The organism is Lacinutrix sp. MEBiC02595 (assembly GCF_053601555.1).
The window spans coordinates 57,672-115,342 of record NZ_JBSHNU010000217.1 but is presented as its reverse complement, the minus strand read 5'-3'; the positions used below and the strand labels follow the sequence as shown (position 1 = coordinate 115,342).

Annotated in this window: 52 protein-coding genes and 1 pseudogene (2 of these 53 cut by a window edge); 20 read left to right on the top strand and 33 right to left on the bottom strand. The window is 32.7% G+C overall.

The features are described 5' to 3' along the window. Positions 1-1,012, bottom strand: partial view of an aldehyde dehydrogenase family protein gene (locus ACVCZW_RS08235; RefSeq protein WP_452232134.1) — the 5' portion only. Its footprint begins 491 nt before the window's first position; 1,012 of the gene's 1,503 nt are visible here — the first part of the coding sequence; the start codon lies at positions 1,010-1,012; its stop codon lies beyond the left edge, outside the window. Between the two features lie 491 nt (positions 1,013-1,503). Here ACVCZW_RS08235 and ACVCZW_RS08230 point away from each other — a divergent pair, with 491 nt between their 5' ends. After that, on the top strand, positions 1,504-2,679 hold the full coding sequence (locus ACVCZW_RS08230) for a dicarboxylate/amino acid:cation symporter (RefSeq protein ID WP_452232133.1): 1,176 nt from the start codon (positions 1,504-1,506) through the stop codon (positions 2,677-2,679). Between the two features lie 148 nt (positions 2,680-2,827). Here ACVCZW_RS08230 and ACVCZW_RS08225 read toward each other — a convergent pair. Next, positions 2,828-3,667, bottom strand: a pseudogene (locus tag ACVCZW_RS08225) (helix-turn-helix domain-containing protein). 302 nt (positions 3,668-3,969) lie between these two features. Here ACVCZW_RS08225 and fumC point away from each other — a divergent pair. The 4 genes from fumC (at position 3,970) to ACVCZW_RS08205 (ending at position 8,638) form a co-directional block, all read left to right on the top strand. Next, positions 3,970-5,367, top strand: coding sequence for a class II fumarate hydratase (gene fumC, locus ACVCZW_RS08220; protein WP_452231227.1), 1,398 nt, complete (start codon positions 3,970-3,972; stop codon positions 5,365-5,367). A gap of 101 nt (positions 5,368-5,468) precedes the next feature. Further along, positions 5,469-6,908, top strand: a complete 1,440-nt coding sequence (locus tag ACVCZW_RS08215; protein ID WP_452231228.1) for an FG-GAP-like repeat-containing protein — start codon at positions 5,469-5,471, stop codon at positions 6,906-6,908. Positions 6,909-6,993: 85 nt separating this feature from the next. Then, positions 6,994-8,229 (top strand): imidazolonepropionase, encoded by a 1,236-nt coding sequence (gene hutI, locus ACVCZW_RS08210; protein WP_452231229.1) that lies wholly within the window; start codon positions 6,994-6,996, stop codon positions 8,227-8,229. A 265-nt stretch (positions 8,230-8,494) separates the two neighbouring features. Then, entirely contained in the window at positions 8,495-8,638 is a 144-nt protein-coding gene (locus ACVCZW_RS08205; protein ID WP_452232132.1) for a hypothetical protein, read from the top strand. 172 nt (positions 8,639-8,810) lie between these two features. Here ACVCZW_RS08205 and ACVCZW_RS08200 read toward each other — a convergent pair whose 3' ends face one another. Next, positions 8,811-9,695: a chromosome partitioning protein ParA gene (locus ACVCZW_RS08200; RefSeq protein WP_452231231.1), complete on the bottom strand. Its 885-nt coding sequence runs from the start codon at positions 9,693-9,695 to the stop codon at positions 8,811-8,813. Positions 9,696-9,827: 132 nt separating this feature from the next. Here ACVCZW_RS08200 and ACVCZW_RS08195 point away from each other — a divergent pair, with 132 nt between their 5' ends. Then, complete coding sequence (locus ACVCZW_RS08195) at positions 9,828-10,850, top strand: formimidoylglutamase (protein WP_452232131.1); 1,023 nt, start codon at positions 9,828-9,830, stop codon at positions 10,848-10,850. Between the two features lie 359 nt (positions 10,851-11,209). Beyond that, positions 11,210-12,160, top strand: coding sequence for a bifunctional helix-turn-helix transcriptional regulator/GNAT family N-acetyltransferase (locus tag ACVCZW_RS08190; RefSeq protein ID WP_452232130.1), 951 nt, complete (start codon positions 11,210-11,212; stop codon positions 12,158-12,160). Between the two features lie 92 nt (positions 12,161-12,252). Here ACVCZW_RS08190 and ACVCZW_RS08185 read toward each other — a convergent pair whose 3' ends face one another. Together ACVCZW_RS08185 and aceB are read right to left on the bottom strand one after the other, a co-directional pair. Further along, the gene (locus ACVCZW_RS08185; protein WP_452232129.1) at positions 12,253-13,878 is read right to left on the bottom strand and encodes an isocitrate lyase; all 1,626 of its coding nucleotides are present in this window, start codon (positions 13,876-13,878) and stop codon (positions 12,253-12,255) included. Positions 13,879-14,132: 254 nt separating this feature from the next. After that, positions 14,133-15,731: a malate synthase A gene (aceB, locus tag ACVCZW_RS08180; RefSeq protein WP_452232128.1), complete on the bottom strand. Its 1,599-nt coding sequence runs from the start codon at positions 15,729-15,731 to the stop codon at positions 14,133-14,135. A gap of 127 nt (positions 15,732-15,858) precedes the next feature. On the opposite strand from aceB, the gene ACVCZW_RS08175 reads away from it, so the two are divergent. After that, entirely contained in the window at positions 15,859-17,334 is a 1,476-nt protein-coding gene (locus tag ACVCZW_RS08175) for a helix-turn-helix domain-containing protein (protein ID WP_452231236.1), read from the top strand. Between the two features lie 67 nt (positions 17,335-17,401). Here the strand turns inward: ACVCZW_RS08175 and ACVCZW_RS08170 are convergent, their stop codons facing one another. The 11 genes from ACVCZW_RS08170 to ACVCZW_RS08120 form a co-directional block, all read right to left on the bottom strand. Continuing rightward, entirely contained in the window at positions 17,402-18,055 is a 654-nt protein-coding gene (locus ACVCZW_RS08170; protein WP_452231237.1) for a peroxiredoxin-like family protein, read from the bottom strand. A 167-nt stretch (positions 18,056-18,222) separates the two neighbouring features. Next, positions 18,223-19,932: a hypothetical protein gene (locus ACVCZW_RS08165; protein WP_452232127.1), complete on the bottom strand. Its 1,710-nt coding sequence runs from the start codon at positions 19,930-19,932 to the stop codon at positions 18,223-18,225. Between the two features lie 140 nt (positions 19,933-20,072). Beyond that, entirely contained in the window at positions 20,073-20,606 is a 534-nt protein-coding gene (locus ACVCZW_RS08160) for a hypothetical protein (protein WP_452231239.1), read from the bottom strand. 68 nt (positions 20,607-20,674) lie between these two features. Beyond that, the gene (locus ACVCZW_RS08155; RefSeq protein WP_452231273.1) at positions 20,675-20,977 is read right to left on the bottom strand and encodes a GIY-YIG nuclease family protein; all 303 of its coding nucleotides are present in this window, start codon (positions 20,975-20,977) and stop codon (positions 20,675-20,677) included. A 77-nt stretch (positions 20,978-21,054) separates the two neighbouring features. After that, positions 21,055-22,290 carry a DUF6638 family protein gene (locus ACVCZW_RS08150; protein ID WP_452231240.1) on the bottom strand — a complete coding sequence of 412 codons (1,236 nt, stop codon included), beginning with the start codon at positions 22,288-22,290 and terminating at the stop codon, positions 21,055-21,057. A gap of 50 nt (positions 22,291-22,340) precedes the next feature. Continuing rightward, positions 22,341-22,487: a hypothetical protein gene (locus tag ACVCZW_RS08145; protein ID WP_452232126.1), complete on the bottom strand. Its 147-nt coding sequence runs from the start codon at positions 22,485-22,487 to the stop codon at positions 22,341-22,343. Positions 22,488-22,498: 11 nt separating this feature from the next. Then, positions 22,499-23,086: an NUDIX domain-containing protein gene (locus ACVCZW_RS08140; protein ID WP_452231241.1), complete on the bottom strand. Its 588-nt coding sequence runs from the start codon at positions 23,084-23,086 to the stop codon at positions 22,499-22,501. A gap of 130 nt (positions 23,087-23,216) precedes the next feature. Beyond that, the gene (locus ACVCZW_RS08135; RefSeq protein WP_452232125.1) at positions 23,217-25,175 is read right to left on the bottom strand and encodes an AAA family ATPase; all 1,959 of its coding nucleotides are present in this window, start codon (positions 25,173-25,175) and stop codon (positions 23,217-23,219) included. Positions 25,176-25,455: 280 nt separating this feature from the next. Beyond that, positions 25,456-25,896, bottom strand: coding sequence for a hypothetical protein (locus ACVCZW_RS08130; RefSeq protein WP_452231243.1), 441 nt, complete (start codon positions 25,894-25,896; stop codon positions 25,456-25,458). Positions 25,897-25,924: 28 nt separating this feature from the next. Then, positions 25,925-26,962 carry a hypothetical protein gene (locus ACVCZW_RS08125; RefSeq protein WP_452231244.1) on the bottom strand — a complete coding sequence of 346 codons (1,038 nt, stop codon included), beginning with the start codon at positions 26,960-26,962 and terminating at the stop codon, positions 25,925-25,927. 287 nt (positions 26,963-27,249) lie between these two features. Continuing rightward, complete coding sequence (locus ACVCZW_RS08120; RefSeq protein ID WP_452231245.1) at positions 27,250-28,593, bottom strand: microtubule-binding protein; 1,344 nt, start codon at positions 28,591-28,593, stop codon at positions 27,250-27,252. A 171-nt stretch (positions 28,594-28,764) separates the two neighbouring features. Between ACVCZW_RS08120 and ACVCZW_RS08115 the strand changes: the two genes are divergently transcribed. From ACVCZW_RS08115 to ACVCZW_RS08105, 3 genes are all read left to right on the top strand, one after another. Next, complete coding sequence (locus ACVCZW_RS08115) at positions 28,765-29,550, top strand: MBL fold metallo-hydrolase (protein ID WP_452232124.1); 786 nt, start codon at positions 28,765-28,767, stop codon at positions 29,548-29,550. An 83-nt stretch (positions 29,551-29,633) separates the two neighbouring features. Further along, positions 29,634-29,879 carry a hypothetical protein gene (locus tag ACVCZW_RS08110; protein ID WP_452232123.1) on the top strand — a complete coding sequence of 82 codons (246 nt, stop codon included), beginning with the start codon at positions 29,634-29,636 and terminating at the stop codon, positions 29,877-29,879. Continuing rightward, complete coding sequence (locus ACVCZW_RS08105; protein ID WP_452232122.1) at positions 29,880-30,083, top strand: hypothetical protein; 204 nt, start codon at positions 29,880-29,882, stop codon at positions 30,081-30,083. A 54-nt stretch (positions 30,084-30,137) separates the two neighbouring features. Here ACVCZW_RS08105 and ettA read toward each other — a convergent pair whose 3' ends face one another. From ettA to ACVCZW_RS08080, 5 genes are all read right to left on the bottom strand, one after another. Then, on the bottom strand, positions 30,138-31,829 hold the full coding sequence (ettA, locus tag ACVCZW_RS08100; RefSeq protein WP_452231249.1) for an energy-dependent translational throttle protein EttA: 1,692 nt from the start codon (positions 31,827-31,829) through the stop codon (positions 30,138-30,140). A 66-nt stretch (positions 31,830-31,895) separates the two neighbouring features. Next, positions 31,896-32,078 carry a CAL67264 family membrane protein gene (locus ACVCZW_RS08095; protein WP_452231250.1) on the bottom strand — a complete coding sequence of 61 codons (183 nt, stop codon included), beginning with the start codon at positions 32,076-32,078 and terminating at the stop codon, positions 31,896-31,898. A 262-nt stretch (positions 32,079-32,340) separates the two neighbouring features. After that, positions 32,341-32,778 (bottom strand): MarR family winged helix-turn-helix transcriptional regulator, encoded by a 438-nt coding sequence (locus ACVCZW_RS08090; protein ID WP_452231251.1) that lies wholly within the window; start codon positions 32,776-32,778, stop codon positions 32,341-32,343. A 38-nt stretch (positions 32,779-32,816) separates the two neighbouring features. Beyond that, on the bottom strand, positions 32,817-33,347 hold the full coding sequence (locus ACVCZW_RS08085; protein ID WP_452232121.1) for an NADPH-dependent FMN reductase: 531 nt from the start codon (positions 33,345-33,347) through the stop codon (positions 32,817-32,819). A gap of 91 nt (positions 33,348-33,438) precedes the next feature. After that, positions 33,439-33,795, bottom strand: coding sequence for a DoxX family protein (locus ACVCZW_RS08080; RefSeq protein WP_452231253.1), 357 nt, complete (start codon positions 33,793-33,795; stop codon positions 33,439-33,441). Between the two features lie 145 nt (positions 33,796-33,940). On the opposite strand from ACVCZW_RS08080, the gene ACVCZW_RS08075 reads away from it, so the two are divergent. Then, positions 33,941-35,569, top strand: a complete 1,629-nt coding sequence (locus ACVCZW_RS08075; RefSeq protein WP_452231254.1) for an acyl-CoA carboxylase subunit beta — start codon at positions 33,941-33,943, stop codon at positions 35,567-35,569. Positions 35,570-35,626: 57 nt separating this feature from the next. Here the strand turns inward: ACVCZW_RS08075 and ACVCZW_RS08070 are convergent, their stop codons facing one another. The 4 genes from ACVCZW_RS08070 to ACVCZW_RS08055 form a co-directional block, all read right to left on the bottom strand. Continuing rightward, positions 35,627-37,813, bottom strand: coding sequence for a YfbK domain-containing protein (locus tag ACVCZW_RS08070; RefSeq protein WP_452232120.1), 2,187 nt, complete (start codon positions 37,811-37,813; stop codon positions 35,627-35,629). A 94-nt stretch (positions 37,814-37,907) separates the two neighbouring features. Next, entirely contained in the window at positions 37,908-38,987 is a 1,080-nt protein-coding gene (locus ACVCZW_RS08065) for an AMP-binding protein (protein WP_452232119.1), read from the bottom strand. Further along, entirely contained in the window at positions 38,987-39,952 is a 966-nt protein-coding gene (locus ACVCZW_RS08060; protein ID WP_452231257.1) for a CPBP family intramembrane glutamic endopeptidase, read from the bottom strand. The genes ACVCZW_RS08065 and ACVCZW_RS08060 overlap by 1 nt, the downstream gene beginning before the upstream one ends. A gap of 2 nt (positions 39,953-39,954) precedes the next feature. Further along, positions 39,955-40,989: an o-succinylbenzoate synthase gene (locus tag ACVCZW_RS08055; RefSeq protein WP_452231258.1), complete on the bottom strand. Its 1,035-nt coding sequence runs from the start codon at positions 40,987-40,989 to the stop codon at positions 39,955-39,957. Between the two features lie 87 nt (positions 40,990-41,076). Between ACVCZW_RS08055 and ACVCZW_RS08050 the strand changes: the two genes are divergently transcribed. After that, positions 41,077-41,994: a sterol desaturase family protein gene (locus ACVCZW_RS08050; RefSeq protein WP_452231259.1), complete on the top strand. Its 918-nt coding sequence runs from the start codon at positions 41,077-41,079 to the stop codon at positions 41,992-41,994. A gap of 28 nt (positions 41,995-42,022) precedes the next feature. Further along, the gene (locus tag ACVCZW_RS08045) at positions 42,023-42,814 is read left to right on the top strand and encodes an SDR family oxidoreductase (RefSeq protein WP_452231260.1); all 792 of its coding nucleotides are present in this window, start codon (positions 42,023-42,025) and stop codon (positions 42,812-42,814) included. 182 nt (positions 42,815-42,996) lie between these two features. Here ACVCZW_RS08045 and ACVCZW_RS08040 read toward each other — a convergent pair whose 3' ends face one another. The 3 genes from ACVCZW_RS08040 to holA all read right to left on the bottom strand — a co-directional run bounded on the left by ACVCZW_RS08040 (position 42,997) and on the right by holA (position 45,272). Then, positions 42,997-43,761 carry a GIN domain-containing protein gene (locus ACVCZW_RS08040; protein WP_452231261.1) on the bottom strand — a complete coding sequence of 255 codons (765 nt, stop codon included), beginning with the start codon at positions 43,759-43,761 and terminating at the stop codon, positions 42,997-42,999. A 72-nt stretch (positions 43,762-43,833) separates the two neighbouring features. Next, positions 43,834-44,199 carry a cupin domain-containing protein gene (locus tag ACVCZW_RS08035; protein ID WP_452231262.1) on the bottom strand — a complete coding sequence of 122 codons (366 nt, stop codon included), beginning with the start codon at positions 44,197-44,199 and terminating at the stop codon, positions 43,834-43,836. Between the two features lie 68 nt (positions 44,200-44,267). Beyond that, a complete protein-coding gene (gene holA / locus ACVCZW_RS08030) occupies positions 44,268-45,272 on the bottom strand; it encodes a DNA polymerase III subunit delta (RefSeq protein WP_452232118.1) in 1,005 nt (334 codons plus the stop codon). A gap of 107 nt (positions 45,273-45,379) precedes the next feature. Here holA and ACVCZW_RS08025 point away from each other — a divergent pair, with 107 nt between their 5' ends. The 4 genes from ACVCZW_RS08025 (at position 45,380) to ACVCZW_RS08010 (ending at position 48,153) form a co-directional block, all read left to right on the top strand. Beyond that, entirely contained in the window at positions 45,380-45,832 is a 453-nt protein-coding gene (locus ACVCZW_RS08025; protein WP_452232117.1) for a type I restriction enzyme HsdR N-terminal domain-containing protein, read from the top strand. Between the two features lie 11 nt (positions 45,833-45,843). Then, on the top strand, positions 45,844-46,170 hold the full coding sequence (locus ACVCZW_RS08020; RefSeq protein ID WP_452231265.1) for a DMT family transporter: 327 nt from the start codon (positions 45,844-45,846) through the stop codon (positions 46,168-46,170). A 39-nt stretch (positions 46,171-46,209) separates the two neighbouring features. Next, positions 46,210-47,187 carry a glycosyltransferase family 2 protein gene (locus ACVCZW_RS08015; RefSeq protein WP_452231266.1) on the top strand — a complete coding sequence of 326 codons (978 nt, stop codon included), beginning with the start codon at positions 46,210-46,212 and terminating at the stop codon, positions 47,185-47,187. A 105-nt stretch (positions 47,188-47,292) separates the two neighbouring features. Beyond that, a complete protein-coding gene (locus tag ACVCZW_RS08010) occupies positions 47,293-48,153 on the top strand; it encodes an OmpA/MotB family protein (RefSeq protein ID WP_452231267.1) in 861 nt (286 codons plus the stop codon). 189 nt (positions 48,154-48,342) lie between these two features. Here the strand turns inward: ACVCZW_RS08010 and ACVCZW_RS08005 are convergent, their stop codons facing one another. Then, positions 48,343-48,690, bottom strand: coding sequence for a VOC family protein (locus ACVCZW_RS08005; protein ID WP_452232116.1), 348 nt, complete (start codon positions 48,688-48,690; stop codon positions 48,343-48,345). 60 nt (positions 48,691-48,750) lie between these two features. Next, complete coding sequence (locus tag ACVCZW_RS08000) at positions 48,751-49,371, bottom strand: L-threonylcarbamoyladenylate synthase (RefSeq protein WP_452231269.1); 621 nt, start codon at positions 49,369-49,371, stop codon at positions 48,751-48,753. A gap of 47 nt (positions 49,372-49,418) precedes the next feature. On the opposite strand from ACVCZW_RS08000, the gene ACVCZW_RS07995 reads away from it, so the two are divergent. Continuing rightward, positions 49,419-50,282 (top strand): alpha/beta hydrolase fold domain-containing protein, encoded by an 864-nt coding sequence (locus tag ACVCZW_RS07995; RefSeq protein ID WP_452231270.1) that lies wholly within the window; start codon positions 49,419-49,421, stop codon positions 50,280-50,282. Positions 50,283-50,302: 20 nt separating this feature from the next. On the opposite strand, the gene ACVCZW_RS07990 is transcribed toward ACVCZW_RS07995, so the two are convergent. Both ACVCZW_RS07990 and ACVCZW_RS07985 read right to left on the bottom strand, forming a co-directional pair. Beyond that, a complete protein-coding gene (locus tag ACVCZW_RS07990) occupies positions 50,303-52,645 on the bottom strand; it encodes an ATP-dependent helicase (RefSeq protein WP_452231271.1) in 2,343 nt (780 codons plus the stop codon). A gap of 120 nt (positions 52,646-52,765) precedes the next feature. Then, complete coding sequence (locus ACVCZW_RS07985) at positions 52,766-54,640, bottom strand: BspA family leucine-rich repeat surface protein (protein ID WP_452232115.1); 1,875 nt, start codon at positions 54,638-54,640, stop codon at positions 52,766-52,768. 303 nt (positions 54,641-54,943) lie between these two features. On the opposite strand from ACVCZW_RS07985, the gene ACVCZW_RS07980 reads away from it, so the two are divergent. Then, positions 54,944-56,494 carry an FMN-binding glutamate synthase family protein gene (locus ACVCZW_RS07980; RefSeq protein WP_452232114.1) on the top strand — a complete coding sequence of 517 codons (1,551 nt, stop codon included), beginning with the start codon at positions 54,944-54,946 and terminating at the stop codon, positions 56,492-56,494. Positions 56,495-56,552: 58 nt separating this feature from the next. On the opposite strand, the gene ACVCZW_RS07975 is transcribed toward ACVCZW_RS07980, so the two are convergent. Then, positions 56,553-57,671, bottom strand: the 3' portion of a protein-coding gene (locus ACVCZW_RS07975; RefSeq protein ID WP_452232113.1) for a hypothetical protein. Its footprint extends 627 nt past the window's final position; only the last 1,119 of its 1,746 coding nucleotides appear in the window; its start codon lies off the right edge, out of view; it ends in the stop codon at positions 56,553-56,555.

Genomic DNA, 57,671 nt, shown 5'->3' with positions numbered 1-57,671 from the left:
CTTGAGAACCTATCATGGTTTCTGGATCTAATGGATTTCCTGTCTTGATTGCTTTTAAACGTACTTTCATTTTTTCTATGAAATCGTCAGCGATATCTTCGTGAACTAAAATACGAGACGGAGCAGTACAAATTTCACCTTGATTTAACGAGAACATTAATGCACCTTCAATCGCTTTACTATAGAAATCATCATCATGATCTGCTACAGATGGAAAGAATACATTTGGAGATTTACCACCTAACTCCATGGTTACTGGAATAATATTTTCTGCTGCATTGTGTAAAACTTTACGACCTGTTTCAGTAGAACCAGTGAAAGAAAGTTTTGCAATACGTTTAGAGGTTGCTAAAGCCGCACCAGCTTCTGCACCAAAACCAGTTACAATATTTAATACTCCTGCAGGTAAAATATCACCAATAAGTTCCATTAAAGCAATAACACTTGTAGGCGTTTGTTCTGCTGGTTTAACAACCGCTGTACAACCTGCTGCTAAAGCTGGAGCAATTTTCCAAGCTAGCATTAACATTGGGAAATTCCAAGGGATGATTTCACCAACAACACCAATAGGTTCGTGCAATACAATACTTACTGTGTTTTTATCGTGTTCTGAAATACTTCCTTCATCTGCACGAATAACACCTGCGAAATAACGAAAGTGATCAATACAATAAGGAATATCTGCTGCACGAGACTCACGAATTGGTTTCCCATTATCGATCGTTTCTAAAGTTGCTAAGTATTCGAAGTTATCCTCCATTACTTGCGCTATTTTTAATAAAGCATTACTACGTTCTGTAGCTGAAGATGTACTCCATGAAGGAAACGCTTCGTGTGCTGCGTCTAAAGCAAGATCAATATCTTCTTGCGTGGAACGTGCTGCTTGCGTAAATACTTTACCATCTACTGGAGATACATTATCGAAATACTGTCCTTTTACAGGTGCTACGAATTTACCTCCAATAAAGTTCCCGTATCTTTCTTTGAATACAGGTTTTGTTACATTTGCCATAATTATAAATTTTATTTTTATTTTAAATTCCTACTTACTAAAAGCAAGCGTTTTTAATTAGGATACAAATGTATAGCGTGTATATACTTGTTAAGTTATTGATACGGTTCAACAACTTATGAAAAAAGGTCAATATATTGTCGTTTGAAATCAAAAACCCGACAAATAAACATAACTACCTATATATGATCGGTTTACTAATTATTGTTTTGGTTTAAATTATTCATTGAACTAATTAAACACCTATTCTAAAAACACAAATCAAAGGCATACAAGAAGTTATAGGTGTTGCTAAAACAAATAAATAATAATCTTCTCCAATTCGCTTTACTTGCAAATAATCAGTTAAATATATATCGATACTACGGGAATTATAATACTTAAAAAAAGGCTTTATAAAATGTGGTATCCTAAGATTGATTGTATATTAGCGAGCTTAAAAATAACCTCCAGCGAAACAGTTACTGTTTTCTATTAATTAGCATATTCTTATGAAGCGTATATTTTCAAACTTACTATTTAAAGTTTTTCTAGCTATAGTTTTAGGTATTGTTTTCGGACAATATTTACCTGAATCTATAAATCGTGTATTTACAACTTTCAATGCGTTTTTTGGACAATTTTTAAATTTCGCAATTCCGTTAATTATCATGGGTTTAATAATGCCTGCTATTTCCGATTTAGGAAAAGGTGCCGGTAAATTATTATTACTTACCGCTGGTATTGCTTATGGCTCCACCTTATTTTCGGGTTTTATGACTTATTTTACTGCATCTAACATTTTCCCACAACTTTTAGAATCTCATATTAATGATGCTGCTCAGATTACCGATGTTGGTCGTGAATTATTACCTTATTTTAGTATCAATATTCCACCAGCATTAGATGTAATGACCTCTTTAGTTCTTGCTTTTGTAATTGGTTTAGGATTGGCCGCACAAGAGAAATCGAGTTTAAAATCGGTAGTTAAAGATTTTCAGAAAATTATAATGCAATTAATAGAAAACGTAATTGTACCATTATTACCACTATTTATTTTAGGAATATTTGCGAGCATGTCTTTTAGCGGAAAAGTGTTCTCCATCCTTTCTGTTTTTATCAGTATCATAGGAGTCATTTTTGCCTTACATATTTTATTGCTAGTACTTCAATATACTATAGCAGGTATTCTTACCAAAAAGAACCCATTAAAATTACTAGCAACCATGATGCCTGCGTATTTTACGGCATTAGGTACGCAATCTTCGGCAGCTACCATTCCGGTCACCTTAGAACAAGCTTTGAAAAATGGTGTTTCAGAAAAAATTGCAGGTTTTGTTATTCCTTTATGTGCTACAATTCATCTTTCGGGTAGTATTATGAAAATTACGGCTTGTGCTATGGCATTAATGATTTTACACGGAATGCCTTTTGATTTCACACTCTTTGCCGGATTTATTTTTGTCTTAGGAATCGCTATGATTGCAGCACCTGGAGTGCCTGGAGGAGCAATTATGGCTGCTGTTGGTATCTTGCAATCTATGTTAGGTTTCGATGAAGAAATGTTAGGATTAATGATCGCTTTATATATTGCAATGGACAGTTTTGGTACTGCTTGTAACGTTACTGGCGATGGTGCTATTTCTTTAGTCGTAAATGAAATAACGAAAGAAAAAGTAGTTAGTTAGTTTTAAAAACTAATTTAAATATCTTTATGTATTTTATCTCTTATGGAGCCTAAAAAAACAGCTAAATGGAAGTTTTATATTAAGTTTCGTAGACTGTATTTGTTAAAATAATTCTAGAGAATTATTACTCTAAGAGAATCGTTTATCTTTAATTTGAAATATCTGTTGGACTAATTCCGAACTTATTTTTAAAGGCTACACTAAAGTTCGAAAGGTTGTTATAACCAATATCCAAATAGATATCAGAAGCTTTTAAATCGCCACCTTGTAATAATTCTTTTGCTTTTTGAAGACGTTTATCTTGAAGCCATTTTCCAGGTGGTTCTCAATATTCGTTTGTAAAATGACGTTTAAAAGTCGATAAACTCATATTACATAGGAAGGCAATTTCTTCCAATTTCAAATTAGAATGCACATTACTCTCTACTGTATTTTTGAATAGCGAAACTTCTTTAGAAATTAAAGAATGTAAATAATATTCAAATTTATCTCCATACTTATTAAGCATATAAAGCATTATTTCTTCAAATTTTAAAGATAATAATGCATTACTATAACTATGATCTATAAAGGTACTAGAAGATAATGAACTTATAAAAGCCGCAATATAATCGTCATTTTCAATCACAAAATAGGGCACATCTTCTTTCTGTGGTTTTATATTGTTGGTGTACTTACTTAAAAAATCGGTGAGTTTATTTTCCGAAAAAAAGAAAAGCTTACAGTAATAAATAGCTTCCGTATCTAGTAATTCTGTCCAAAGCCAATTTCCTTTTTTAAGCAATAAGGATTGGTCTTTATTTACAGCAACTGCATTTCCTGCAAAGTGCACTTGCTTTTTACCAACTTGTAAAAAACTGAACATATTCATGCCTAAATTAACCTTACTTTTTACAACATCATTGGTCATTTTAAAGTCGTAGACAAATAAATCTAGACTTTCTTTTTTTTCCTTAATGAAGATTTCAGGAATATTTTCTATTGGCATTTGGTATTGTTTTGCTGTTTATTATATCTCTTCCAATTAAATAATCATTAACCAATTTTTGTGAAATACTTGTTTAGTGCTATTTCAGGAAGCGTAACATCTTGTTCTTTTTATCACTTTAAAGTGCAAAAATCATTTCAATTCTTTTCATTATAATGATGCGAAGTTACCTTTTTTCTTCAAACATTCCTCCTATTCGTTTTCCGAAAATCATATAATATTCTGACAAATAAACATAAAAAAACATCCTCCAATAAACCATAAATACGTAAATTTACATCGTTAAAATTAGCATCAATATTATGGAATACAGAATAGAAAAAGACACAATGGGTAACGTTAACGTTCCTGCAGACAAACTTTGGGGAGCACAAACAGAACGTTCTCGTAACAACTTTAAAATAGGTCCAACAGCATCTATGCCTTTAGAAATTGTTTATGGTTTTGCTTACTTAAAAAAAGCAGCAGCATTTACTAACTGTGAGTTAGGTGCTTTAGCTATTGAAAAAAGAGATCTTATTGCACAAGTATGTGATGAAATTTTAACTGGAATGCATGATGACCAGTTTCCGTTAGTAATTTGGCAAACAGGTTCTGGTACGCAAAGTAACATGAATGTAAATGAGGTTATTGCTAATAGAGCACAACAAATTGCAGGAAAAGTTATTGGCGAAGGAGAAAAAGTCATTCAGCCAAATGACGATGTAAACAAATCACAATCCTCTAATGATACCTTTCCTACAGGAATGCATATTGCTGCATATAAGAAAATTGTAGAAAACACCATTCCAGGAGTAACAAAACTACGAGATACCTTAAAAAAGAAATCGGAAGCATTTAAAGAAGTCGTAAAAATTGGTAGAACACATTTAATGGATGCTACGCCACTTACACTCGGACAAGAATTTTCGGGTTACGTATCGCAATTAGATCATGGATTAAAAGCATTAAACAACACATTAGAACATTTAAGTGAACTTGCTCTTGGTGGTACAGCAGTTGGTACCGGATTAAATACACCAAAAGGATACGCAAAACGTGTTAGTGAATTTATTGCAGAATTTACAGGCCTACCTTTTATAACTGCACCAAATAAATTTGAAGCACTTGCTGCTCACGATGCTTTAGTTGAAACGCATGGGGCTTTAAAACAACTAGCTGTTTCTTTAAACAAAATAGCTAATGATATTCGTATGATGGCTTCTGGTCCTCGTTCTGGTATTGGAGAGATTACTATACCTGCAAACGAACCTGGAAGTTCTATTATGCCTGGAAAAGTGAATCCTACGCAATGTGAAGCTTTAACCATGGTTTGTGCCCAAGTAATGGGGAACGATGTAGCTGTTAGCGTTGGTGGTATGCAAGGACATTATGAACTTAACGTGTTTAAGCCAATGATGGCTGCAAACGTTTTACAATCTGCACAATTAATTGGAGATGCTTGTAGAAGTTTTGAAGAACATTGCGCTGCTGGAATTGAACCTAACCATGCTGTTATTAAAGAATTACTAAACAACTCTTTAATGTTAGTAACCGCTTTAAACACTAAAATTGGGTATTACAAAGCTGCAGAAATTGCAAATACAGCGCATAAAAACGGAACAACGCTTAAAGTAGAAGCTATAAATCTTGGTTACGTTACTGCTGAAGATTATGACGCTTGGGTAAAACCTGAGAATATGGTTGGTGGCTTAAAATAACGATTACACCCTTTATTTTACCGATAAAAAGTACGCATTTGCTATTTACTATATTTGTAAATAAATAGCTACAGAACATGCACCATAAAAAACGAAAACATATGAAAAGAAAACTACTTACAATTATAATAATTACTATTGCTAGCAATTTAATTTATTCCCAAAGTTGGATATTAGAAAATATTGATCCTGCAACTGGAGATGGCGCCTATGAGATTGCATCTGGGGATCTTGATGGTGATGGAGATATGGATATTGTTATGGCTACTTATCATTATAATAACGGTACACCAATACAAGATTATATCAAATGGTATAAAAATGATGGAGCCGGAAACTTTTCAATTGAACCAACTTTATCATCATCTATTCTTTGGGTAGATGGTCTTATAATTGCTGATATTGATGGCCAATTTGGTGATGATATCATTGCAACTTCTCTTAACCAAGGCAAACTAGTTTACTTTTTAAGTGATGGAGCTGGAGGGTTTGGACCTGAAGTAGCAGTTGATAATATGCTTGGTGAACCAGCTCAAGTTGTTGCTGGTGATATTAATGGTGATACTTTTACTGATATAGTTATAGTGGATTATTATAACGCAACGGCACCTGCCGCTAGTAGAGTTAAATGGTATGCTGGAAACGGAATGGGTGGTTTTACTGTTCAATCTGATATTGAAGAGGACACTACTTCTCCTTATACGCTTCCATATTATACAGATTTAGCAGATTATGATAATGATGGTGATTTAGATGTTTTAGTCGGTTATTTTAGCGCTGGACAGCCAATCGAAATATTTTATAATCAATTCGTAGAAACTGGCACTGTGTCTTGGATTAAAGATGCGGTAACTGTTAATACAGGAAGTTCTTATTTATTTGTAGTTAAGTTTGCAGATGTAAATAATGATGGCCAAATGGATGTAGTTAAAGTAGATAATTCATCTGGAGATGTTCAGTGGTTTGATAAAATAAAAAATGGAGCTTCTACAACACACACCATTTCTGATGCAAGTACAATTGCTAGACCTGGAGCTATTGCTGTTACTGATATGGATGGTGATTCTTTTAATGATGTTATACTTACAGATAGTGGTACAGGTAATGATGCCGTTATTTGGTTTAAAGGTGCAAGTAATGCAAATCCAAGTACATCTCACGAATTAATTGTAGATACTAATTATCAAATGTTTGATATTACTGTAAATGATTTTAATGGAGACAGCAAAAAGGATATCGGTACCGTTGGTCGTGCTAGTAGCACAGTAGATTGGATAGAAAATAATTTGCCTACTTTAAGTATGGAAGAAAATACCTTTTCTGATTTAACAATATATCCAAATCCGACAAAGGATATACTTAATTTTAAGCGTTCTAATACAGAACCATTGGATATATCAGTCTATGATGTTTTAGGAAAAAAAATAATATCACATACTATAAATACTAATGATTATATGGATGTTTCTGGTTTAGCAAGCGGATTATATACTATTAGAGTTAATAATTCCACTGAATCATACAAGTTTGTAAAACAATAAACTTCTACACTTTATAAAATTTAAAGCGTTGGCATATTGCCAACGCTTTTTTATTTCCTTAAATTTAGGCTTTAATATACAATCTATGTCCTTACTAATTACCAATATTAAAGAATTACTACAAGTTAGAGATACCAACGTTTTGAAGGTTTCTGGAAGCGATATGAAAACACTTCCAAGCCTTAAAAACGCATATATCTACATGGAGCATGATACCATTGTAGCCTATGGTAGTATGCAAGACTTAACATCTATAGAAGCTGATAAAGTAATAGATGCCACAGGAAAAATAGTACTACCCACTTGGTGTGACTCGCATACGCACATCGTTTATGCAGGAAATAGAGAACAGGAATTTGTAGACAGAATTAATGGTCTAAGTTATGAAGACATCGCAAATCGTGGTGGTGGAATCTTAAATTCAGCAGAAAAGCTTCAAAACACCTCCGAAGAAGATTTATACCAACAATCTATTCAACGCGTGCACAAAGTCATGAAGCTTGGTACAGGAGCTTTAGAAATTAAATCTGGCTATGGCTTAACTGTGGAAGCAGAACTAAAAATGCTTCGCGTTATAAAACGCATTAAAAAAGAATTTCCTATAAAAGTAAAAGCTACTTTTTTAGGTGCTCATGCGTTACCAAAAGCATATAAAGAAGACAAAAAGGGTTATCTAGATCTAATGATTAATGAAATGCTTCCTCAAATTGAAAAAGAAGGACTTGCTCATTATATAGATGTTTTTTGCGAAAAAGGCTACTTTAGTTTAGAAGATACAGATCGCTTACTTACCGCAGGAAAAAAACATGGCTTAACGCCTAAAATCCATGTCAACCAATTTAACGCTTTTGGCGGCATTGCTCTTGGCGTAAAACATAACGCACTTTCTGTAGATCATTTAGAAGAATTAAAAGACGAAGACATACAAGCCCTAAAAGGAAGTAATACCATTGCAGTAGCACTACCTTCCTGCTCCTACTTTTTAAGTATACCATATACGCCGGCCAGAAAAATAATAGATGCAGGATTACCTTTAGCTCTAGCAACAGACTATAATCCTGGTTCTACACCTAGCGGAAACATGAATTTTGTGGTAAGTACTGCTTGTATAAAAATGAAAATGACACCAGAAGAAGCGATAAACGCAGCAACTATAAATGGTGCGTATGCCATGGGAATTTCTAATCAGTACGGAAGTATTACTAGAGGTAAAAAAGCAAACCTAATTATAACCAAAGAAGTACCAAGCTACAACTTTTTACCTTACGCTTTTGGCGAAAATAATATAGACACCGTAATTATAAATGGAAGCATCCTATAATTTTGTATTAAATGCCTTAAAACCATTATCCAAATCCTGAATTGCTTTAGGCTTAACAGATTTTATTTCGGTTTGTGAATACACAAAACATTTACCTTACGGAAGAAATATAAACTAAAGTAATTTCATCGCTATTCAAAAAGAAAATAAAGGAACTTGTTCTACTAAACATGTATTTTTAAAAGAAATTGCTATTGAAAATAAAGTAGCGAAGATTCCATTTTGTTTATGTATTTATAATAGGAAAGAAACGAATACTTTAAGAATGGATGAAATTTTAGCAAATTATAACTTAGCATATATTCCTGAAGCACATACCTATTTGAAGTTTAAAGACCAACTAATGGATTTTACTAGAAACCAAGAAAGTCAAACATCGTTTAATATGCAATTCTATTGGAAGAAATAATCCTTCCGAAGGACATATAAAACTACATTAAAAGCAGGATTTCTTTTAAAAACGCTCCATATACTTTTCAAGAAATTTGGAATACTAGAGATGCTTGTATTACACAATTATGCAAATAAAAAAGCCTGAAACGAAATAGTCTCAGACTTTTAAATGGATTAATTACTAACTATTATTTTAAAGAAAACTCGTCGCTTGAAATTAATTCTTTTTCATTAAAAACATTAACTACATAACGTCCTTTTACAAAATCGTTATCTCCTCTTGCGGTAACAAACTCACAAACGTCTAAAGAGTTATTCTCATAATTAAACTTGCTAATAACACTATAGTTTAAAATTTGGTCTTCAAATTGAACTTGTGCATTTTCACCTAAAATATTATTTCCAGGACCTATTACTTGCACATAAAATTCTTGATCTCCTGCTTGTACTAATCTATTTTTAGCAACCGTATAACAAACTCTAATCTTATCTACACGTCTTGCTCTCTCTGTAGGAATTAATTTACCAGAACTACGTTCTATTACGCCATATCCTTTTAAACCGACTGTATTTAAAACAGATGCCGTTTCCATCACTTCTGCTAAAGCTGTATTTTGTACTAATAAAGAATCTGTAAACATAGTACGTTGCTCTAGTCTAACTTTAGTACTATCTAAAGAGGTTGCTAGCAATTGGTTCTCCACTTTCAATCTATCATTTTCCACTAAAAGAACATCCATTTCTTTTTGTAAGGATAAGTACTTTTGTTTGTATTTCCATAAGCTCCCAACATTTGCTTCCGATACTTTTAAAGAATCCATAAGTCCTTGAATACGTTCTTTAGCTTCAATTAATTTTTCATTAGCTATATCATTTTCACCAATAGCAATATCATATTGTTTTGCCATATTGCTTAAATCATTCATTACTAATTGCTTTTCTTTAGTAAGCTGCACTTCATTTTCTTTTTTCTCTTGGTATAAAGTAGAAGTATAAAATCCAGTTCCTAAAAATAATGCTAATGCAATACCTAAAGCTACTTTTAATCCTATGCTATTTTTATTATCTGTCATAATTACTTGTTTTTAAGGTTAAAATTTAGAGCGTAATTGTTGTTTCAAATATATTTATTATTTAATATTATAATTCTTGTTTCGTATAAAAAAAATGTACTTTTATTTACTTAAAAAAACAGACTTCATTTTATGGACAAATTGGTTTTATTTAACGACACAAAACTAAAAAGCTTGCTTAGTAAAAGACCAAAAGAATCTAAATTTGGTGAACACATTAAAGTACTAACTACTGTTTCCAATATATACGAGCAACTTATAAATTTAGATGTTAGCTATGTTTTGATTGGCTTACCGGAAGACGTAGGCGTTTTTGCAAATCACGGAAAATCAGGCGCTTCCACTACATTTGAAGCCGTAATTAAAATTTTGTTAAATATACAGAGTAACCAATTTACACATGCTAATAAAGTCCTTGTTTTAGGACATTTAGATTTTAATGAAGCCTTAGAAAAACTAGAAAAATTAGATCAAACCAAAAGCAAAGACATAACCAAAGCTAGAAAAATGGTGCAAAAAATAGACAAACAGGTGTCTAATTTAGTACATACTATAGTGAAATCTGGTAAAATACCAATTATTATTGGTGGCGGACATAACAACGCTTATGGTAATATTAAAGGAAGTTCGCTCGCTTTAAATACCGCTGTAAATGTTGTGAATTTTGATGCACATACCGATTTTAGAGAAGAAGAAGGTAGACATAGTGGTAATGGTTTTAGGTACGCTTTCGCGGAAGGGTTTTTAAATAATTACTTTATTTTTGGGTTGCATGAAAACTATAATTCACAAAACATTTTAAACACAATTGCTAAACAAAAAAGGATTTCCTTTAATACGTTTGAAGCTATTTCTATAAGGAAAGAACTTAAGTTCAAAACAGAAATGGAACGCGCTTTAAAACACGTACAGGGCAAACCTTTCGGAATTGAAATAGATTGTGACGCTATTGAAAACATACCTAGTAGCGCCAAAACACCAAGTGGGTTTTCGGTTACCAAAGCTAGAAACTTTATAGATTATTTTGCAAAACATAAAAACGCAACGTACTTGCATATTTGTGAAGCAGTCGCTACTCCAGAAAACGAAACACAAGTTGGTAAATTAATAAGCTATTTTATTACCGATTTTATTAGATCTAATACCGCAAAATAATGACAAAAATTAAGTTAGAACTTTTCCGATTAGGACTTACATTTATAATTTTTGTATTTGTAATCACACTAGTATTTATGGAACTTAATCAAGTGCGATCCAATTGGTTCTCGGCATTTTCTAAAGTCTTCTCTACTCCTGCTTTTGTATTGAGTTTTTTAATCCCAGTTTGGATGATTGTAGATTTAATACGCAAAAAAGTCGCGGATAAATCTATATTTAATCTTACCTTTTTTATATCTACTATATCTATATTACTCCTGTTTTTCGCAATAATATTCCTTAAATAAAAGATTTCCTTTGGAAAATAAAATATTTAGCATTAATTTTACATAAGTACTTATATAACTGTTTATATTATGGATGCATTACAGGGATTTGGAGAATTAGGAATAGGTTCTAGATTAAAACGAATAAGTGAGTCAATGATGAAGGAAACGAAGCTAGTTTATACTTATTTTAACCTAGATTTTGATCCCTATTTATTTCCTGTATTTAAGATTATTACGAATAAAAAAGAGGTCACAACTACCGAAATAAACGACTCTTTAAACATATCACAACCTGCAATTACTCAGTCTATTAATAAATTATTAAAAAAAGAATTAATAACGGTAACCGCATCTAAAACAGATAAAAGAAAAAAGAATATTCAGCTATCAAAAAAAGGAGAACAATTTCTTATCGAAGTCCATCCAATTTGGAATGCAATTGATCTAGTAATAAAAGATTTTACGACAGATGCTTCTACTTCTTTAATAGAACATTTAAATAGACTAGAAAGTAAATTAAATACGCAATGTATGAGTCAATTAATTATAGATAAAATACAAATGAAAACACAAACAGCATTAGAAATTATCGCTTTTAAGAACAAGTATGCCAGCGATTTCTATACTTTAAATATGGAATGGTTAAAAAAATATTTTGAGGTAGAACCTTATGATAAAAAAGTATTAAGCGAACCTGAAAATTATATTATAAATAAAGGCGGGTATATATTTTTCGCAAAATTAAATGACGAAATTGTTGGTACCGTTGCATTAATGCCAATACAAGAAAAAGGAACGTTCGAACTAACAAAAATGGCAGTTTCGCCAGAACACAGAGGCTTTAAAATAGGACAGAAACTCATGCAACATTGCCTAGACTTTGCCAAAGAACAAGAATTTAAAAAACTACTACTCTACTCTAGCCGAAAATTGGAAAATGCCATCTACATTTATAGAAAATTCGGTTTTATTGAAGTACCTGTGGAAGCAAATTGCGTTTATGAACGTTGTGATATTAAAATGGAATATCCGCTGTAAATAGAACAAAAAAAAGACGTTTCTAAAGTAGAAACGTCTTTTTAACCAACTAAACTTAACTATTAAATTTGTATAACTACTGTGCTTCCACCTTAAGCACTTAGTTTCTCTGCTTTTACATTATTTGTTTCTTTAACCTCAAATTGATTAGAAGTATTATTTTCTCCTCCAGCTTTTAAGGCTTTATCTCCTGCAAAAAATGCTTTATGGTCATCTCCAAGATCAGAACCCGCCATTCTTTGATGCTTTACACAAGAAACTCCTTTTCTAATTTCTTGTCTTTGTACACCTTTTACGTATGCTAACATGCCATCTTCACCAAAATAACCTTCGGTTAAATCATTCATGTGTAATGCCGTTGTATGATAGGTTGGTAAAGTAATTAAATGGTGAAAAATACCAGCTTCTCTTGCTCCATCCTTTTGGAACGTTTTAATTTTCTCGTCTGCGCGGAAGCACAATTCGGTATTATCATATGCTGCATTCATTAAATTATTTCTGTCGTAAGCAGTCATATTTTCTCCTTCCGCAAGCATTTCTTCAAATACTTGTTTACGGAAATTTAAGGTCCAGTTGAAAGATGGCGAATTGTTATAAACCAATTTTGCATTCGGCACCACTTCTTTCACTCTATTTACCATGTGTGCAATTTGTTTCACATTTGGTGTTGGTGTTTCAATCCATAATAAATCTGCGCCATTCTGAAGACTTGTAATACAATCTAAAACCACACGATCTATATTCGATCCTTCTTTAAATTTGTATAAACCGTTTGGTAAACGTACCGGACGCACTAATTTGCCATCTCTTTTAAGCAATACATCATCTTCTTTTGCATCTGTAATAGCTATCTCTTTGGCTTCTACGAAAGCTAAATACTGCGATGCTAAATCTCCTGACTCCTGACTTACGGGAAGCTTTTGCGTTAAACCTGCTCCTTCAGAATCTGTTCTTGCTACAATAATTCCGTCTTCTATTCCTAACTCTAAAAAAGCATAACGAATAGCGTTTAGTTTCGCAATAAAATCTTCATGAGGAACGGTTACTTTTCCATCTTGATGTCCGCATTGTTTCGCATCACTTACTTGGTTTTCTATCTGAATAGCACAAGCGCCAGCTTCAATCATTTTTTTAGTTAACAAATAGGTAGCTTCTTCATTACCAAAACCTGCATCAATATCTGCTATAATTGGAACAATATGTGTCTCAAAATTATCTATCTCATTTTGTACATCTTCCCCATTTTCTAGTCTTTTGAATAAATCATTTAATTCGATAGCATCTGCCTGACGTAAAAAATCATAGATTTCAGCTATAAGACTTGGTACTGCTGTTTTTTCGTGCATAGACTGATCTGGTAATGGTCCAAATTCAGAACGTAATGCGGCAACCATCCAACCAGAAAGGTATAAGTATCTTTTGCTCGTTGTTTTATGATGCTTTTTAACAGCAATCATTTTTTGTTGCGCAACAAATCCGTGCCAGCAACCTAATGATTGTGTGTAGTTTGATGTATCCGCATCATAGGCAGCCATATCTTCACGCATAATTGCTGCAGTATATTTAGCGATATCTAAACCTGTTTTAAAGCGATTTTGTGTCACCATTCTAGCAGCACTTTCCGGATTTATGGCATTCCAAGTATTTCCATACTTTGCTTTAAGATTTCTTACTGTTTCTAAAGCCGAACTATAATTACTTTGTGCTAAATTTTTCATAATTTTGTATTTACGTATTAAAATTTTTTCTAGATTTTGATATTGTTGTCTCGCAAACTATTGCAGTAGTTGCGAGACTTTTTTTTTACCCTTAGTATGCGATAGAACTTCGTTGTGAAGTTTGGAGATACAATAAATACTAGTGTTTTTTATTTTTAGCATAGCATTGTTATGGTGAAAATAAAAGGCGCTGCGCAGCGATAGTATTTGCAGTAGCTCCAAGCTGTAATAGATTTTCTATTGTATACTATGGGTTAAATGTATTGGTATGCTGGAAGCGTTAAAAATTCTTCAAATTTTTCCTGGGTTACTAGTCTTTCAAACAACTGAATTGCTAATTCAAACTTGGTATTTTCTATCTTATCGGAACCAATTATGGTAATTATTTTTTCGACTTCACTATCCAAAATAGCATCAAATAAAGTTCTCGTAAACAATCTACCATCCTCTAACTTGACTTCGTTTTTTAGCCATTGCCAGACTTGTGTTCTGGATATTTCGGCAGTTGCTGCATCTTCCATTAAATTGTAAAGAGCTACAGCGCCATGACCTCGTAACCAAGCTTCGGTGTATAAAATACCTACATTAATATTTTTTCTTATTCCTGCTTCGGTAACGGTTCCTTGAGGAATTTCAACTAAATCTTCAGCGCTAATATGAACGTCTTCTCGAAGTACATCCAATTGGTTTGGTGTTGGCATATATTTGTTAAATTCTTCCATAGCCACTGCTACCAAATCTGGATGCGCAACCCAAGTACCATCATGACCATTTTTAACTTCGCGTTCTTTATCTTTTCTTACTTTTTCTAAAGCTGCAGCATTTGCTTGTTCGTTATTTTTAATCGGAATTTGTGCCGCCATTCCTCCAATAGCAAGAATTCCTCTTTTATGGCAACGTTGAATTACTAACTTCGAATAGGCATCCATAAACGGAGTTGTCATAGTTACTTGATCGCGATTAGGAACTACAAAATTTGGATGGTTTCTGAATTTTTTGATGTACGAGAAAATATAATCCCAACGACCACAATTTAAACCTACAATATGCTCTTTCAGCTCATAAATAATTTCATCCAACTGAAAACTTGCTGTAATCGTTTCTACTAATACCGTTGCTTTAAAAGTTCCTTGGGACACATTTAAATATTCTTGTGCGAAAACAAAAACTTCATTCCACCAACGTGCTTCTAAGTAATGTTCTAATTTTGGAAGATAGAAATATGGAGCAGTTCCATTTTCTAGCATCGTTTTGGTGTTATGAAACACATACAAACCAAAATCTACTAAGCTTCCAGAAGCTTCTTCATTATTAATTAAAATATGTCTTTCATTTAAATGCAAACCTCTTGGTCTCACCAATAAAACCGCTGTTTTATTATTTAATTGATACGACTTATCTTTTCTAGAATCATACAAAGAAATCGTTTTATTATTGGCATCTATTAAGTTTTGCTGTCCTTCAATAGTATTCGTCCAGGTTGGTGCATTACTATCTTCTAAATCTGCCATAAACGTTTTTGCGCCAGAGTTTAAAGCATTAATAATCATCTTTCTATCTACAGGACCAGTAATTTCTACCCGTCTATCTTGCATATCTAACGGAATTCTACCTGCAGTCCAATCGCCTTCTCTAATATTTTTAGTCTCTCTAGGAAACTCTGGAAATTTGCCAGTATCAAAAACGGCTTGTTCTTGTTCTCGTCTGCTTAATAACTCTATTCTTTTCGAATTAAATTTTTCATGTAAAGCAGTTATAAAAGTTAAAGCATTATCGGTTAAAATTTCTGGATAGTAATTTTTCACCTCCTTTGCGAATTGGATCTTCGTTTGTTTTAAAAGTATGTTTTCCATGTTGTTATGATTTTACTCTACAATATTAAAACAAACTTTTTAATAAAACAAGCGAACGTTCGCTAAATTTTATATTTCCGCTTTTTTTATAAAGTTCGCAATATTTTGTATCTTTGATTTTATAATTATGGAAGAAGAATATATAAAGCTCATATTTGGCTTGAAACTCAAGCAAATACGCACAGACAAGGATTTATCGCTTTTTGGTTTATCGAAACTTTCTGGGCTCTCAAAATCGTATTTAAACGAAATAGAAAAAGGAAAAAAATATCCAAAACCAGATAAGATTGCCACACTTTCTGAGAAATTAGATATCCCTTATGACCAAATGGTATCGCTAAAACTAGATAAGAACCTCGCTCCTATTGGTGAGATTCTTCAGTCGAAGATTTTAAAAGAAATTCCGTTAGAAGTATTCGGTATTAAAGAAAGCACTCTAATTGAAATTGTGGCAAATGCGCCAGCAAAAGTAAATGCTTTTATTAGTACGATTATTGAAATTGCAAAACATTATAATTTTAGTAAAGAAAGTTTTTACTTGGCTTCGCTGCGTTCGTATCAAGAAGCAAACAATAATTACTTTAATGATTTAGAAGAAAGTGTTATTGCTTTCGCGAAAGCATATCAAGTCGATTTAACCCAACCGATTACTTCTAAAGATTTGGAAGATATTTTAGTGGAAGAATACGGTTACACCATTCATAATAACGAATTAGACAAACATAAAAGCTTAATTAATCTACGTTCTGTGTTTGTGCCAAAAAACAAAACCTTACTGTTAGCTAGTGAAATTGATGATGCACAGCGGACTTTTATTTACGCCAAGGAATTAGCATATAATTATTTAAAATTAGAAGATAGACTGTATACGTTCTCTTGGATTAAATTTGAAAATTTCGATCAGGTTTTAAACAATTTTTATGCTTCGTATTTTGCAGGAGCATTAATTTTACCAAAAGCATTAATCACACAAAAACTAAAACTCATTTTTGATAAAAAGACTTTTGATACTTCTCTTTTTGAGAAAACAATGCAAAGTTTTAATGCTTCGCCAGAATCTTTTTACCAACGTTTAACCAATATTTTACCCAAAGAATTTAATATTCAGAATTTATTCTTTTTACGATTTACACATAAAGCCGGTAGTGATAAATATCATCTTAAAAAAGAATTACATTTATCACATCAACATTCTCCTCGTGCTAATGAAACGAATGAAAGTTATTGCCGACGCTGGGTTTCTTTACATGTATTAAAAGAAATTAGCGCCAACCAAAAAGAGCATGTATTTGATATGCAAATATCGAATTACCCAAGTGATAATATGAAGTATTTAGTGCTTTCTTCCGCTACTAAAGATCCTTTTAGAGAAAACCATTATCGAAGTATTAGTATTGGATTATTAATAAACAAACAACTACTTAAGAAGCTTCATTTTGCGGAAAACAAAAAAATAATAACACAAGATGTTGGTGTTACTTGTGAGCGTTGTGCGATTCATAATTGTGCAGTTAGAAAAGCGCCAGCTATATTTTTAGATCGACATGCAAAAAACAAAAAAATTGAAAATGTGGTAAGCGATTTGATGGAGAAGTTTAGTTAGAAAATAATTTTATAAAGGATACATTTTTACAATTACTAAAACACCTTTAAATTTTACACGAATATGGCTAATTAAGATAATTATTTAAAGCATCTATAACTTCATTTGGTTCTGAACGTGTTCTATAATCTACATTGACATAGCTCCATTTTACTAAGCCATCAGTACCTAAAACAAAAGTAGCTGGAATAGGTAATATATTTCTATTTCCATTATTAATTGTTTCTAAGTCGAGATTACGATCTACTCGCATGTGCTCCATTAAAAACTCAGGAACTTCCCAAGCAACACCATATTGTGAAGCAACTTTTGCATCTTGATCGGACAATACAATAAATTCTATTTCACTAATTTCATTTTTAGATAAGGAACCATCAGGCACCTGAGGACTAATAGCGACTAATGTTGCTCCTAGTGCTTTAATATTCTCTAATTTAGCTTGTAAAGCTCTAAGTTGTAAATTACAATATGGGCACCAATCCCCACGATAAAATGTAATAACCACAGGCCCTTTATCTAATAAACTCTTTAGTGTAACTAAATTTCCTTCAGGATTTGGAAGCACAAAACTTGGTGCTTTTTCACCAACCATAATAGCATTTTCTCCCTCCTGGAAAGCTTTTGCTTTATTAATAATAGCATCAACACCTTTCATAAAGTCAGGCTTAGCTTTTCTCCCAGCTGCAATTTTAGCATCTGTTTGCTCTTTTAAGGTTTTCATTAATTATTTTATTTAAAGGCAGTACCGCTTATTTTTTTAGTGCATTTCTAATTGAGAAATATTTTTTGTTAAGTAAATACTTTGATCACAATATGTGAGTTGATAGCAAAAAAATACTTGAAACCGTTTACTAGATTTTTCACTAGTTTTACATCAAAAAGACATCCTTACTCTTCTATTTTAACAGATTCTTTTAAAGCCTTAATAGAATCAATCTGCTTTTGTAATTTTTCAATTTGCAACGATTCTTTATCCACAGCAGGAATTGCTTTTATGGAGTCTAAAATCTTTTGTGCTGTTTCTACCGTTTTGGTTTCCTCTACAAAATAATAACCAATACCTTCACTAGATCTCCAAGCTTCATTTAATTGGTCGTATACCGTTTTCTCCCATTGACTTGGGTGTTTTGCATCAATCCAAACCACATCTCTATATTCACTATCTATTAAAGCTAAATCTGGAGTTGCAGAACCATCAAATTGTGCACTTTCGTCTCTTATTGCAGAAACGGTTCCTAGGAAAAACATACGTTTTCTACCAGCTATATCTTTAATATACGGTCTAAATTCTACAGGTTTGTTGACCGACCAATCGTATTCTTTTCTAGACTCTATTACTTTTAAAGGCATTGCCGAAACTCCTGCATATCCTTGCTTTTTGGAAGCATGATCATAATAATACAAAGCATCTGTACCATCTGCAGGAACAAATACACTATAGGTTAAACTGGTACGTTCATCACCAACTGGTTCTAAACCAAACCAATGATATAAACCACTATAAGCACTTACTTTGGTATCTGAAAAATCGAAATCCGTTACAAATGGTTGCTGATTTTGATCGTTCGGTAAATTCGGAATTTTAACTGCTGTTTTCATATTCCAAGGTAATGGATCACTAAATCCGCCAAGAAATTTTAAAGATTCTGCTTGCAGGCGAGAAACCTTTTCCGACAAGGTATTTTGTTTCGTTAAATACGGATGGTTTTGCATTTCTTCAGGTGAAATAAAAGTCCCTTTACCAATAGTAACACGTTCTAGATAATCATTAAAATCGTGTTCTCCACTATCTACAACCATTACACCTCCAAAGGTTGGATATGGAAATAAGAAGCCTTTCCACTTAATTAAACTTACGACTTCTACCCATTTTCCGGAATCATTTTTCATATAAAACGTATCGCTTGGCTCGTAATTAAAAAGCATCCAAGGATTAAAACGTTGCACCACTGCGTTGTATGTATTTCTACTAAACTTTAGAGATTCACCAATAGAAAAAGTTACTGCAATTCTGTTTTCACTAGAAAAACGTGGAAAAGGTGTGGTACTCGAAACCGAAAAAACTTCTTCGGTATTATCACTCATCCCTTGCCAAACGTATTTCTCTGTAGGCTGGATTGCCATCGTCCATTTATTTAAACCATCTACTCGAACTAAATGCGGTAAAGAAACATCTTTCGTTTCACCAACACTTTCGTTAGCCATCGAATAAATGTTTCTTAAAGGCTGGATACGTTCGTTTTGCGTTAAAGGCAATTCGTTTATTTCAATTTTATTCAGATTATTAAAAACGTTATATGTTTTCATATAATCATACATTTTAAAATGCCAACCTGCAAAATAAAGGATCCCAAAGAAAAGCATCATCATTACCAAAACACCAATTCGGCTCCCTCCAGAAGCTGTATTTCTAAATCTTCGCAAACCAAAATAGAGCACAATAGCACTTAGAAGAATTACAAAAATGTACTTTCTAAAAAATAGTAAGGCTGGTTGATAATCGTCACGCAACACAAATAATGTGATGATTAATATTAGCAATCCAATAATTACTATTCTTTTTTGCTTTCCTCCTTTATTCCAGTAGTTTTTTAACATTTTTTATAGCTTTTTGCCACTAGTTATTAGCCTTTAGCTACTATGGCAATTTGTTAGTTTTTTGTTTTGTCATTCTGCGCTACGATGCAGAATCTATTATTTTTTTGTGGATTCCGCATCCAATGCGGAATGACAAGTAGTTACATTAATCCTTTATCTTTTAAACGCTCTCTTGCGCTCTTCGTTTCTACTTTTGTTTCGTCTTTAATCTCTGCAATATCATCTTCTCTTTTAGAAAAAGTTTGTTCTCCTTTTTCCTTTAAGTCCTCCATAAAATCTTTTCCTTTTTCAATAGTTTCATGAAAAACATCTTCAATAGATTCGCTTTGTTCGTCTATCACTTCGCTAGATTTAAACACAAAATTAGCAATATAAGTTCCTACTAAGGTTCCTACAATCATCGATGCGAATAAAGAAATAGTTGCAATATCTATAGGAATTAAAAATCGTGCGATTACAATTCCTACTAAAAACAAGGAAGTAATAAATACAATACGCAACAATAAAGATTGCTGATATACAAAGCCTTTTTTACTTGTGGCACGCATTTGTAATTCTTTAGCATTAAAAAGCTTATTAAAAAAACGATAAACGCCATTTCCTTGTGATTCTCTCCAATACAGAAGGATTCCGAATAAAATAGAAGCGATAAATATGATTAGTTCTAGTGTCATGTTTTGTTAGTTGTTTTGTCATTCTGCGCTTAGCCTGTACTCAACTTGATTGGGTAACGCAGAATCCATTAATATTTCCAATCGGATGATAAATCCTCCCAATTCTTGTTTTCTTTTTCAATCAAATCAATTTTCCATTGTCGATTCCAATTCTTTAATTGCTTTTCTCTTTTAATTGCATCGTTTACATATTGAAATTGTTCAAAATAAACTAAAATATGCAAACCATACTTTTTAGTAAAACCTTCATACAGCTTATTTTTATGCTCAAACATCCTTCTTTCTAAATCATTCGTCATTCCAATATATAATGTTCCATTTTTCATATTAGAAAGTATATATGTGTAATACTGATGATAATTTCCTTTCATTTTATAATGGATTCCGCATCCAGTGCGGAATGACAAACCTATGTTTAAACTATAACTACTAAATTAGTCTAATTTCTTTATATATTGTTACTAATAGTTTCTATAACCCAATCTTTCATAGAGTCACTAAAGGTTTGATATGCTTTATAAAAAGCTTCTTTATCATACCAATATAAAAACAACACATCTTTTGATGAAACATTAATTAGCAGTTTCCAGATTAAATCTTGGTGTTTTGCATTTAACGACGAATGTGGTTGGTGTAATGCATCATAAAACTTTTGATCCACTAAATCATGGATTTTAAAAGCATTGCTTCGCTCTATTTTTTCTAAATAGATTTCTACGCCATTTACACGCTTTAAAGCTTCTGCATCTATGGTATTTAAGTATCTTCTAAATAGCACATTATCATTCAGAATATCTTTTATAGGATGTTTGGTTTCTTTTAATTCTTGATACAGCATCATTTTTTTTACACGACTGTATTGTGGCTTCTCTATAACTTTTTCTAAATCACATTCTATTAACATATGATTTCGCAATTTCTCCATCAGTTCTGGCTGTTCAATATGATAAATTAGCACGTCGTGAATGGTATCTTTTATCGCTTCTTTATAGGTATCCATATCTTCGAAAACCACAATTTCGCTAATAAAATCTCTTAATACATAAACGCCTCCAAGCGCTCTTGTATAAAAAGAGTTGGTTTGAAATTCTAAAGCTGGTAATTCTAAATCTCTCTCACGCAAATCACCAAAGGTCTTCGCCGATTTTAATAATTGCTGTTGTAAATCTTCATCTATAAAATTATTACCTGTTTTAAACTTTTCTATTAGTTGAAATTGCTCTTTTTGCACATGATACAATTCATTTATCAAATGAAAATTAATAGAAACAGTATCATATTTAAGCACATCTAATGGCTCATAAAAAGCATCAATATGCTGATTGAAATCTAAACAAATAGCGCAATCTCTAGTGATATCATTAATTTTACCTTCGTACGTACTAAAAACAAGTTTCATCATTTCCCGATCAAAAGTGTGATATGGAATATAAACTGGTTTTCCTTTTTGTAATGGTGAAATAATAATGCCGTGCGGATTAGCATCACCATGATTTAGGTAATGCATGTCTTTTTTTTCTGCAGCTATTTCCGGACTCCAACCAACGCCGTCGATAGAAAAACTAGTAAGTGTGGTTGCATCAAAGCCTAGTTTCACTAGACATTTGTTGTAACGTTCTACTAATTTTCCACTTATTGGAATTAGTTCACTTTGGTATAAATTTGCTGCTTTTAATTTTTGCATCTTTTTATTTCTTCATCAGTTCGAGGACAAAAACGAATTGCTTCTCGATACTATTTTTTAAATTTCCACCTGTATCTGCAATCTAAATACATTTTAAATGGAATAGCTTCAAAAATCACTTGCTTCTCGATACTATTCTCTCCTTCGTCGAAAATCACTTGCTTCTCGATACTATTTTCTCCTTCGTCGAAAATCACTCGAAGTGACGTTATTGTTCTTTTAATAAATTATTAATCTGTGCATATTGCAATAACATAATTGTTTTTGCATCCATAATCCTTTGATCGTTCATCATTTGAATAGCTTCGATAAAAGAAATTTCTAAAACTTCGATTTCTTCGTTTTCACTTTCTAATCCGCCACCATCATTTACCTGCATGGCGTCTGTATATTCTGCGACAAACAAATACATTTTTTCTGTAACTGCTCCTGGAGAAGTGTATGCTTCTAAAACTTTAGTTGCTTTTGGTATTTTATAACCAACTTCTTCTTCTACTTCTCTAATAATACAAACTTCGGGTGCTTCGTTTTTATCAATTGCACCTGCGCAAACTTCAATAGACATGCCGTCGTTTTTATTGTTTGCATACGCAGGCATTCTAAATTGTTTGGTTAAAATAATGGTCTGTTTTTCTTTGTTATATAATAACACGCAGGTTCCGTCACCTCTATCGTAACTCTCTCTAGATACGCGTTTCCAGCTACCATCGTTAAATTGATAATCGTAATCAATTTGATTTAAAGTTGCCCATGCATTGGAGAGTATTTTAGTTGTTATGTTTTTTAGTTTGTTCATGTTTTAATTTCAAATTTCAGATAACTATTTCTCGATACTATTTTTCGTAGCTCAAAAATCACTTGCTTCTCGATACTATTTTTTCGTGCCTCAAAAATCACTCGAAGTGACATACGTTTTCATTATTCAACTATTTATTACCAAAAGCATCTCTTGCTTTTAAATCAATATTCATTTGATTGATTCTAGCATCTACCTTACGTTTAAAGTCGGTATCTGCAATTGTTGCTACATTATCTAGGTAACGCACTACTTCTTGTCTTCTTATTTCTGAAAAATCTAAACCTTTCATATTGGCACGCATTAATTCTTGTAGCATATTAAACTTGGTATCGTAATCTTTTTTGAAATAGATTTCCGGATTATCGAACCAATCTTCTTCTAAATCGAAATCGGTTAAACGAAGTGAAACAGCACTTTGAATATTACGAACATCACGAGAAGAAAAGAAAGGAAAGATCTTTTGAATCTCCATATATAGATTTGCATAAAACAAATGATGATTCGTTTTAAAATGCTTTTCTACTTTACCATAAGCATCTAAAACACGCTGTTCTGTTGGTTTATTAGAAACATTTAGAATTTCTCCCATACTTTTTGCTAATCCTTGATCTTGCAGATAACTATAATTTTCTGGACCTTGCATATTTACAAAATCTAGCATGGTAGTATCTAATTTACGCCACCATAAATGATCTTGATCTAAAAAATCATGCTCGGTTCTTGCGCCATCAATTTTAAAACGTCCTTGCACACGAGAAATAACTGCTTTATCTAACATTTCTGGAAGATTGGTAAATAAACCTACCGAACTATTTCCATAATTTACAGCATAAGCACCTTCCGTATAACGTAAAAACACTCCGATTACTTCTTTAACTCCAGCGGAAACACCTTGCGCCGTTCGTTCTTGTAAATTGTTTTCGGCATCATCAATTGGTGCAAAAATTAATTTTGTAGGATCTTGTAATGGTTTCATCCATTCCACCATTTTTTCGGCAGAACCACCTTGAAAGGTACTAATTAAAGTATCTGGCATTGGGTGAAATAAAAATGGAATATCTAAATTATCTGCATGTTCTTTTAGTCGTGTTGCAATAGCTGCAATAAGCATACTTTTTCCCGTTCCCGGAATACCATATCCCATAAAAACAGGCATAAAACCACCAAGTTCTTGAAACGGATTCTTTTTTGCTTCAAAATCATAACTCAGCATACGTTCTGTTAAACGTCTAGCAAAGTGTTTTGCATCTCTATTACCTACAATTTGCTCGAATTGTATTTTATTAAATTCGATACTTTTTGCTGTTCCTTGAAATACATTATCCCAACCAGAAACTGCAAAATCACTTTTTTCTAGCTTGTAGGTTCTATCTACAATAGTTTCGGTGTATTCTAAACTACTTTTACGCAGTTGAATTTCATCAATTAAAGCTTCAAAATAAACTACCGTAAAATCGATAACATCTTTATCTGACTTTATAATATCTGGATGTGATAAATATTTATCGTAATAAAATAAGCTACAAGAAATTCCTTTTAAAGGCGAAAGCAAAGAGACTTCTGGAATACCAGCAAATTTTTGCTTCATCACCGATAAATCATCGGAAGCATGTGATTTTAAGTCAAAGAGAATTTTATATGCAGTTGCAAAAAGCATGTATGCTGTTGCGGTGTGCATTTTACTTTCATATTCTCGCTTTCCATTCGTATCTAAAGCCGATTTGTTTTCATTTAAGGTCGATAAACCAGACGCATCATAATAACTATCTTTTATCCAAACCCCTAAAGTAATTCCTTCTTGCACCGCATAAAGCGTATGGTTTAAGTGAATTGGAATTGCTACAGATTCGGGTAATAAACGTTTTTTTAAAGCTAAAATGGTTTTAGAAATCGAAGTTACATGTACATTACTTCCATTATTTGCTCTCGACAAATAGAGTAATATAGATTCGTCCTTGCCATTATCTTCTTTATTCTTGGCACGTTGTCCTTGTTCCCATTGTACCGATTTTATATACGTAGTTGCTTCATCACGAAGCATATCTAATTCGTTTTGCTTTATTGGAAAAGTTGAGTTGTGTTCCATTTGTTTTTAGTTAAAAAATTATTAATGAATAGGGAGAAATAGCCACTAATTCACAAATGCTTATTCTGAATAACTCTCCTCCTTTTTTTAAGGAGGAGTGGATTCCAATTTGAAAAAATTAGAAGACGTGGTGGTTATTACCCTTCCGCCTTTAATTCTAAAAAGAATTAAATCCACCTTCCCTTAAAAAAAGGGAAGGAATTAATTTCTATTATTTATTTTATTCAATTCTAAAATTTGAATTGAGGCTTTTGCAAGTTTATTCCCAATTTCTAAAGTTTTAATTTAATCGAAAATTGTATAGCTTTGCGGATTCTTCAATTTCAGTATCCAAATTACCATCAAATTTAAAACTATGAATCATCCATGTATCGTTTGGTTTATAAAATTGGAATGTGAAACGAATTGGTTGTCTATCATATTTCACCAAGTAGCTCATTAAAATATAACTATCCGCTAATTTTTTTTCAAGAATCAACTCTTTACCATAATACTTACCAACATAGTCTTCATTTAAACCTTGCAACTGACTTTTTAATTGAATAATCGCATCTGCCGATTTACTAATCCATTTATTCGGTTTATATAAGTTATCTATTGCTACTGAAGAACCTTTTTCTTTAAATTCTTTAAAGAATAATTCCACTACTTCAGTTGGATCTCCTTGTGCCACAGTAGAAAATGACACAAAAAACATAATAATTAGTAATACTTTTTTCATTTAAAGATTCTTTTAATTAGTCTATACGTTATTTCAATTCTGAAATCTGAATCGGAGCTTTCGCCAATTTATTCATGATTTCTGGTGTTTTATTATATAGTAATTGAATGATTCTGTGTGGTGCAAATACATAGCGCTGTCTAAAAACAGCATCCCATTTCTGAAAAGTTTGTTTACTAAAAAAACCGCCTTCTTTAAATTCGCTTTGTGATTTTAACGCATCTACTTTAAAGGAAATAGCATAGGAATTTAAAGGAATTGTTTTACTAGCAATACCTTCTAGAATAGCGTGCGTTACTTTATTTTCGTCCTTTGCAAATATGTTATGTATTGGTCCTAAGTCCACACGTTTTATCAATTTAGGAAACACTTTTGGCAACCGTTTATCAATTCCGTAAGCCATGGTATCGATATTCATTTCTCGATCTGCAACGTTTTTAAGCGTGGTATATATTTCGTCTCTTTCTTTTTGCGGATTACTTCCGTCATAATCAAAATACATATAGCAAACAAAAGGTCTATTGTGTGAAACATCATAAAAACTCCAACTTACTAGATGCTCTCCTGGAGAATTTTCTGGTGCTTTTAGAATTTTACCTTGTACAAAACGATTAAATATGAATTCCTTTTTTGCCGAAGCATAATACACTATAGAAGCTGCTTGAAATAGTTTTCGTTTGCTGATTGGTTCTTTTTTATGAAGTAGCGTATCTAAAAACTCTTCTTTTAAAGTGTCTATACTTGTGAGTTTACCTAAGTATTCTTCGCGTAATTCTAGATCGTTGAATAGATAACGAAACTCTAAGTAATTTGGAAAACCAGAATCTGTTAAATCCACCTTCATGTTTTCCTCCTCATCATACATATATTTCACACGCATGGCTTCTACAGAATACAGAAGTAAATCACTGTATTGTTTAAACAGAAGTATTTCTTGTTGGTTTAATATTTGCTTTTGTTGTACTGCAACTAGGAGTTCTTTAAGCGCAAAGTCTACCATATTATGATAGAAAACATATTGCTCTTTGGAATCGAGTATTGCGGAATCTAGTGGTGTTACTATCATTGTTTAGTATTCAGTAAGCAGTATTCCGTAGGCCGTTTGCCGCGAATACATGAATATTTCTTTAGACCTGACAGGTTTTAAAAACCAGCGATGTCTTTTTTTTTGCGTTAAGGATTGAAGCGGCATACTTTTGCTTTTTTGCAAAAGATATAGCGGAAAGCCTGACTTTTTGTTTTCCTGTACGGTTTTAAAAACCGGACAGGAAAACAGAAAGGAACGCCCAAATTAAAACGACTCATAAAACCATGAGATTGCTTCAAATTTGTTTTGTAAAATTCGCAATCCTTTTATGACAACATATCGTCGTCGTTAACTTCTGGTTTTGGAGCATCTGCTGGAGCAGCATCGCCACCTGAAGGTGCATTTGCATCTGCTTTATAATAATCTTCAAAAATTTCTTTCATATCGATACCGTAACGCTCTGCGAAGTTTTTTTGAATTGCTGAATCTTTAGCTCTAATCTCACTTAAAGCCTCTGCATAACTACCATAAACACCTTGCATTACTTTTTCGTGCACCGGAATATTATCCATCATTTCCTGACGCGCTTTTGCACTTGCGGTATGCATAGAAGCAAGAGTTGCACCAATATGCTCATCTGTTTTCACACCTAAATGTTCTAAAATAGCAGCGAATTCCTGATCTGTTCTTGCTTTTAAAGCTACCACATAACCGTCATAATATTTAAGACGCTCATCGGTATCGGACTTTAATTTTGCACGATGTGTTTGTAAATTACTACGTAAAGAAGTTAGTACTTTAATAGTTAAATTATGCTTGTGTACAAAACTATCTTTAGAAGCAGCAAGTGTTGTATATGCATTTTTAAGTCCTTCTAATTCTTCTACTTTTTGTTCTAAAGTGGTTACTGCCGATAATGCTTTGGAGTATTCTTCAGATTGTTTATCTGAAACTTCTTCCAGTGCTTGACGTGCTTGTTTTAGTAATGCGTATTGTGCTTCTAGCTTATCTTCTACTTCTTTCTTTTTTTGTAGTGCTTTTGTATGGTTATTACTTGCTTCTACAATTGCCGTCTTAAGACTTTCTTCTACTTCTTTAATTTCTATTTCTCTATCTTTTAAACGTTTTACTGCTGCCTGACTTTTAAAAGAAAGTTCGTTTAATAAGGTTTGCACATCAGCGCTTTCAATACGTTGTTGAAATAATGCTTTTGCTTTATTGTCTGCTTCGTCCCGTGTTTTTTGTGCTTGTTGTAATTCTTGTTCTGCGTCTTTTATTTTACTTTTTCTTCCCCAAAGGTTATTCCAAAACGTATCTGGTTTAGCGTTAGCATCTTCTAGCTCTACTTTTGCACGTTCTAAACGCTTAATAGCATCGTCTATAATTTTTTGTTCTGCTGGATTTAATGCGGAAAAACCTTCGAACATAATACCAACTTCATCTTGATAGTCTGTTAAATCTTTAATAGCATCTAACAAAGTAGTTCTGTCTTTTTCTGCCATATCTACAACATTATCTAATGTTGCATTTAAGATTTTCTGACGACTTTCTGGATCCTCTTCTTGTGCCAATTTAGACTTCATCTGGTCTATGGCTTTTCCCCAATTTACATCTACCTTTTCTGTTTTCTCGTTGGAGCTTGTTTCTAATAAATCAAAATCATCAGACATATTGCGTTGTGTGTTTTAAGTTGAACTATATTTCGTTAAGCAATTTCGATAAAAAATATCAGTATCAAAAACGAAATCGTTTAAAATATAAGTAGCGAATCATAATATTTTGTTACATATTTAATTAATTGTTTTTGGAGTATTACCTTTAAATTATATAAATAAATCCTTATGAAAAATACAATATCACTTCTAATTATTGCTCTTTTATCTCTTTCCAGTTGTAAGAACGATAGCAAAAAAAACACAGAATTAATTACAAAAACAGAAGTTAATACAACAGTTGGAACTGAGATTAACAAGGAAATAAAAATCACTCCAATTAGTCATGCAACTATGGTTTTAGAGTATGAAGACACTGTGATTTACACCGACCCTGTTGGTGGCGCGGATGCTTTTAAAGATCAAAAAAAACCAACCATTGTCTTAATTACAGATATTCATGGCGATCATCTAAGTACTGAAACCTTAAAAAATCTAGATTTAAGTAATGCTATTGTTGTGATGCCAAAAGCAGTATCCGAAAAATTACCAGAAATACATGCCTTAGAGCGTATTGTTTTAGATAACGGAAAAACAACTACTGTAAATAAGCATAACATTGAAGCAATACCGATGTATAATTTAAGAGAGGAAGCTTTAAAATTCCACGCAAAAGGAAGAGGAAATGGTTATGTTATCACCCTTGGCGAAGAGCGTATTTATATTTCTGGGGATACCGAAGATATTCCTGAAATGCGTACTTTAAAAAATATTGACAAAGCTTTTGTTTGTATGAACTTACCTTACACAATGCCTGTAGAAAGTGCTGCAAGTGCTGTTTTAGAATTTAAGCCTAAACAAGTATATCCCTATCACTATAGAGGAACAGAAGGTTTTAGTGATGTTTCTTTGTTTAAAACTCTGGTTAATAGCAGCAATAAAAACATAGAAGTTATGCAACTAAACTGGTATTAATATTTTAATAATGAACACATTACTTAAAATGTTTTTTATATATTTGAAGCAGATTATCCCAAAAAAATAATCTACAATTAATTATGATTCTCATACTTACTTGCTATTTTTTAGCTTTAATAGAACAAACTAGTGTTGTTACTCTTTTAGGTATAAGTGTAATATTCTTTTTAGTTTTATTAATTCTTGGGATAAGAAAGTCATATAAGTTGAAAGCTGAAAATGAAAAACTGATGCGTGCTACCGATCATTTATTAGAGGAAGACGAAAAGGAATATACCGATTTCACAGAAGGACACATGTATAGTAATAGCACAAAAAAAGAATAAATGATTACAGTTATAGGTACTACTATTTTTGTTTTAGCAGTTTTTATTTTAGGATTTTTCTTAAAGAAAACATTATATACTTATGAACACGAAGCAGATATTTTACGTGAATTGGATGCTTTTGAAAAAAACATTGCGGAAATAAATGATATTACAAATATCCCGGATTACCAATTAGGTTCCGGTCATATGTACTCCAAATAATAAACAAAAAAACCTGCATAATGCAGGTTTTTTTATTCTAATAATAGCTAGTGGTTAACGTACTAACTTTTTATACTTAATTCGCTTTGGCATTAAATCACCACCAAGACGTTTCTTCTTATTTTCTTCATATTCACTAAATCCACCTTCAAAGAAATATACTTGACTATCTCCTTCAAAAGCAAGAATATGTGTACAAATTCTATCTAAAAACCATCTATCGTGACTAATTACAACAGCACAGCCTGCAAAGTTTTCTAAACCTTCTTCTAATGCACGCAATGTATTTACATCTAAATCATTGGTAGGCTCATCTAAAAGCAATACGTTTCCTTCTTCTTTAAGTGTCATTGCAAGGTGTAAACGGTTACGTTCTCCACCAGAAAGAAGTTTTACTTTTTTATTTTGCTCACCACCTGAAAAGTTAAATCGGCTTAAGTAGGCTCTAGAATTTACTTCTTTTCCTCCCATCATTACCAATTCTTGCTCATCACTAAAGTTTTGCCAAATTGTTTTTTCAGGATCTATATTAGAATGCTTTTGATCTACATAAGCAATCTTAGCGGTTTCACCGACTTTGAATTCTCCTTTGTCTGGTGTTTCTTCTCCCATAATCATACGGAAAATAGTAGTTTTACCAGCTCCATTAGGTCCAATAACACCAACAATACCAGCTTGTGGTAAGCTAAAGTTTAAATCTTCATAAAGTAGCTTATCATCATACCCTTTACTAATCCCAACAGAATCAATAACATTTGTCCCTAAACGAGGTCCGTTAGGTATATAGATTTCTAATTTTTCGTCAAGTTGTTTTTGATCTTGACTCATTAATTTATCGTAATTCTTTAAACGCGCTTTCTGTTTTGTCTGACGTCCTTTTGCTCCTTGACGGACCCATTCTAACTCACGTTCTAATGTTTTTTGACGCTTGGAAGCTGTTTTGCTTTCTTTCGCCATACGTTTTGACTTTTGGTCTAACCATGAAGAGTAATTCCCTTTCCAAGGTATTCCTTCTCCTCTATCTAGTTCTAAAATCCAACCAGCAACATTATCCAAAAAGTATCTATCATGCGTTACAGCAATAACAGTTCCTTTATATTGCGCTAAATGATGCTCTAACCAATGTACCGATTCTGCATCCAAGTGATTGGTTGGCTCATCTAATAATAATACATCTGGTTCTTGCAAAAGTAAACGACATAAAGCAACTCTACGGCGTTCTCCACCAGAAAGTACGCTTATCTTTTTGTCTCCATCTGGAGTACGCAAAGCATCCATAGCAATTTCTAGTTTGGTATCTAGTTCCCAGGCATTAGCGGCATCAATTTGATCTTGAAGCACTGCTTGACGGTTCATTAGCTTTTCCATTTTATCGGCATCGCTATATACTTCTTCTAAACCAAACTGATCGTTAATACTGTTATATTCATCAAGAATTGCAACGGTTTCCGCAGCACCTTCTCTAACAATTTCCATAACCGTTTTATCTTCGTCTAGCTGTGGTTCTTGTTCTAAGTAACCCACAGTATAGCCCGGAGAAAAGACTACATCTCCTTGATAGTTTTTATCTATTCCAGCAATAATTTTAAGTAAAGTAGATTTACCAGAACCGTTAAGTCCTAATATTCCAATTTTTGCTCCATAAAAGAAGCTTAAATAAATATTTTTTAAAACTGGTGTTTGTGCACTTTGAAATGTCTTGGTTAAACCAGACATAGAAAAGATTACTTTTTTATCGTCACTCATAATATTTTACGTTATATAGTTTATTGATATCTTTTTTTATTCTTAAATTCAGTTAATAAGGCAGAATTACATTCTTCCTTTTAAAGCATTAAATACCCATGCAATTGCAAAAAATCCAATTCCTACTGCCGCAAATCCCCATCCTGCTACATCATCATATCTAAATGCTCCTAAGGCAATTAGTGCTAAACCTACAAAAATCATAATCCATGTAGCCCAAGCTAATACCGTATTTTTATTCATAGCCATTTTCTATTTCAATTTTTAGTTAGTAAATACAAATATCGCTATTTTGTATAAAAAAAGCATCCTAAATAGATGCTTAATTTAAATTACAGAAACTTCTAAGAAGCCCAAAACGGAATCTGCTTTATATTTCATTTTAAAACGTTCTACTTTTTAAACATTCCTACTACCTAATGTTCACGCAATTTTTGAATTATTTTTTATTTATCTATGCATATATATAGTATAAATAATATACTATTTCTGATGAAGAGTCCATATCAAATTATCTAATTTTATCTAACAAATCACTCAGTTGAGATGCTTCTTCTTCCGTTAAGTTTTCAAGTAAATCTTTTCGATTTGTTTTAGATATAACATCCAAAAGAAGTAACCCTTCCGTTGTAATTTTAATATGTACCACTCTTCTATCACCGGGACAAGCTATACGCTCAATGAGATCTTTAGCACAAAGTTTATCCATTAAACGCGTCGTATTAGGAGATCTATCAATCATTCGCTCTTTAATGGTTTGTACCTTTAAAGGTTCTTCTGCTCCTTTTAAAATTCGTAAAATATTATATTGTTGTGATGATATTTTAAAAGGTTTGAAAAATGAATTTTGATAACTATTAAGCCAATTTGCTGTAAACATAATGTTAAGCATCGCTTTCACTTTATGATTTGGAAATGTGGAGTTAATATCTTTAGAAATGTTTCCCATGATTTTATGTTTAATCTATATACACCTCACTTACAATATTATAAAGCTTTAGAAAATAGGCCGACCTTATTTAACATTTCTTCCTTTAATATATTATTTACAATCTTTCCTTCTGAAAAATTATCATTAAACAAAGGCAGTGAAAAATCAGCAATAATATTCCCACCCATAAATGGAAAACGTCCTTTAGCGATTTCTAATACACTAGATCCGCCTCTACCGCCAGGAGAAGTAGCCATAAGTAACATTGGTTTTTCACTCCATAATTTACCATCGATTCTAGACATCCAATCAAAAATATTTTTAAACACCGTTGCATAAGCACCATTATGTTCTGCCAAGGAAAGAATAATTCCATCCGAAGATTTTATTTTCTCCAAAAACACTTTTGCATTCTCTGGAATACCATGTTCGGTTTCGTAATCTATTCCGTAAAGTGGTAATTCAAAATCATTAAGATCTAAGACTTCTACTTTAGCTTCTTGAACTAGATTTCCAGCATAACTTGCTAATTGTTTATTTATAGATTGCTTACTGTTGCTTCCTGCAAATGCGATGATATTTTTCATGTGTTTATGTTTATTGTTTTTAAATGGTCACCTGTTGTTCGCTAGTAATCCTTTTATGGATAATAAGCCTTTTTAACATGCTCGTTTCAAATTAGTTTTGTGTTTTTTTGTTAAAAATATAAGATATAATTAATAGAATAAAAGCTACTAATGCCGCCATTTGCTCTCCGTCACCTATCATAACATGTGCAAAAAAGGCTAGAATGAATGCAAAAAAGAAACCCGCATACGCCCATTCTTTTAGTACTTTAAAGTTAGGATTCCAAAGCGCAAATAATCCAAATAACTTAGCCACGGCATAAGGATAAATGATATAGCTTGGATATCCGAAATTAGTAAACATTTGCGCTACATCGTCATGTTTAAAAAAATACATGCTCACCGAAAACAGCATAATTAAGGTTAATAATCCGGTGGCTACATAAAAAATAATTTTATCTCTTTTCATTTTTAGTTTGTTTTAGTTGCCACAAATGTACAACAAAATAATTATAGTTTCCTAGGTAAATATTTCCATGTAATATTATTTAACAAAACATTCACTTTTTATACAAGCTTTGGTTTTGTAAATTCGTAGCAAATAATTCTTATTCATGGATATCAATTTCAATAAAAACGAAGATCATAATAAACTTCTAGTTTCCGATTTAACCAAACGTTTTGCTAAAGTAAAACTTGGTGGCGGACAAAAACGTATAGATAAACAACACGCTAAAGGTAAAATGAGCGCTAGAGAGCGTGTGGATTACTTGCTAGATTCTAAAGCTAAATCTATTGAAATTGGAGCTTTTGCAGGAGAAGATATGTACGCAGAACATGGCGGATGTCCTTCTGGTGGCGTTATCGTTAAAATAGGATATATTAAAGGGAAGCAATGTATTGTTGTTGCAAATGATGCTACCGTAAAAGCTGGAGCTTGGTTTCCTATTACCGGAAAGAAGAATTTACGTGCGCAAGAAATTTCTATTGAAAACCGATTACCAATCATATACTTAGTGGATTCTGCTGGTGTTTATTTACCAATGCAAGACGAAATTTTTCCGGATAAAGAACATTTCGGACGTATTTTTAGAAACAATGCCATCATGAGTAGTATGGGAATTACGCAAATTTCTGCTATCATGGGAAGCTGTGTTGCAGGAGGCGCATATTTACCAATTATGAGTGATGAAGCTTTAATTGTGGATAAAACAGGAAGTATTTTTCTTGCTGGAAGCTATTTAGTAAAAGCTGCAATTGGTGAAAGTATAGATAATGAAACGCTTGGTGGAGCAACTACACATTGTGAAATTTCGGGAGTTACAGACTATAAATCTAAAGACGATAAAGATGCTTTAGATACGATTAAGCGATTAATAGATAAAATTGGCGATTATGATAAAGCTGGTTTCAATAGAGTAAAAGCAATCAAACCAATTGAAAACCAAGAAGATATTTACGGTATTTTACCAAAAAGTCGTGCCGACCAATATGATATGTACGAAATTATTAAACGTTTGGTAGATAATAGTGAGTTTGATGAATACAAGGCGGACTACGGAAAAACAATTATTACAGCATATGCAAGAATTGATGGTTGGGCTGTTGGTATTGTGGCAAACCAGCGTAAATTAGTTAAAAATGCGAAAGGTGAAATGCAATTTGGTGGTGTTATCTATAATGATAGTGCCGATAAATCTACGCGATTTATAGCGAATTGTAATCAGAAGAAAATTCCGTTAGTCTTTTTACAAGACGTTACTGGTTTTATGGTTGGAAGCAAAAGTGAACATGGAGGAATCATTAAGGATGGTGCCAAAATGGTAAATGCTGTTAGCAACAGTGTGGTTCCAAAATTCACCATTATTCTTGGAAACTCTTACGGAGCAGGAAACTATGCCATGTGTGGTAAAGCATACGACCCTAGACTTATTGTAGCTTGGCCAAGTGCAGAACTTGCTGTAATGAGTGGAAACTCTGCTGCTAAAGTGTTACTACAAATTGAAAAAGCTTCCCTAGAAAAGAAAGGTGAAAAAATTACTCCGGAAAAAGAAGCAGAACTTTTTAATAAAATAAAAGACAGATACGATAATCAGGTTTCTCCGTATTACGCTGCTGCTAGAATTTGGACAGATGCGGTTATAAACCCATTAGATACCAGAACATGGATAAGTATGGGAATTGAAGCTGCAGACCACGCTCCTATTGAGAAGAAATTTAATTTGGGTGTTTTACAGGTTTAAAAGATATTTATTTAAAATAAAAAAAGGCATTTGATATATTCAAATGCCTTTTTTAGTTTACAGACTTTGATAAGAATTAACCAATCTTATAAACTCTGCTCTATAGCCAAACGTATCCACAGCTCTTCCTGCTTCAGCAAGATGAATAACATCTTTTATATTCGAGTTATTATGATATTGTGAATGTCTTATTTGCATACCAAATAATGCAACAGATGCAGCAAATTGCATGTCTTGAGAAGCTGCAACTACAACGTCTTTTTGGATATGTACCATTTCTATACTTTTTTTATCCTCTGGTTTTTTGTATCTAAATTTCACCGTTAATAATTCGTCTTGAAAATCCGTAGGAATTTCCTTTTTAGTGTACTTTAAATCGGAAACATCTTTTAAATAGGCGCTCTCTATTCCTACTGGAATCACTTCGTATAAAGCAGTTACTGTATGTCCGCTTCCCAATTCCCCAGCATCTTTTGTATCATCTATAAAATCTTCGTCTGCCAACAATCTATTTTCATAACCTATTAATCGGTACGCTTGCACTTTATTCGGATTAAACTCTACTTGAATTTTAACATCTTTTGCAATGGTATAAAGTGTTCCTCCAAATTCTTTTCCAAACACTTTTTGCGCTTCTTGCATGGTATCTATAAATGCATGATTACCATTTCCCTTATCTGCTAAAGTTTCCAGTTTAGAGTCTTTATAGTTTCCATATCCAAATCCTAAAACGGATAAGAACACACCAGATTTACGCTTTTCTTCAATTAAGGTTTGCATGTCTTTATCACTAGAAGCGCCAACATTAAAATCGCCATCTGTAGCTAAAATTACTCTGTTATTCCCTTTCTTTTTAAAGTTCTTTTCCGCTAATGCATATGCCAATTCTATTCCTTGTCCGCCAGCGGTAGATCCACCAGATCGTAATTTATCTAGTGCTTGTAATATTTTCGTTTTATTATTTCCTGAGGTTGGCTCTAACACAACTCCTGCTGCTCCAGCATAAACAACTATGGACACTTTATCTTGTTCTCGTAACTGATTTACCAATAATTTAAAGGCAGATTTTAAAAGCGGTAGTTTGTTTTGTGCACCCATGGAACCAGAAACATCAATTAAAAAAGTAAGATTACTCGCAGGTAATTCTTCGTTATTATACGTCTTACCTTGTAAACCAATCTTTACCAATTTTGTTTCTTTATTCCAAGGTGTAACGGACAATTCTGTATGTATGGAAAATGGATGTTCCCCCGTTGGTTGCGGATAATTATAATCAAAATAATTCACCATTTCTTCAATCTTTACAGCATCTACAGGAATAGTTTGCGCATTGTTAATCATTCTTCTAATGTTGCTATATGAAGCTTTATCTACATCTATAGAAAAAGTAGATAATGGCGCAGCTTTAGTAATCTCAAAATTATTTTCTACAATTTCTTCATACACATCTTGCGTCTCTATGGTTTTTTCATTAGCTGATGATTTGATTGCTTTTTTAAGCGCTTTTGACAATTTATAATTTCCTTTTTTTGTCTGAATAATTAGAACGCCATTTGCTCCACGAATACCATATAGCGCTGCTGCATTTGGGCCTTTAACAACAGAAATATTTTTTATATCCTTCTTATCTAAACTCGCTAAACCAGAAGAACTAGAATTAGCATCTTCTAAAACTACACCATCCACAATTACCAAAGGCTCATTGTTTCCAGAAATAGACGAATTACCTCTTAATACAATTCTTGAAGAACTTCCAACCAAACCATTAAATTTGTTTTGAACCAACAATGATTTAGTATTAGATAATCGCTTTACTTTGCGTTTGTTTCCTGAGGGATTAACCGAAATGCCACTTACTTTTCCTGAAAGTGCTGTTGTTACATTTTGCGAAGAATAACCAAGAGCTTTCCTTTCTTTCTTAACACCTAATGCTGTAATAACCACTTCATCTAATGAATTATCTGGCTGTAATGAAACATTAATGCTATTCGACTTTCCAACAGTTTCTTGTTTCGATGCATAACCAACATAGCTAAATATTAAAACATCATTAATTTTAGCTTTAATAGTATAGTTGCCATCAAAATCGGTAGAAGTTCCTTTAGTAGATCCCTTTATAATAACAGTTGCTCCAGGAAGTAGCAATCCATTCACGTCACTTACAACTCCAGTTATGGTTTTTTCTTGTGCTTGCAGTTGTATTGTAATGAACAACACAAAAACAATTTGTAGTACATTTTTCATATTCGTTAGTTTTAAAGTTTTTGTAAACTTATACCTAACCTATGTTTTGTAAAACTACAAATGAGTGAAGTGTCCTTTTGAGTGCGTTAACTCGCTATTTTAAAGTTTTTAATGTTTCCTGACGAAGAATTTTGCCAGTATCACTTTCTATAAATTGTTCAATACAATATATTTTCTTCGGAACTTCAAATTTTTCTAATTCTGAAAAGAACGAAGCTTCTATCGTTTTATTTTCACTTTCAATAACCAGAACAACACTTTCCCCTAAGATTTCATCCTTTTCTTTAGTAATGAAAAATCTATTATTCATCTTATAGGATAGTTTTGCTTCTATCTGTTCTGGAAATAATTTTACTCCTCCAGAGTTTATTACATTATCGAAACGTCCTAACCATTCAAATGTAGTTTGAGTATGTAATTTAACCACATCATTAGTCACTATTTTGGTTTCCGAAAGTTTTGGTGCTTCAATTACCAAACAATTTCTATCGTCTTGTGTTATTGTAATGTTTGGTAGGATGTGAAAGTAAGTGCTCTCGTCTGCACTCGAAGTGACGTCTTCAAAATTATTAATCTTCTTTACTGCAATATGTGTTATGGTTTCGGTCATACCATAGGTTTCAAATACATTTGTTTTTATATCTTGAATAGCATGCTTTAATCCGTTAGAAACGGAAGCTCCACCAACAATTATAGTTTTAATATTATTACAATAAGACAACGTTTTTTGAAGCTGTAAAGGTACCATAGCACAAAATTCATAGTGCTTTTCATAATCAAAAAGAGGCTGACTCGTTGGTTCTGCAAGATCCAATTCTAGGCCTAAAATCATAGCTCTTACTAGCATCATTTTTCCTGCAATATAATTGCTTGGTAAACAATGTAAAGCTTTGTCTCCTGGTTCTAACTTAAAAAAATCTCCTGTTGCAATAGCAGAATGTACCATTGCTTGTTTTCGTAATTTAATCGTTTTTGGTTTTCCTGTAGAACCAGAAGTTTGCACCAATACATAATCTTTATCGTCCAGCCAATCGATTAAAAAGTCACCAATATTTTTTTCAAAAGGCAATCCTTCTTTTACATGACTATACGCAACTTCTTTAAGCTCTTCATATAAAAAAGAGCTCTCATTTAATTTAAAACGATTGTGTATTTTATTATATTCTGGTATCATTATTCTATTATTTTATAATCTTCTTTAATAGGCTCCTCTACTTTTCCAAAAAGTTTTTCGCTCCAATTTGTCCATTTATATTTTTTAGCTAAAATGAAAAGAATAATAGGAAAAACAACAAATACAGGCATAAACACATCTATAAATCCTGCTGAAGTTGGCTCGGAAACATCTTTAAAAAGGGAATCGGTTTGAAAAGCTGTCCAATCTGCTGTTACCAATAAAGCGGTAAATAAATTATTAGCAGCATGAAACCCTAATGCTAGTTCCAAACCATCATCCATAAGTGTCATAATTCCTAAAAAGAATCCTGTACCTATATAATATACCATAATTACATTACCTAGTTGCTCTACTTCTGGATTTGCTAAATGCATTAACCCAAAAACAATAGAAGTTAAAAATAACGGAAACCATCTTGTTTTAGTAATAACACCCAATGCTTGCATTAAATAACCTCTAAAAAAATACTCTTCCATACTGGTTTGCAACGGAACTAATATTATAGCAATTACGGCAAGCGTTAAAAACGGAACTAACTTAAAATTCCACACATACCCTTCTGGTTCCATAAAATAATCTACAAATACAAAAGTTGAAGAAACTGTTCCCCAAAGTATAAAAATGAACCAAAATCTGCTCCAATCTATTGTTTTTCTTGCTGTTGTTAATTCTGTAATAGACTGTTGATGAATCACTTTAGAATTAAAAAATACACCAACCAAACCAATAGCAAAGGATAAAAGCATTAAAAACAAAAACATATTATTTCCTAATATATCCGCCATTTCTGGGATATCTGTTGGGAAATCGCCATTTTGTATTCCTTCTAAACCTATGGTATATAAAATCCCTGCGACTAACGGAATCGATCCTATTAATTGCCATACTATAAAAATGATGATGAAACCTAGTAAATATCTCCACCACTCATGTAATGATTTAAACGCTTGTTCTATATACATATCTAAAAATTAGTTTTCCAATTTGTTTTATTTTGATACTGCAATGTACCATTTTTTACTTCTAACGGACTTTCATAATTATTACTAAAAAGACTTCCTGTACCAAGTCCTTGCGGCAATTTACTTTGCAAGCTGTAGGTGAATTGTGCAATTGCATTTAAACCTACATTACTTTCTAATGCACTGGTAATCCACCAACCTATTTTTTGTTTTTCAGCCAAATCTATCCAATTTTGACTTCCTGCAAATCCACCAACCAAACTTGGTTTTAAAATAATGTATTGCGGATGTACTATTTGTAGCAATTCCTCTTTTTTTGTTACATCAAAAACACCAATTAATTCTTCATCTAATGCAATTGGTAATGGAGTGTCTTCACAAAGTCTAGCCATTTCCTGAATTTGTCCTTGTTTAATAGGTTGTTCTATAGAATGTAAATCAAAATGCGAAAGTATCTTTAATTTTTCTAAAGCTTCCGAAGGTTTAAAAGCGCCATTTGCATCTACTCGCAATTCCATGTCCTCCGCCGAAAATTCTTTTCTAATCGATTTTAAAAGTTCTAATTCTGTTTTAAAATCAATGGCTCCAATTTTCATTTTAATACAACTAAAACCAGCTTCAATTTTGTCTTTTATTTGTTGCTTCATAAACGCTTCAGAGCCCATCCAAATTAATCCGTTAATAGGAATACTATCATTTCCTTGTGTAAATTCGGAAGGAAAAAGAATAAAAGGATTTTCACTTTGCAAGGATAAAAAAGCTTGCTCTAGTCCAAATTGAATACTTGGAAATTCGATTAATTCCGCTAATAAAACATCTAATCCTAAATGAATATTAGTACAAGTCCATTGTAGTTTTTCTTCGTAATTAGGTACATCATCTGCGCTTAAGCCTCTAAAAAGTCCGCATTCACCTATTCCTTTCTTTCCTTCATGTTCAACAATTAGAAACCACGTTTCTTTTGTTTTTAAAACACCTCGAGAAGTTCCACTAGCTTGTTTAAAGTTTAAAATATATTGTTGGTAGGTTGCTATCATAGTTAGTTTCAAAAATAGACAATAATTTTTGTATTTTGCATACCTAACAACTAGCTTTCTTCTAGTTTTAATTTTTCAATAAAAAAAATGACAGAATTTCCAGATATCATTCTTTACGCCATTCCGTTTTTTGTTTTAGCCATGTGCTTAGAAATTTATATTGTATTAAAAACACAAAAAGGAACATACGAAACAAAAGACGCTACTACCTCTATTGCCATGGGTTTAGGAAATGTATTTTTGGGGTATTTTAGTAAAATTGTCGTTCTGGTAAGCTTTTTATTTGTCTATGATAATTTCCGATTATTTACTATTCCTATAACTTGGTGGAGTTTTATTCTTATTTTCTTTGCAGACGATTTTGCATACTATTGGTTTCATCGAATTAGCCATGAATGTCGCTTATTCTGGGCTTCGCATGTGGTGCATCATTCGTCACAACATTATAATTTAAGTACAGCAGTTAGGCAAACATGGTCTGGCGGATTTTACTCTTTTGTATTTTGGTTGTGGTTACCAATTATTGGTTTTCATCCAGGAATGATTATGTTACAAATGTCTATTAGTTTGATTTATCAATATTGGATTCATACCGAAACGATTAACAAAATGCCTTCTTGGTTTGAAGCGGTTATGAATACACCTTCCCATCACAGAGTGCATCATGGCAGCAATCCTTTATACCTAGATAGAAATCATGCGGGAATTTTAATTATTTGGGATAAGCTTTTTGGAACCTTTCAACCAGAACTTAAAGAAGAAAAAGTGGTCTATGGTTTGGTTTCCAATATAAACACCTATAATCCTGTAAAGATTGCATTTATAGAATGGATTAATATGTTTAAAGATGCTTTTTCGGGTAAAAAAACTTTAAAAAACAGAATGCTATACTTCATAAAACCGCCAGGATGGAAACATGACGGAACAGGAAAACTGAGTGGTGATTTACGAGAAGAATGGCTGAAATCGGTTGGCAGTAAAAAGTCTACGGTGAAGGTTAAATAGTGTTCCTTGTTCCATAAATAAAAAAAATATGAATTTTAATAATAAAGTAGTTTGGATTACTGGAGCTTCTAGCGGAATTGGTAAAAGTTTAGCGATTACACTTTCTAAAGAGAATTGTAAATTAATACTTTCTTCCAGAAGAAAAGAGGCACTTGAAGCAGTAAAAGCTTTATGCAATACTCCTGAAAACATTATTGTTTTACCTTTAGATTTAGCGGAAACAGCTACCCTTAAAAACATAACAGAAACTGCTATTTCTAGCTTCGGAAAAATTGATATTCTGATTAATAATGGCGGTATTAGCCAACGTTCTTCTATCATTGAAACCACTCTAGAAGTAGACAGGAAATTAATGGAAGTCGATTATTTAGGAACCATTACTTTAAGTAAAGCGCTTTTACCGCATTTTGTCGCGAATCAATCTGGACATTACGTGGTGGTTTCTAGTCTTATGGGAAAATTTAGCTCTCCTTTACGTTCTGCTTATTGTGGTGCGAAACATGCGTTACATGGTTTTTTTGATGCGATGCGTTTAGAACACGAAAAAGACAACGTAAAAGTGACCATGATTTGTCCTGGATTTGTAAATACTGATGTCGCTAGAAATGCATTAACAGGAGACGGAAGTAAACAAGTACAGCAAGATGAAATGACCGAGAATGGTTTACATGTGGATGTATTTACTAAAAAAATGATACAAGCAATTCGGAAAGAAAAATTTGAAGCTTATATTGGTAAAAAGGAAAGATTCGCTGTTTACCTAAAACGAATCTCTCCTCGATTATTACACAAGCTTGTTTTACGAAGTAAAGTGAGATAGACTACTTAATTTCTATTGAACCTTGTCCATTCCAGTGCATTTTGTGCTTTTTTAGAGCATCAAAATTGTATTGAGAATAAGAAGTTTATTTCCTAAAGAAGTTCTCGATATAATTTTTTTTTCAAAAATCACTCGAACTGACATTTTTAGTATTCTTTGAGATCTAAATACACAAAAGGGAGTTAATTTATTTTAACAATTTCTACTTCACCTATAGAAAGCCCTTTTTCTAGTGTGGCACTACCTCTATAGGTAATTGTAGGTTCGCCGTAAGAAACTATTTTTAGCTTATCGGAAACATTACATTGGTAACTTCCATCTCCATAGGCTGTAATTTTAGACGATTTATTATTCACTTGTAAAAGGTCTACAACAGATTCCCCGTAACCAATGATTTTTTGATTTTCAATGCTTCCGCTTTCAATTTTTAAATGGCTTTCTCCATAAATGGAGACTTTTAATTCTTTTAAAGTAACGTCTTTCATTATTACTTCTGATTCGCCATAAATACTAAATGTCATTCTATCGGAAATAATAGCGTCTTCAAAATGAAAGCGTTCTTCACCTCTTAACGAAAAGGATTTTACTTTTTTATAATATACAATCGCTTTTGCAACGGTGCCTTTATATGCCGCAACGGTTCTATTTTTGGTGCTTTTTTCTTTATCCTTTTCGGTCACTGTTTTTGCATCGTCTAAATATAACTGAAGGGTTTTCCCTTTTACTTCTACATTCATTTCGTCTAAGTCTTCCGTTAGCATTTCAATAACCACTTTTTCTACCTCGCCAGTTTTAAAGACAACTTCTATATGCGGACTAACAATAACTTTATCAAAAGTTTTTACGGTAAAGGTTTTAGATTGTGCTTGTATTACTGAAGTTTGGAATAAAAATATTGCTGTAATAACAAGAAAAAGAGTTGATTTTGATTTTAAAAAAGTATGCATGCGTTTGATTTTAAGTTATTAAATACAAACTAAAGACATCGTTTTTTTTAAACTGTTACAGTTTTGTAAAATTTACTTGTATTCTACTATTAGATAAACAGAAGTACTATCCCCAACATTTAAAACTTCGTGCTCTGTCACCATATCTTTACTCCAGCTAGTTCCTGTTTTTACATCTACAGTTTTAGTACCATTTGCATCCGTAATTTGAAAAGTTCCTCCTTGTAATGTATATCCAAAATGTGGCTGATGCTCATGTTTTTCATGTCCAACTCCTGGAGCAAACGTACATTTTAACACGCGTACTTCTTTGTCTTCATGTACTATTTCGCAAACACTTTCTCCTTCCCAACCTGCTTGTAAAGGATCTGGAAGTGTTGTTTTTTCTTTACAGGAAAAAATAGAGATACAAAAAAGAAAGATTAAGATTTTTTTCATGTGGTTTGTTTTTATTGCACTTCGACAAGTTGCCTGTGACACTTAATTATGGATTGTCTCTATGGTTCTTAATGCATGATTCTAACCAACAACTCTTTTAGTAAATCTCCTTGAGACACAGAATTACTGCCAACACCTTTACTTTTTACATCAAACTCACGTAAAGTACCAATAACCTCACTCACTTTTCGCATCGGGTAATTTCTAGCTGCAGTGATATATTCATTTACAAAATAAGGATTCACCTTTAATGCAGAAGCTACATTTCGAGGATTCTTATCACTTAAACCATGTAAATGTAGAAGTTGCGAAAAGAAATTAAAAAGCAACGAAACCGTTACTACCATAGGATTATCCTTTGGGTTATCTGCAAAATAGTGTGCAATTTTATGTGCATTTAATATATTTCGTTCACCAACTGCTTTACGTAGTTCGAAATTATTATAATCTTTACTGATACCAATATTTTCTTCAATATGCTCTGGTGTAATCTCGGTTCCTGCTGGTAAAACAATTTTAAGTTTATCTAACTCATTGCTAATTTTACTTAAATCGGTTCCTAAAAACTCCACAAGCATTTGTGATGCCTTTGGAGAAATCGTGTAATTCTGTCCAGAAAGTACACGACGAATCCAATCTGAGACCTGATTTTCGTATAATTTTTTACTTTCAAAAACAACACCAACTTTCTTAATCGCCTTGTATAAAGCTTTACGTTTATCTAGTTTTTTGTACTTATAATTAAAGACTAAAACGGTTGTTGGTTGCGGATTAGCAGCATAAGCAGCCAATTTTTCAATAGATCGAGATAAATCTTGCGCTTCTTTAACAATTACTACTTGGCGTTCTGCCATCATTGGGTACCGTTTTGCATTTCCAACAATATCATCTATAGTTACATCGCGACCATAAAGAACCATCTGATTAAAACCTTTCTCTTCTTCGGCTAACACATTTGCTTCAATATAATCGGATACATTATCTATATAATAGGCTTCTTCTCCCATTAAAAAATAAATGGGTTTTAGATTGCCTTTCTTTATGTCTATTAATAGTTGTTTAACTTCGTCCAAAATAAATATGATTCCAATTCTTAAAATTTCAAAATCCAAAAATAAAGGACTTGAAATTTGCTATTTGTTTTATGAAAATTAACTTTGATAAAAACTGAATACATCTAATGCAAGAGTTAAACTTTTCAAAGTTTTCGTTTCGTTTCAAAAATAGCGAAAATAAAACGCTTATTTATGATGAAATACGCAAAAAATTTGTGGTTTTACAACCTGAAGAATGGGTTAGACAACATTGCGTTCAATATTTAATGCAAGAAAAAGGATTCCCAAAATCGCTAATTAATGTAGAGAAAGAATTAAAAGTAAACAACTTACGCAAACGGTATGACATTGTAGTGTTTAATCCAGACGGTAGTATTCATTTAATTGTGGAGTGTAAATCGGCTAAAATAAAAATCGATCAAACTACTTTTGACCAAATTGCACGCTATAATTTAGCTTTAAATGCAACCTATTTAATGGTTACTAACGGAATTAATCATTATTATTGCGAAATGGATTTTGAAGCAGAACGTTATCAGTTTCTAACCGAAATTCCAGATTATAGTGTACAACCTTAAATTAACGGGAAATGAATTGGATATTATTAATTATAGCAGGTCTTTTTGAAGTCGCTTTTGCTGCCTGTTTAGGGAAAGCAAAAGAAACCTCAGGTTCTGAATCTACATTATGGTACGTTGGCTTTTTTGTCTGTTTATCTATAAGTATGTTTTTACTTGTAAAAGTAACTAAAGTGCTGCCTATTGGAACTGCTTATGCGGTTTGGACAGGCATTGGTGCTATTGGAACCGTATTATTAGGAATCCTTATCTTTAAAGAACCAGCTACCTTTTGGCGACTCTTTTTTATAGGAACACTTATCGCTTCTATTGTGGGATTAAAAATAGTATCTAACTAAATATAAAATATTACTAAGAAATCAGTAAAAAATTAAACATTGAAAATAGCTGTCGTCATATTAAACTGGAATGGAAAAGCACTTTTAGAAAAGTTCTTACCTTCTGTGGTTAGGCATTCTAAAGAAGCAACTATTTATGTTGCCGATAATGCATCCACCGATGATTCGGTAGCTTTTGTTAAAGCGAATTATCCCGAAATTAAAATCATACCCAATACTGAAAACGGAGGCTATGCACAAGGCTACAACCAAGCATTACAACAAGTAGAAGAAGATATATTCTGTCTTTTAAATAGCGATGTGGAAGTATCTAAAAACTGGCTTACTCCTATTCTATCCGAATTTCAAACCAATACGAAAACCTCTATTATCCAACCAAAAATATTAGACTACAAAAACAAGAGTCATTTTGAATATGCAGGAGCTGCAGGAGGTTTTATAGATAAATATGGCTATCCGTATTGCAGAGGACGCATATTTGATACCGTCGAAAAAGATAAAAATCAATACCAAGACACAACTATTTTCTGGGCTTCAGGAGCCTGCTTTTTCATAAGAAAAGAAACCTTTAAAACGTTAAAAGGTTTTGACGAAAGCTTTTTTGCACATATGGAAGAAATAGATTTATGTTGGCGCGCTTTCAACCTAAACTATACCACCAAATATATTGGCACTTCTACGGTGTATCATGTTGGCGGAGCAACTTTACAAAGTAGCAATCCTAAAAAAACTTTTTTAAATTTTAGAAATAGTTTGTTTACGATAACTAAAAATGCTTCCGGTTTTCTATTCTTTTTAATCTTCACCAGATTAGTTTTAGATGGTGTTGCGGCAATTAAGTTTTTACTACAATTTAAAATAACACATATCCTTGCAATATTTAAAGCGCATTTTAGTTATTACACCGCATTACCAAGATTATTAAAAGAGCGAAAAATACTGCCAAAGAAAAAGGATTATTACCAGACAAAATCGATTGTTTTTTCTTATTTTATAAAAGGTAACAAGACTTTTTAATTGTTTACAAAAATGTTAAAGTTTTTGTTAATGATGGAATATTGTATCATTCTTTTGTATAATTTTGTCCTGTTAAATTAACATTATTTAATCCATTCATTTATTATGAAAAAAATTGTATTACTAAGTGCAACAGCACTTTTGCTTTTAAGTTCATGTGTTTCTAAAAAGGAATTCGCAGCTATGGAAGCCAAACAAAAAACCACACAAGATTTATTAAATACAGCAACGGTCAAACTGAACTCCTGTTTAGAAGACAAATCTGCTGTAAGCGCTCGTGCAATAGCATTACAAGAGCAATTAGCAAATTTAAAAGACACCAATAAAGATTTAATACAAACTACTCAAGGTATGACTGTATTAACGACTAAAGGTGCTTCAAATCTGGAGAAATCTTTAGAAAGTTTAAAAGAAAAAGATCTTAAAATTTCTAGATTACAAGATGCTTTAACTAAAAAAGATAGTGTAACACTAGCTTTAGTTACAAGTTTAAAGAAGGAAGTTGGTTTAAACGACGAGGACATTCAAATTAACGTAGAGAAAAGCGTTGTTTTTATCTCTTTATCAGACAAGTTATTATTTAAAACAGGTAGTTACAATATTTCGGATAGAGCAAATGAAATCTTAGGAAAAGTTGCTACAGTAATTAACGGTAAACCAAATTTTGAAGCAATGGTAGAAGGTCATACAGACAATGTACCATATAACAGAGGTGGTGTTTTAGTTGACAACTGGGATTTAAGTGTAAAACGTAGTACTTCCATTGTTAGAGCATTACAAGAGTTAGGTGTAAAACCAGAACAATTAATTGCTGCTGGTCGTGGAGATCATTTACCTTTAGTATCTAATGATACTGCTGAAAACAGAGCAATTAACAGAAGAACTAAAATTTACATTCTTCCAAAAATCGATCAGTTTTATGAAATGATTGAAACGGAAATGAAAGCCCTTTCTGAAGAAAACTAATTTTTAGAAAAGAATATTATTAAAAGCGCAACTTAACGGTTGTGCTTTTTTTTTGGCGTTACCTTTTGTTCATACCTAACAGGTTTTGAAAACCTGCCAGGATCACAAAAGGTCAGGCTTTCAAGGCTCGCTATCATAGATGAGCTCAAACAAACCTTTCTATCCTTAACGCAAATCGAACTATCTTATTTAATCATAACACCAAACAGCAAGTTCGTTACCAGAAGGATCTAAAAACTGAAATCGCTTTCCGCCAGGAAAAGAAAAAGTGTCCACACTAATTTTTCCTTTTGCTTCTATAATTTGTTGTTTTATTTTCTCTAAATTTTCATGATATAAAACCACCAAAACACCATTTATAATTTCGGCATCTGTTTTTTCAAAACCTCCTGCTAGTCCAGCATCTTCAAAAGAAGTATATGTTGGTCCGTAATCGGTAAAAGTCCAACCAAATGCATTCGTATAAAACGCTTTTGTAGCTTCTAAATCTATGGATTTAAATTCTATGTAGTTGATGTGGTTGTTGGCTGGTTTCATAATTTTAAAATTTAGTTTCTATTTAAAAGATTGCTTCGCTTTGCTCGCAATGACATACTTTTAGAAGATATCTAAACTTCCTTTTCCTTCTCTTACAATTATTGGATCGCCTTCCGAGAAATCGATAACTGTAGACGCTTCATTATCGCCATAACCACCATCAATAACAAGGTCTACTAGATTACCCCATTTTTCCAAAATTAATTCCGGATCTGTAGTATATTCTAAAATAGAATCGTCATCACGAATAGAAGTAGAAACAATTGGATTGCCAAGTTCTTTAACAATTTCGAGCGCTATATTATTATTTGGCACACGAATACCTACTGTTTTTTTCTTTTTAAAAACGACAGGTAAGCTTTTTGCTCCTGGAAGAATAAAAGTATATGGTCCGGGAAGCGCACGTTTCAATATTTTAAAGGTAGAAGAATCTATTTGCTTCACATAATCGCTTAAATTACTTAAATCATGACAAATAAAAGAGAAGTTTGCTTTTTCAAGCTTTACACCTTTAATTCTTGCAATCCGTTCTAAAGCTTTGGTATTAGTGATATCACAACCTAAACCGTAAACGGTATCTGTAGGATAGATAATTAAACCTCCTTTTTTTAAAACCTCAACCACCTTCCTAATCATCTTACTATTAGGATTTTCCTCGTATATTTTTATAAACTCCGCCATAATAACTATCTTTAAAAAGCGTTTACAAAGTAGTTAATTAATTTATTATGCGAAATATCTTCAGGCATTTATTATCATTCATTCTATTTATTAGTGTGTTTTCATGTGATGACACAGATAATAGTGAGGATTTAACTAGTATGAACCCTTTAGAGTTTTATGAGGAGCTCAATATATCTTATGGTGCAGATAGCGATCAAGTTTTCGACCTATATCTTCCTGCTAACCGAACAGAAGACACTAAAATTATGATTTTAATTCATGGTGGAGGTTGGACTTCTGGCGATAAAGTAGATATGCAAGGTTTTAAAGATTATATGTTACAAAACGTATCGGATATGGCTGTTGTAAATATGAATTATAGATTAGCCGATAATACATCGCAAGCATACCCAATGCAAATAAATGATATTACTACTGTTGTTAATTATTTAAAGACTAGACAAAACGAATATGCTATCTCGGATGATTTAGGTTTTATTGGCGCAAGTGCAGGAGCACATTTATCGATGCTGTGGAGCTACGCTTTTGATGTAGATAACCAAACAAAAATGGTTTGTAGTATTGTTGGCCCTACAAATTTTACAGATCCTGCCTATCTTAATAGTACAGACCCTGAATTACAAGCAATATTAAATGCGTTTAGCGTCGATACAACAATCGCTACTTTAGAAGAAGTAAGTCCGTACCATCAAGTAACCGCAGACGCGCCTCCTACTATTTTGTTTTATGGCGGACAAGATTTTTTAATACCTACATCACAAGGAACTGCAATGCGAGATAAATTAGAAGATCTCGGTATTATTCATGATTTCACTCTATATCAAGAAGAAGGCCATGGCTGGGCTGGCTTAAACTTACTAGATACTACAATCAAGCTGCACACTTTTATTGAGGCGCATTTATACTAAAGGCTAAAGGCTAAATAAAACTATCCAATCACTTGCAGTTTAGCAAAACGAAGCAATAATTTCTTCACTCCACCAGTTAAAAACTTAATTTCTGCTTTCATATCACCACCAACACCTTCAATTTTTAAAACTTCTCCTTTACCAAAGCGCATATGTTTTACCACGCTACCAACTCTAAGTTCACCATCAAACAAGTTTGTGTTCGCACTAGTACTTTCTGTGGTTTTTGCTACAGGTTTTAAATTTTTTGGTGTTGCTATTTTAAAGTTATCTGGTTCTTTTTTAGTCGTACCTTTTTTCTTAAAAGTAAGTTCTTTCGGTTTTTTAAATCTAATTTTACTTGGTGGTGTATCTCCAAAAATATCCGAATCTAACATTGGATTAAAACGTCTTTCTTCTTTAGGAGTTGTGTTTTCTACAAACGTTTCGTCTATTTCATCAATAAAACGACTAGGTTCTGAGTCTACTAATTTCCCCCATCGGTACCGCGATAAAGCATAGGTTAAATAGGCTTGTTTTTCGGCTCTAGTAAGCGCAACATAAAACAAACGACGCTCTTCTTCTAATTCGCTACGTGTATTCATACTCATAGCACTTGGAAATAAATCTTCTTCTAAACCAACTATAAATACATGATTAAACTCTAGTCCTTTTGCTAAGTGAATAGTCATTAATGCCACGTGATCTGCATCGCCTTTATCTGCATCCAAATCGGTAGCTAGAGCAACATCTTCTAAAAACTCTGCTAAGGAATCTCCAGCATCTGCAAGCTCCATTTGGCCTTCCACAAAATCTTTTATCCCATTTAAAAGTTCTTGCACGTTATCTAAACGTACAATACCTTCAGGTGTGCCGTCTTTATTAAATTCACGGATTAGTCCGCTACTTTTAGTAACATGCTCGGCTAAATCAAATGCATTTGCCGTTTTATTCATTACTTGATAGCTTTCAATTAAAGTCACAAAATCACGTAACTTATTTTTTGTACCACCATTTATATTAATTTCAACTTTATCAATATTTTGTAAAACCTCAAAAATTGTTTTCCCGTAACCATTAGCAGCCACAATAAGTCGGTCAATAGTAGTTTGCCCAATTCCTCTTCCTGGATAATTAATAACACGTTTTAGTGCTTCCTCATCTGCTGGATTAAGAATTAAACGTAAATATGCGGTTACATCTTTTATTTCTTTACGTTGGTAAAAGGACAATCCGCCATAAATACGATACGGAATATCGCGTTTACGTAAGGCATCTTCAATAGAACGAGATTGCGCATTGGTACGATATAGAACTGCAAAATCACTATTATGCAATTGGTTGTTCATTTTTTCATCCCAAATGGTTCCTGCAACAAAACGACCTTCATCTCCATCGGTTAAAGAACGATTTACTTTCACTTTTGCACCTTCGTCATTTGCAGTCCAAACTACTTTGTCAATTTTAGTCTTATTATGTTCAATAACAGAATTAGCTGCACCAACAATATTTTTTGTAGAACGATAGTTTTGCTCTAATCTAAAAAGTTTCACATCATCGTAATCCTTCTGAAAATTCAAAATATTATTAATGTTTGCACCACGGAAAGCATATATACTTTGCGCATCATCTCCTACTACACATATATTTTGAAAACGATCTGCTAATGCACGAACAATAAGGTATTGACTATGGTTTGTATCTTGATACTCATCTACTAATATATAACGGAATTTATTTTGGTACTGTGCTAAAACATTAGGAAAACGAGTTAACAACTCATTCGTTCGCAGCAATAAATCATCAAAATCCATGCAACCTGCTTTAAAGCAACGATCTACATATTCTTTGTAAATCTCTCCCATTTTTGGTCGTCGTGTCATGACATCGGCTTCCATTAACTCCGGATTCTTAAAGTATGCTTTTACGGTAATTAAGTTATTTTTATAGGAAGAAATTCTACTAAAAACCTGTTTGGTTTTATAGATATCTTTTTCTAAGCCCATTTCTTTAATAATAGAACCTAAAAGACGCTGTGAATCTTGCGCATCATAAATGGTAAAATTACTAGGAAATCCTAAATGGTGTCCTTCAAAACGAAGGATTTTAGCAAATACAGAGTGAAAAGTTCCCATCCATAAATTCTTGGCTTCGTTACCAACAATACTGGAAATACGTTCTTTCATCTCCTTTGCCGCCTTATTAGTAAACGTAAGGGCTAATATGTTAAATGAGTCTACACCTTGACTCATTAGATATGCAATTCTATAGGTAAGCACTCTAGTTTTCCCAGAACCTGCTCCTGCAATGACTATCATAGGACCATCTTTTTGAATAGTTGGTGCTAATTGTGCTTCGTTTAACTGACTTAAATACTTCTCCAAATCTCTTTCCTTTTATAAAACGTGAAAATAACCAATCTCTGCGTTTTTATGCTTCCTAATTATTATTAATTATGAACAATTAAAGATTCTTTTCAAGTCGTTTTTATGAGATAAAGCGTATTACTCTTTAATTATTTTTTTAATGGTACTATGATTGTCCGTTTTAAGTTTCAAAATATAAAATCCGTTAGATATATGTTCTAGATTTAAAGTATTTATTCCTAAAAATAATTCACCTTTTTCAACTACTTTTCCATGCATATCATTAAGTATATAAGAGGCATCATCTTGCAATGTGATGGTTACATTGCTTTTTACTGGGTTTGGGTAAACGCTTACACCTGGGAATATTTCTTCATTTATATGCAGCGTAGAACAGTCTAAACCACCATCTGTTATAGTCCAACCATGTGTATCTATTAAATTTGTTCTAGCGGACGCACCATAACAATAATTACTATTACCACCATTAAAAATGATGTTTTCTGGTATTTGCGTTTCTCCAACATCTAATATATTCCATCCTATTAAGGTATTATCATAATTTGTTATAGAAAGGTTTGTATCCTCAAACATATCTGTCATATAAATGACACTACTAATATCCCAAATACCTATATCTTGATTGAAGGAAGTTGCATTTTTAAACATACTAATCATATAATTAACACTACTAACATCCCAATCACTTAGGTCTTGATTGAAGGAAGATGCACCAGAAAACATGGAATTCATTCTAATAACGCTACTAACATCCCAAGTACTTATATCTTGATTGAAAGAAGATGCACCATTAAACATTCTCGACATATCAACGACATTACTAACATTCCAAGTACTTAGGTCTTGATTAAATGCTTGAGCTACTAAAAACATAGAAAGAACATTAGAAACATTACTCATATCCCAAGTACTTATATCCTTATTGAATGCTCTTGCTCTTTGAAACATTACAGACATATTAGTTACATTACTCACGTTCCAAGCACCTATTTCTTGATTGAATACAACTGCCTCAGAAAACATCCTACTCATATCCGTAACATTACCCACATCCCAAGTACTTAAATTTTGATTGAATACAATAGCACTATCAAACATAGACATCATAGTAATAACGTTTCTCACGTCCCAAGCACTTATATCTTGATTAAATGCTTGAGTACCTGCAAACATCTGAGACATATCAGTAACACTACTCACATTCCAAGTACTTAGGTCTTGATTGAATATATGTGCGGACCTAAACATCAAACTCATATCCGTAACATTACCCACATCCCAAATACTAAGATCTTGATTGAATAAATATGCATATGCAAACATAGACATCATAGTAGTAACGTTTCTCACGTCCCAAGCACTTATATCTTGATTAAATGATCTTGCACCTTGAAACATATAAGCCATATTAGTGACATTACTTACATCCCAAGTGCTTATATCCTGATTGAAGGAAGTTGCATTAAAAAACATCCAATCCATGTTCGTTACATACCTTAAATCTGGATTATCTAAAGCGTTAATTCTCAAAATTGAACAGCCAGAAAAAGCTTTTTCCATAGAAGTCCAACTACCAGCTCCCCATTGTTCTACGGCTAAAATTCTATTTCTATCTCCTGTATTATTAAAATAAATACGTGGAAAATCACCTCTAATAGTTACAATAAATTCTCCTGCAACTCCATAGTCATGTGTTACATCTCCTGTAACTCCTATAGCATCAAAAACACCATCATTATCCCAATCTACATCATAATTATACCCTGTACCTATGGTTGGTATGGTAATGCTGTAATCTCCCAAACCTGATGTTGTCCAAGTAGTAATAAAATAACTGCTCGTAATATCCTCTAAACAGGAAGACTCACAAAACATATTATCACAAGTGGTCAATGTAGTTTCCATATTCGTTTCAGGAATAATAGCCTTGTATGCATGCACAACATAAGAGACAAACAGACACATTATTAGAAGAAGTAGTTTTGCTTTCATACGTTTAACCTAGAGTATATTAGACATAATATTAAGGATACATCAATTTACAAAAAGATAGCAAGCACACCAATAAAAACAAGTTAAAAACCTAATAATAAGACAATTAATCAACCAAATAACTTCCCGATTAAATAAGACACACACTTTTAAACCTTCGTATTTATTATTTATAGTGATGATCTATATACAAGACTATTATCTTGTTTTTATACTTCCTAATTATAAACAATTGGAGTATTACTTAATATTTTTATTTTTTGAATATCTTTACCATCCGATAAAATATTAATTTCAGAAAATATGTTAGAATTCTTAGGTCAGATAAGTTGGTGGATGTGGATTATTTTAGTTTTAGTAATTATTGCTATTCGCGATGTTTTTCAAAGGCACCATACCATAAGTCATAACTTCCCTATTGTTGGGCATTTTAGATACATGCTTGAAAAAATAGGCCCAGAATTAAGACAGTATTTAGTTGCCAATAATAGAGAAGAATTACCCTTCAATAGAATTGAACGTGGTTGGATTTATGCTTCGGCAAAACACGAAAACAACTACGAAGGTTTTGGTACCGATCGCGATATTTATGCACATCAGCATATTTTTATTAATAATGCAATGATGCCTTTTGAAATAAAAGACAAAAACCACCCAAATAATATAGATCATTGTTTTTTGCCTTGCGCTAAAGTGATGGGAGAATTCAATAAACGTAAAAAGCCATTTAGACCGGGATCTGTCATTAATGTTTCGGCAATGAGTTTTGGTTCGCTTTCTGCAAAAGCTGTAGAGTCGATGAATAAAGGCGTTAAAATGGCTGGCGCTTATCACAACACAGGAGAAGGTGGTTTATCGCCGCACCACAGTCATGGTGGCGATGTTGTTTTTCATTTTGGAACCGGTTATTTTGGTGTTCGTGCTGCAGATGGTGGTTTTTCTATGGAGAAATTAATAAAGTTAGTAGAAGACAATCCGTTTATACGCGCCATAGAAGTAAAACTTTCGCAAGGAGCAAAACCAGGAAAAGGAGGTGTTTTACCGGGAGCAAAAATCACTCCTGAAATTGCAGCAATTAGAGGTGTTGAAATTGGCAAAGATGTGCTCTCTCCACCAAACCATAAAGCATTTAGTAATGTACCAGAAATGGTAGATTTTATTGAGAAAATTGCGGAAGCTACAGGATTACCTGTTGGTATTAAAGCTGCTATTGGTAAATTAGAACAATGGGAAGAGCTTGCAGATATAATGAAAGCAACAGGAAAAGGTCCTGATTTTATTACGGTTGATGGTGGTGAAGGTGGTACTGGAGCAGCACCTCCAAGTTTTGCAGATCATGTATCTTTACCTTGGGTTTATGCATTTGGTGATTTATATAAATTATTTCAAAGCAAAGGCTTAAGCGAACGTATTGTTTTTATTGGTAGTGGTAAGTTAGGTTTTCCTGCCAAAGCAGCAATGGCTTTTGCAATGGGAGCCGATTGCATCAATGTTGCTCGTGAAGCGATGATGAGCATTGGTTGTATACAAGCGCAAGTTTGCCATACTAACAAATGCCCAAGTGGAGTTGCTACACAAAGCAAATGGCTACAAAACGGGATTGACCCTACTTTAAAATCGGTGCGATTAGCGCAGTATTTTAAAACGTTTAGAAAAGAATTTATAGAAATTACACATGCTGCTGGTTACGAGCATCCTTGTGAGTTTAAAATGAGTGATATAGAAATTAATGTAGATGATCATAACCTCGCTACCAATTTAAGTAAAACCTATATGTATGAAAAAACCCCTGTCCCTTTTCATGGTATGCAGAGTTTAAAAAATTGCATGTATTTAGGTGGAAATAAAAAATAAAAAAGAGGCTTCTGTAGAAGCCTCTTTTTTTATCTTAATCATCACAAATTAATGCTTACTAAATATCTCTTATTACGTGTATGGTTACGGAAAGGTTTCTCACATTCCCCGAAGTATCAGTATATGTTCCGTTAATGGTTGCGTCTATATAGTTACCAGCACTTCCATAATTAGATAAATTTAATTGTAAACTAGTTGGTATGGCGTAATCTATATTTAAATTGGAGGATTCAAAACCAAACTGATCTAAAGAATAATTCCCTATTGTTGTATCGTTTAAACCAACAAAGAAGTAGTTCAGGTTTGTTTGAGAACTAACCGAGAGTCCTGGACTTGGCTGGTTACCTCCTGCATTTATACTAGCTAAAAAATAATCTGTTGGATTATTATCTACTCGCACACTAATAAACTCTGTTACCGTAGAACAAGCAATTATATTTCCAACATTGGTATTGTTAAAGGTAAAAGGCAATGCTGTTGTTGTTTGAAAAGTATCAAAATCAACTCCTTCTAAAGTGAAACCTGATAAAGAAGCACATTCTATTACACTTAAAGAAAAACTTCCATTGGTAACATCTACTGTAGCGTATTGATTTCCATAAGTTACACCTGCATAACCATTGGTAACATTAGCACTAGAACAATTTACTAGGTTACCAGTAATAACAGCTGCTGAAACTGTTGGCAAGACCAAGTTACCATAATTTGTATCTGTTGAAAAAGGCCCTATAGTAGTTGTATAAACCACTACTCCACATTGATCGAATATATTTAATGTCATTGTTTCATTTGCAGGTATTAATCCACAAATTTCGCCATTACCATTGGAAATCCCTATTCTTGGGTACGTTGCTCCACTTCTAAACAATGCCACTTTCACATTAGATAATGGAATATTTGCTACATCCACCACATTTAAACATAAAGTAACTGTTGGAAATTGCGCATCACAGTTCCACCATGAAAAATGAGAAACTTCACCAACATATTTCCCTCCAATTAAAGTCGCTTCCCCATCTTCTATCCAATACCCTTTCACTTCATCAAAATGCCATAAAGGAATAGTAGAAGGCGCATTACTACTCTGCGCAGGATCTACTGGCATTTCAATTCCAGCAACATGACCATCTGCTATATTTAATTCTTGACCAGAAGTTCCTCTTAATTCTACATTTAA

Bases quoted from the DNA above. Each gene is read 5' to 3' on its own strand.
- ACVCZW_RS08230 (WP_452232133.1), top strand. From the start codon at position 1,504: ATGAAGCGTATATTTTCAAACTTACTATTTAAAGTTTTTCTAGCTATA.
- fumC (WP_452231227.1), top strand. From the start codon at position 3,970: ATGGAATACAGAATAGAAAAAGACACAATGGGTAACGTTAACGTTCCT.
- ACVCZW_RS08215 (WP_452231228.1), top strand. From the start codon at position 5,469: ATGAAAAGAAAACTACTTACAATTATAATAATTACTATTGCTAGCAAT.
- hutI (WP_452231229.1), top strand. From the start codon at position 6,994: ATGTCCTTACTAATTACCAATATTAAAGAATTACTACAAGTTAGAGAT.
- ACVCZW_RS08205 (WP_452232132.1), top strand. From the start codon at position 8,495: ATGGATGAAATTTTAGCAAATTATAACTTAGCATATATTCCTGAAGCA.
- ACVCZW_RS08200 (WP_452231231.1), bottom strand. From the start codon at position 9,695: ATGACAGATAATAAAAATAGCATAGGATTAAAAGTAGCTTTAGGTATT.
- ACVCZW_RS08195 (WP_452232131.1), top strand. From the start codon at position 9,828: ATGGACAAATTGGTTTTATTTAACGACACAAAACTAAAAAGCTTGCTT.
- ACVCZW_RS08190 (WP_452232130.1), top strand. From the start codon at position 11,210: ATGGATGCATTACAGGGATTTGGAGAATTAGGAATAGGTTCTAGATTA.
- ACVCZW_RS08185 (WP_452232129.1), bottom strand. From the start codon at position 13,878: ATGAAAAATTTAGCACAAAGTAATTATAGTTCGGCTTTAGAAACAGTA.
- aceB (WP_452232128.1), bottom strand. From the start codon at position 15,731: ATGGAAAACATACTTTTAAAACAAACGAAGATCCAATTCGCAAAGGAG.
- ACVCZW_RS08175 (WP_452231236.1), top strand. From the start codon at position 15,859: ATGGAAGAAGAATATATAAAGCTCATATTTGGCTTGAAACTCAAGCAA.
- ACVCZW_RS08170 (WP_452231237.1), bottom strand. From the start codon at position 18,055: ATGAAAACCTTAAAAGAGCAAACAGATGCTAAAATTGCAGCTGGGAGA.
- ACVCZW_RS08165 (WP_452232127.1), bottom strand. From the start codon at position 19,932: ATGTTAAAAAACTACTGGAATAAAGGAGGAAAGCAAAAAAGAATAGTA.
- ACVCZW_RS08160 (WP_452231239.1), bottom strand. From the start codon at position 20,606: ATGACACTAGAACTAATCATATTTATCGCTTCTATTTTATTCGGAATC.
- ACVCZW_RS08155 (WP_452231273.1), bottom strand. From the start codon at position 20,977: ATGAAAGGAAATTATCATCAGTATTACACATATATACTTTCTAATATG.
- ACVCZW_RS08150 (WP_452231240.1), bottom strand. From the start codon at position 22,290: ATGCAAAAATTAAAAGCAGCAAATTTATACCAAAGTGAACTAATTCCA.
- ACVCZW_RS08140 (WP_452231241.1), bottom strand. From the start codon at position 23,086: ATGAACAAACTAAAAAACATAACAACTAAAATACTCTCCAATGCATGG.
- ACVCZW_RS08135 (WP_452232125.1), bottom strand. From the start codon at position 25,175: ATGGAACACAACTCAACTTTTCCAATAAAGCAAAACGAATTAGATATG.
- ACVCZW_RS08130 (WP_452231243.1), bottom strand. From the start codon at position 25,896: ATGAAAAAAGTATTACTAATTATTATGTTTTTTGTGTCATTTTCTACT.
- ACVCZW_RS08125 (WP_452231244.1), bottom strand. From the start codon at position 26,962: ATGATAGTAACACCACTAGATTCCGCAATACTCGATTCCAAAGAGCAA.
- ACVCZW_RS08120 (WP_452231245.1), bottom strand. From the start codon at position 28,593: ATGTCTGATGATTTTGATTTATTAGAAACAAGCTCCAACGAGAAAACA.
- ACVCZW_RS08115 (WP_452232124.1), top strand. From the start codon at position 28,765: ATGAAAAATACAATATCACTTCTAATTATTGCTCTTTTATCTCTTTCC.
- ACVCZW_RS08110 (WP_452232123.1), top strand. From the start codon at position 29,634: ATGATTCTCATACTTACTTGCTATTTTTTAGCTTTAATAGAACAAACT.
- ACVCZW_RS08105 (WP_452232122.1), top strand. From the start codon at position 29,880: ATGATTACAGTTATAGGTACTACTATTTTTGTTTTAGCAGTTTTTATT.
- ettA (WP_452231249.1), bottom strand. From the start codon at position 31,829: ATGAGTGACGATAAAAAAGTAATCTTTTCTATGTCTGGTTTAACCAAG.
- ACVCZW_RS08095 (WP_452231250.1), bottom strand. From the start codon at position 32,078: ATGGCTATGAATAAAAATACGGTATTAGCTTGGGCTACATGGATTATG.
- ACVCZW_RS08090 (WP_452231251.1), bottom strand. From the start codon at position 32,778: ATGGGAAACATTTCTAAAGATATTAACTCCACATTTCCAAATCATAAA.
- ACVCZW_RS08085 (WP_452232121.1), bottom strand. From the start codon at position 33,347: ATGAAAAATATCATCGCATTTGCAGGAAGCAACAGTAAGCAATCTATA.
- ACVCZW_RS08080 (WP_452231253.1), bottom strand. From the start codon at position 33,795: ATGAAAAGAGATAAAATTATTTTTTATGTAGCCACCGGATTATTAACC.
- ACVCZW_RS08075 (WP_452231254.1), top strand. From the start codon at position 33,941: ATGGATATCAATTTCAATAAAAACGAAGATCATAATAAACTTCTAGTT.
- ACVCZW_RS08070 (WP_452232120.1), bottom strand. From the start codon at position 37,813: ATGAAAAATGTACTACAAATTGTTTTTGTGTTGTTCATTACAATACAA.
- ACVCZW_RS08065 (WP_452232119.1), bottom strand. From the start codon at position 38,987: ATGATACCAGAATATAATAAAATACACAATCGTTTTAAATTAAATGAG.
- ACVCZW_RS08060 (WP_452231257.1), bottom strand. From the start codon at position 39,952: ATGTATATAGAACAAGCGTTTAAATCATTACATGAGTGGTGGAGATAT.
- ACVCZW_RS08055 (WP_452231258.1), bottom strand. From the start codon at position 40,989: ATGATAGCAACCTACCAACAATATATTTTAAACTTTAAACAAGCTAGT.
- ACVCZW_RS08050 (WP_452231259.1), top strand. From the start codon at position 41,077: ATGACAGAATTTCCAGATATCATTCTTTACGCCATTCCGTTTTTTGTT.
- ACVCZW_RS08045 (WP_452231260.1), top strand. From the start codon at position 42,023: ATGAATTTTAATAATAAAGTAGTTTGGATTACTGGAGCTTCTAGCGGA.
- ACVCZW_RS08040 (WP_452231261.1), bottom strand. From the start codon at position 43,761: ATGCATACTTTTTTAAAATCAAAATCAACTCTTTTTCTTGTTATTACA.
- ACVCZW_RS08035 (WP_452231262.1), bottom strand. From the start codon at position 44,199: ATGAAAAAAATCTTAATCTTTCTTTTTTGTATCTCTATTTTTTCCTGT.
- ACVCZW_RS08025 (WP_452232117.1), top strand. From the start codon at position 45,380: ATGCAAGAGTTAAACTTTTCAAAGTTTTCGTTTCGTTTCAAAAATAGC.
- ACVCZW_RS08020 (WP_452231265.1), top strand. From the start codon at position 45,844: ATGAATTGGATATTATTAATTATAGCAGGTCTTTTTGAAGTCGCTTTT.
- ACVCZW_RS08010 (WP_452231267.1), top strand. From the start codon at position 47,293: ATGAAAAAAATTGTATTACTAAGTGCAACAGCACTTTTGCTTTTAAGT.
- ACVCZW_RS08005 (WP_452232116.1), bottom strand. From the start codon at position 48,690: ATGAAACCAGCCAACAACCACATCAACTACATAGAATTTAAATCCATA.
- ACVCZW_RS08000 (WP_452231269.1), bottom strand. From the start codon at position 49,371: ATGGCGGAGTTTATAAAAATATACGAGGAAAATCCTAATAGTAAGATG.
- ACVCZW_RS07995 (WP_452231270.1), top strand. From the start codon at position 49,419: ATGCGAAATATCTTCAGGCATTTATTATCATTCATTCTATTTATTAGT.
- ACVCZW_RS07985 (WP_452232115.1), bottom strand. From the start codon at position 54,640: ATGAAAGCAAAACTACTTCTTCTAATAATGTGTCTGTTTGTCTCTTAT.
- ACVCZW_RS07980 (WP_452232114.1), top strand. From the start codon at position 54,944: ATGTTAGAATTCTTAGGTCAGATAAGTTGGTGGATGTGGATTATTTTA.